This is a genomic window from Cryobacterium sp., assembly GCF_026786305.1.
Lineage (GTDB): Bacteria > Actinomycetota > Actinomycetes > Actinomycetales > Microbacteriaceae > Cryobacterium.
In genome coordinates, this window is the sequence record NZ_JAJAYI010000098.1 from 1 (window position 1) to 42,238 (window position 42,238).

Consider the following 42,238-nt stretch of genomic DNA (forward strand, 5'->3'; position numbering starts at 1 on the left):
CCACCGGCCGCCGCGGGGCCCCCCCCGGGCCCGGCCCACCCCCCGCCGCCCCGGCCCGGGGTGGTGCGGGGGCCGTCTGCGCTGCAAGAACTAGTCCTTGAGGTGGTAGCGAACGCTAGCGAGCTCGGCACGGAGCGCCGGCGGTACCTTGTCGCCGAATTTGTCGAAGTATTCCTCGGTGAGGTCGCACTCGGCGAGCCAGCTAGTCTGGTCGATCGCGAACAGCTGGTCCACGGCTTCCTTCGACAGGTCGAGACCGTCGAGGTTCAAGCCGTCTTCGGCCGGGAGCAGGCCGATCGGGGTGTCGACGGCAACGGCTGTTCCCTCGATGCGGCGAATCATCCACTCGAGAACCCGCGAGTTCTCACCGAATCCGGGCCAGATGAAGCCGCCATCGGGGCCCTTGCGGAACCAGTTCACCTGGAAGATGGCCGGGGCGTTCGTGCCGAGTTCCTTGCCAACCTTGAGCCAGTGACCCCAGTAGTCGGCCATGTTGTAGCCGCAGAACGGGAGCATCGCGAACGGGTCGCGGCGCAACTCACCGACGATGCCGTCAGCTGCCGCCGTCTTCTCGGACGAGACGGTGGCTCCCATGAACACGCCGTGCTTCCAGCTGCGTGCCTGGGCGACCAGTGGAACGTTGGTTGCGCGACGGCCGCCGAACACGATTGCGTCGATCGGCACGCCGCCGGCGGCTTCCCAGTCGTCAGCGATGGACGGGCACTGGGCGGCCGCAACGGTGAAGCGCGAGTTGGGGTGGGCGGCGGTACGGCCGGAGTCGGGCGTCCAGTCCTTGCCCTGCCAGTCGATGAGGTGGGCGGGGGCCTTGTCGGTGAGCCCTTCCCACCAAACATCTCCGTCGTCGCGCAGCGCGACGTTGGTGAAAATTGTGTTGCCCCACATGGTGGAGACGGCGGTCGGGTTGGTGGTTTCACCTGTTCCGGGGGCAACTCCGAAGAAGCCGGCCTCGGGGTTGATCGCCCAGAGGCGGCCGTCTTCGCCCTGGCGCAGCCAGGCGATGTCGTCGCCGATGGTCTCGACCTTCCAACCGGGAATGGTCGGGCGCAGCATCGACAGGTTCGTCTTGCCACACGCCGACGGGAAAGCGGCAGCGACGTGGAACACGCCGCCTTCCGGTGAGATCAGTTTGATGAGCAACATGTGCTCGGCCAGCCAGCCCTCATCACGTCCCATGACGGACGCGATGCGCAGCGCGAAGGACTTCTTGGAGAGCAGGGCGTTTCCACCGTAACCGGAGCCGAACGACCAGACCTCGCGCGTGTCGGGAAACTGCACGATGTACTTCTCGTCGTTGCAGGGCCATTCAACGTCGGGGCGGGTGATGCCGCTGGCGTCGACCAGCGGGTAGCCGACGCTGTGCACGGTGTGCACCCACGGGTCCCCGGCTTCGATCATGGTCAGCACGGTTTCGCCCATGCGGGTCATAATGCCCATGTTGAGCACCACGTACGGGGAATCGGTGATCTCGACGCCGAGCTGAGAGATGGGGCCGCCGAGCGGGCCCATCGAGAACGGCACGATGTACATGGTGCGGCCGCGCATGCTGCCGGCAAAGACTCCGCGCAGTTCGGCGCGCATGGCGGACGGTTCGGCCCAGTTATTGGTGGGGCCGGCATCCGCTTCATCGTTGGAGCAGATGAAGGTGCGGCCCTCGACGCGGGCGACGTCTTTCGGGTTGGTGCGAGCGAGGAAGCTGTTGGGTCGCCATTCCGGGTTGAGTCGGATCAGCTGGCCGGAGGCGACGAGCAGTTTGGAGAGATTGTTGGCCTCGCGCTTGGACCCATCGCACCAGACGATCGCGTCGGGTTCGGTCAGGCGGGCAATCTCATCGACCCAGGCCTGAAGGTTGGGGTCGGTGCTGCCCGTGCGTGACGGGTAGGCGTCCCCGTTGGTCTTGAGGGAAGAGTTCGTGAGGGTCATATTCTGGCCTTTCCGTAGTGCTCGGGTAGGTGCAAATTCATGGAACGTCGAGCTGCGTTGCTGTGTGACGACGTTGCGTGCGGCCAAGTTTTTGGTTACAAACCCAGGATGGCCCCGTCTGGCGCGTAGAACTCCCGATATTGCATGTTAAGAAGTGCTGTTCTTTAGATATTGTTAAGGAATGTCGCCTCAAGCTTCCGATCTGATCACCCTCGGCCATCGCATCCGTCATTTTCGAAGCGAACGCGGCCTCACCCTCGACCAGCTCGGCGACCGCGTGAGTCTCGCCGGCAGCCAGCTGTCACTGATCGAGAACGGTCGCCGCGAGCCGAAGCTCTCGACCCTGCAGGACCTCGCGACCGCACTGACGGTTGACCTGACCGAGCTGCTGCGCCGGGAGGCGCCGAACAATCGGGCGGCGCTCGAGATCGAATTGGATCGGGCCCAGAAGAACCCGCTCTACGGGGCGCTCGGCCTGCCGGTGGTCAAGGTGACCAAGGGCATGCCACTGCCGGCCATCGAATCGCTGCTGGGGCTGCACCGCGAGCTTTCCCGCCGAGCCAGCGAAGCCATCGCAACCCCGGAAGAGGCACGGCGAGCCAACACCGAACTGCGCGAGCGGATGCGCGAGAAAGGCAACTACATCCCAGAGATTGAGGAGCTCGTCGAGGAACGTGTGCGCGCGAGCGGACATATCTCGGGCGCCCTCACGCACCGTGAGGTGAGCGTTATGGCCGATCAGCTCGGTTTCAGCCTGATCTACGTGAACGACCTGCCGCACTCCACCCGATCGGTCATCGACCTCGCCAATGGGCGCATCTACCTGCCTCCGGCCTCGATTCCCGGAGGACACGGCCTGCGCTCGATGGCCTTGCAGGCGATGGGGCACCGGCTGCTCGGGCACGAACGGCCGGGCAGCTACGCCGAGTTTCTGTGGCAGCGGCTCGAGATCAACTATTTCGCGGCGGCCTGCTTAATGCCGCGCGAGGCATCCATCGCTTTTCTCGCCAACGCCAAGCAGGAACGCGAGCTGTCGGTGGAGGATTTTCGCGACACGTTCGGCGTGACCCACGAGGCAGCCGCGCTGCGGCTGACCAACCTCGCCACCTCGCACCTTGATATGACGCTGCATTTTCTGCGGGTCAATGGCGATGGCGCCCTGCAGAAGGGGTATGAGAACGACGACCTGCCGTTTCCGGTGGACGTCACGGGGTCGATCGAGGGCCAGTACGTCTGCAAGCAGTGGAGCGCGCGCAGCGCGTTCACCCACAACAACCGCACCACCGAGTTCTATCAATACACCGACACTCCCGCCGGCACGTTCTGGTCGGCGACCCAGACGGGCTCAACGGATGCCGGTGAGTTTTCGATCAGCGTGGGCGTGCCGTTTGCGCAGGCGAAGTGGTTTCGCGGGCGGGAGACCACCCAGCGCACGGTATCGCGCTGCCCGGACGAGTCGTGCTGCCGTCGCCCTGACGCGGATGCCGCGGCGCGCTGGGCCGGACGGGCCTGGCCGAGCGCCCGGCTGCACGCGCACGTGCTGTCGCCGCTGCCGTCGGGCACCTTTCCCGGCGTGGACGACTCCGAGGTGTACGCGTTTCTGGAGGCACACGCGGCGGAGTAGCATTCAGCGCACGTGCAGCGACGCGGCAATGAGCGTGTCCGCTGCAGCCACGATAGGTATCGTCGGTAAACCACTCGCACAGAAAACACACACGGACAGCAGCCTGCCCCGGGGCGTAGCAACCATCTCGGCAGCGCGCTGGATTCCCTGCATCCAGAAGAGCTGATGGTGCTCAAGCACCGCCAGGAGCAGGGACTCCTGAGACGGGACCAGCGTGGACAACTTCGTCAGCGAGAGGCCCGCTTCGACCCGCAACTGGTCCATGGAACCGGGCCGGCGGTCATGCTCGTGCACGGCTTTCCGCTCGACGGCCACTCCTGAAAGAAGCAATCAGCCGCGCTCTTCGACCAAGGTACCGCGTCATCGCCTCCGACCGTCTTGATCATGCACGGCATGCTTTGGACCCACCCTGCCGGAGTCAACGGCCTGATCTCATTCCTCTCGCGGTAACTCCTCCCCCGCCTCGGCATCCGTTGAGCCCCACTCATCGGATGCCGAGGCATCCGTGATGTCGCGCCCGATAACGGGTACCACCGCGGCCCGTTGCGCCGCCGACGATGCCGCTTCATGCACCGACTGTCGCTACCGCTCGGAGGGTGCCAGGGCGCCCTCGGACAGGGCGAGTTCGTGCTCGACGATGGTGCGCACGAGGGGGCGCTGGGTGCGCGCGTCGCCGTACCGCACGGTGGCGTGGGCGGTGAGGCCGTCGATGATTCCGAGCAGCTGCCAGGCCACAGCGGGCGCGTCGTTGACCACGAATTCGCCGCGAGCCCTCCCCTCGTGCAGCCGGGCGACCAGAAAGCTCTGCCAGGCATCCATTTGGCGGCCCACTTCCGCGGCGAGGGCCGGGTTGCGTCGGCCGAGGCTCCAGGCGTCGAGCCAGATCGCGGTGACCGCGTTGCGTTCCGGGCCGAGCAGGGTGTCAATCAGGGCACCGAGGGCCTGCACCGACGTGGGACATTCCGCGAGTTCGGCGGCCACCTCGTCGATCTCAGCCGCCACGATCGCGCCGAACGTGCCCGCGACCAGCACGTTCATGCTGGGCTGGTAGTGCGCGATCAGGGCAGGGGTCACCCCGACCCGGGCGGCGACGGCACGCACCGTGACGGCAGCAAGCCCCTCGGTCAGGGCGATTTGGCTGGCGGCCAACGCGATTTCCGCGGCCCGCTCGGCGGGGGACTTGCGCCGGTTGCGCAGGGAAAGTGTTGACATGGGACCCCAGTGTATATACTTTGATTTCAGGTTGTTGATCATCTGATCAATAAGAGTCCTGAGGAGAACACCGTGCGCCTGATCGAGGCCCCGTCCAGTCCCCCCTCGCCCACCCGGGTGCGCGAGCCCACCCGCCTCCCCCTGCGCGTCGGCCTCGTGCAGCATCGCTGGCACGCCGATGCGGCGACGCTTGAGGCCGAGTTGGCCGACGGCATCCGTGTGGCGGCTGAGGCCGGTGCTCGCATCGTTTTTCTGGCCGAATTGACCCTGAGCAAGTACCCGGGCAACGTGCGGGCCACCGGAACGCCCAAATCGGATGCCGAGCCCCTCACGACCGGCCCCACCTTCGCCTTCGCGGCCGCACAGGCCCGGCTGCACAACGTGATCGTGCACGCCTCGCTGTTCGAGAAGCCGACCGACGACGATGAGCCACTCGATGGGCGCGGCTACAACACGGCCATTCTGGTATCGCCGACCAGCGATCTGCTCGGCCGCACCCGCAAGACCCACATTCCGATCAGTGCCGGCTACCACGAAGACACCTACTTTCGGCCGGGGCCCGCCAAGAACGCCTACCCGGTCTATACCGTCGCCGGCGCACGCCTCGGACTGCCAACGTGCTGGGACGAGTGGTTTCCCGAAGTCTCCCGCCTGTACGGGCTCGGCGGCGCCGAAATTCTGGCCTACCCGACCGCGATCGGTTCGGAACCCCTGTTTCCCGACTTTGACACCCAGCCGATCTGGCAGCAGGTCGTCGTGGCCAACGGCATCACGAGCGGGCTGTTCATGGTCGTGCCGAACCGGCACGGCGACGAGGGTGACCTCACCTTCTACGGTTCGTCGTTCATCTCCGATCCGTTTGGACGCATACTCGTGCAGGCGCCACGCGACGAATCCGTGGCGCTCGTGGCCGATCTCGATCTGGTCCAGCGTGAAGAGTGGCTCAGCCTGTTTCCTTTCCTGGTGACTCGCCGGCCCGACAGCTACACGCCTCTGACGATGGCGGTCGACCCGGAGCATCCGTTCGGTGCAGCGGCGACGGAGCAGGCATGACCTGGCTCATGCCGGCGGAAACCGCGCAGCAGGATCGGGCCTGGATGGCGTTTCCGACCGGCGGTTACACCCTCGGCGATACCGCCGAGTCGGCCCACGAGGCCCGTCACACCTGGGCCACCGTCGCGCACGCCATCTCCGACTTTGAGCCCGTGACCATGGTCGTCGACCCGACTGCCCGCGCCGTCGCCGCCCGCTATCTGGGCAGCGAGATAGAAATCGTTGAAGCACCATTGAACGACAGCTGGATGCGGGACATCGGCCCGAGCTTTGTGCACGACGAGGCGGGCCGCCTTGGCGCAGTGGATTGGACCTTCAACGGCTGGGGGGACCAGGACTGGGCCACCTGGGATCACGATGCGAAGGTCGGACTTCTCGTAGCGGAGGCAGCCGGTGCGGCCGTCGTCTCGTCGCCGCTCGTGAACGAGGGCGGCGGCATTCACGTCGACGGCGAGGGAACCGTGCTGGCGACACGCAGCGTGCAACTCGATCCCAAACGCAACCCCCGGGCCACGCCCGCTTCAGTCGAGGCGGAATTGCGGCGTACGATCGGTGCGGAGCACGTCGTCTGGTTGCCGCGCGGCCTCACCCGTGACCAAGGACGCTTTGGCACCGGCGGGCATGTCGACATGGTTGCCGCGTTGCCGTCGCCGGGCACGATTCTGTTGCACGCGCAGAATGATCCGGGGCATCCCGACTACCCGCTCACCCGACAATTTCGCGCGCTACTGGCCGACGCGCACGATGCGGCCGGGCGATCGTTCACGATCATCGATCTGCCGGCGCCGGCAACGCTGCGCGACGACGAGGGGTTTGTGGATTACAACTACATCAACCATCTCGTCGTCAACGGCGGCGTCATCGCCGGCAGCTTCGGCGAGGATCGGGCGGATGCCCTGGCCCGCGACGTGCTCGCCACGGCGTACCCGGGGCGGCGCGTGGTCTCGGTCGACGCACGGCCGCTGTTCGCGCGCGGGGGTGGCATCCACTGCATCACGCAGCAGCAGCTGTCAGCGCCGCCCTGATCGGTCAGCCGGCTGCGGCAACCCGACGATTATGCCAGGCACGAATAACAAGGAACGGCACGAGCACGGCCGCGATCAACAGCGCAAAGGCCCATGCGCCGATGTCTGGCGTCATGATGTTCGCACCCCAGATGACGAACGCGATGGCAGCGACGTTCAGGAGAACGGATGCGCGCGGCCGGCTCGGCGGATTGGCGAACAGGGGCAGCGGCGCCGTGGGATTGGCCCAGGCGAGGCGGAGAACGTAGAAGACGCCGCAGACGAAGCCGGCCAGAACGAGAATCGCGCCGAATATCACTGCCATGCGGTGGTGCTCCCTGATCAATCGTTACGTCGACCCTACAGTCCTACTTCGGCTGCATCCGGATCGCACCGTCAAGACGGATAGTTTCGCCATTGAGCATGGGATTCTCGATAATATGCCGCACCAGGAATGCGAACTCTTTCGGGTCGCCAAGCCGGGACGGATGCGGCACTTGGGCGCCCAGGGAGTCCCGCACCGGCTGCGGCAGCCCCTGCAGCATGGGTGTGTCGAAGATGCCGGGTGCAATCGACATGACCCGAATCAGACTCTGCGCGAACTCGCGAGCGAGCGGCAGGGTCATCGCGGCGACGCCACCCTTGGAGGCGGCGTAGGCCGCCTGCCCGATCTGCCCGTCGAATGCAGCGACCGAGGCGGTGTTGACGATGACCCCGCGTTCGGCGCCGCCCTGGCGGTCAGCGTCGCCCACGGGGTCGGTGCGCTGCATCGCGGCGGCGGCCAGCCGCACGACGTTGAAGGTGCCCACGAGGTTGATGCGAATCGCGCGTTCGAACTCCTTGAGCGGCAGCGGCCCATCGCGGCCGACCGTGCGAGCACCCGGCGCGATGCCGGCACAGTTGATCACGATGCGGAGCGGCGCTCGAGTCACCGCGGCGTCGACGGCGGTCTGCACGTCGCCGGCGCTCGTCACATCGCCGGCCACGAACCGGGCCCGGCCGCCGAGCGCGGCGGCGATCTCCTCGCCGGGAGCGCCCGGCAGATCCAGCAACACAACGGATGCCCCGGCTTCGTGCAGCGAGCGAACGCACGCCAGGCCGAGGCCGGAAGCGCCTCCGGTGATGAGGGCGGAGCTTCCGTCAATTCGCATCAGAACCTCCCAAATACAGTCGAGAAACGCACGCGCCCGCGCAGCATCAGTGCCAAATCACGCATCAGAGCCTCTCGACCAGGGTTGCGTTGGCCATGCCGCCGCCCTCACACATGGCTTGCAGGCCCCAGCGTCCGCCGGTCATTTCGAGGTGGTTGAGCAGGGTACCGAGCAGTCGGGTGCCCGAGGAACCCAGTGCGTGGCCAAGAGCGATGGCGCCGCCGCGCGGGTTGAGGCGGTCGGGGTCGGCGCCCGTCTCGCGCAGCCAGGCCAGCGGCACGCTCGCGAAGGCCTCGTTGATCTCGTAGGCGTCGATGTCGTCGATGTTGAGGCCAGCCCGCGAGAGGATGCGCTGGGTCGCCGGAATCACACCGGTCAGCATGAGCAGCGGGTCACTTCCCACGACAGTGAAGCTGTGAAATCGAGCGCGCGGGTTGAGGCCGAGTTGATCGGCCCGCTTGGCGCTCATGATCAGCGTCGCCGACGCTCCATCAGTCAAGGGTGACGAGTTGCCGGCCGTTACGTGCCAGCCGAGCTTCGGAAACCTGGCGGCCAGTTCATCGGTGCGAAAAGCGGGGCGCAGGCCGGCGAGCGAGGCGTGCGAGGTGCCGGGGCGGATGGTTTCGTCGTCACGCACGACAGTGCCGTCCGGCAGGGTGACGGCAACGATCTCGCCGGAGAAATCGTCCCGTTCGGCAGCCGCGGCGGCGAGCCGATGTGAGCGGGCCGCGTAGTTGTCGAGCGCATCGCGGCCGAGGTTCCACTTCTGGTTGATGAGTTCGGCGGAGACTCCCTGATTGACGAGGCCGTCGGGGTAACGCTCGTGCATGAGGGTGCCAAAGGCGTCCTGTGCGCCGGCGGAGGAACCGAGCGCAACCCGGCTCATCGACTCAACGCCGCAGGCGATGACGATGTCGGCGCTGCCGCTCAGCACGGCCTGGGCGGCGAAGGCGGTGGCCTGCTGGCTGGATCCGCATTGGCGGTCGATCGTGGTGCCGGGCACGCTGTGAGGAAATCCGGCGCTGAGCAGGGCGGTACGCGTGAGGTTGCTTCTTTGCTCGCCGACCTGGCTGACGCAGCCGCCGATCACATCGTCGATCAGCGCTGGGTCGAGGTTGTTGCGGCTGACAAGTTCGCGCAGCACTGTAGCCAAAAGGTCGGCCGGATGAATGCCGTCGAGGGCTCCCCCGGGTTTGCCTCGGCCTGACGGGGTGCGCAGAACGTCGACGATGACAGCTTCATTGCTCATGACCCCAGCCTAGGCCCGCCGGGCTGGGGGTATCCGTCATCGGGAGCGATCGACCCGTTCCCAGACCACGATGAGGTAGGTGGCGATCGGCCCGAGCAGCAGGGAGAGCAGAAACCAGTTCCACCGGCCACGCCCCTTGTTTTCGGCGAGGCCGGCGTTGACGAGCGCCAGGGCGAACCAGCCGGGGCCGTATTGAACGGGTTGTGAAAGGTCCATGCAGGCAGTGTGGCAGACCAATGACCCGCGCAACAGCGGATGTTGCGGCCCGGGCTATCCGGACAGGGCCCACATCGCAACGGCACTGGCCGCGGCGACGTTGAGCGAGTCGATGCCGTGCTTCATCGGAATCTGAACGACGCTGTCCGACGCGGCGAGCGCCTCCGGGGTGAGACCCTCACCCTCGGCGCCGAGCAGCAGGGCCAGATGCTCGTGACCGGTTCCGTCGAAGTCGCGCAGGCTGACCGCACTGTTGCTCAGCGCGAGGGCTGCTACGTGAAAGCCGTGCCGGGTGAGCAGGGCGCGGGTCTGGGTCCAGTCGCCGACGCGGGTCCACGGCACCTGCAGCACCGTGCCCATCGAGACGCGGATGGCCCGTCGGTAGAACGGGTCGGAGCAGCGGGGCGTGACCAGAATGGCATCCGCTCCGATGGCGCCGGCCGAGCGAAAGATGGCTCCGACGTTGGTCGGGTCCGACACGTTTTCGAGGATCACGATGCGGCGCGCACCCGCCAGCAGCGTGTCGCCGGATGGCAATTCGGGTCGGCGCATCGAGGCGATCACGCCGCGGTGCAGAATGTAGCCGGTGAGTTCGGCGAGCATCTCCCCGGGGCCGACGAACACCGGAACCTCGGCCGCGTAGTCGCCGAGCACCGCCAGCGCCTCGTCGGCCGTGGTGCCGAGCGCGAGCACCGACCGTGGCAGGTGCCCGGCGCGCAACGCACGCTCCAGGACCAGGGCGGATTCGGCGATATACAGCCCGTGCTCGGTGCCGCGAGCCTTCTTGAGTGCGACGTCGGTGCGGTGGGCATAGTCGACCAGTCGCGGGTCGCTCAGGTCGTCGATCACGATCAGGGGCATCCGCAAAGTCTATCCAGCGGCCCGCTCGCCGTCTTGCCCCGGCCTCGGGGCCAATTCAGGAAAACCGCTGGCTTTGCAACCCGCCGCGCCCGCACATACGCGGCACGGCCGGACGATAAAGCTGGATTTCCTGAACTAGCCCCCGCGACGCCCGACTACTTCGTGGGCACGGTCTGAACGGCCAGGGCGAGGTTTCCGTCGGCGAGGCTACCCCAGGCGTACACGATGGTATTGGTGCTCCGGGCGATGGTAACGTCGGCCGGACCGATGAGCGCGGCAGTGGTGCCAGCTGCGGCAACCGCGGCCGAGATGGTGCCCACCGGAAGCACAAGCACGGACTCGTTCGGGTTCGTCAGACCGGTGAAAGCCGGGGCGCCATTGGCGAGCACGTCCACCGCCGGAGCGGCAGCGACGTGGCGCACCGTGAGGCGCCCCTGGCCGTCGCCGGGTGCGGAGGTGTCGTTCGTGAACAGCGCCGCGGTGGAAACTCCCGTCTCGCTCAGGTGAGCCACCGCCGTGTAGTTCATACCGGACGCGACAGTGAGGACGACCGGACCAATCACGGCAGCGCTCGCGTCGGCGGCATCCGCTGCGGTGATGGCGAGGCTGTAGCTACCAGCCGCGATACGGAATGTCCTGGTGAGGGTGCCGGGTTCGAAATTGTCGATGACCCGCTTGTTGTCCACATAGACGTCAACCACGACGCCGGGAATAGCGTGCAGCACCGAAACGGATGCCCGTGCTTGGGCCCGCGTGCGAACCGTCTGCACGAACAGGGCCAGGTTGTTGTCGGCGAGACTGCCCCAGGCGTAGACGATGGTGTTGGTGCGCGGAGCAATCACGACATCGGCCGGGCCGAGCAGCGGTGCGGTGGTTCCGGCGGCGGCGACTACGGCGCTGATCGTGCCTACCGGCAGGTCGAGCGCGGCCTGCGCTGGGTTGGTCAGACCGGCGACGGCGACGGCTCCGTTCGCGAGCACGTCAACAGCGGGGGCGGCCGCGACGTGGCGCACGGTCAATCGACCCTGCCCGGCGGCCAGTGGTGTGGTGTCATTGTTGAACAGGGTCGCGGTGGGGATACCGGTGGCGCTCAGGTGGGCAACGGCCGTGAAGCTGCGGCCGGCCGTGACCGTCACGGTGGTCGAGCCACTCAGGGCAATACCAGCCATCGGCGAGCCATTGGCGCTGCCGCCGAGCACGACGGGGTTCGAGGCGGAGATGTCCAGGGTGTGGGTGCCGGCCGAGATCGTGAACGGGCCGAGCAGGGTCCCCGGCTTGAAGTCGTCGACGACGACGCGGCCGTCCACCGAAATATCGAGGTTCAGTCCGGGAATGGCATGCAGCACCGAAACCGAGGCGGTGCCCGGTGCCGCGGATGCCGCGGGAACCGCCGCCTGTGCCGGCGCGAGCCCGGCGAGAGCGACGAGAAGGCCGGCGGAGATTCCGACGGCTATGGATTTGCGCATTGCTACCTCCAGTGGGTCGTTACGGAAGGCAACATTGCCTCCCTGCTAAGCTCTTCTCCCGCTTGGCGGGTTTCGGATGCACCGCTTGAACTATTTCGCGGACAGGTTCACAGCGCGTGTAACTGGCCGCGCACGATCGAGTCACCGGAGTGTGCCGGGTCGCCGTCGGTGGGCTCGGCCGACACGTCGATGATCGGGTACTGGGCCAGGTCAACGCTCGCGGGGATGGTGAAACGACCGGTGGACCCGTCGAGGAATCCGATGCTGACCAGACCGGACGCATCCGCTTTGAGCAGCCAGACCTCGCGCAGGCTGGTGCTCGAGGAGGCCGGCGCGTCAAGGTCGACGACGACCGCGCGACGACCGTCGGAGGCTTGCTCGACCCGGGCCGACCCGCCCGCGGTCCAGCCGGGCAGGGCGTCGAGGGTGGCCTCGGCAACGACCTGCTCACGGGGCGAGCCTCCGGTCGTGCTCGCGACACCAATGGCGATGCCGCCCACCAGTCCGATCACGCCGGCGGCAGCCGCGACGGGCACCCAACGGCGCCGGGGCAGCAGACGAACAGGTGCAATCTCCCGCACCGAGCCCGAATCCGGCAGTACCTCGGGCGGCGTGGCTGATTCCGGCCCGTCGATCAGCGAACCGGATGCATCGGGCCGGGCCGCCGTGTCCGTCAGGTGAGGGGGCGTCGAGAGGCGAGGCACCGTACGCACGGCATCGCTCAGCCCGAGTTCGGCACGAATGCTCGCCCAGACTGCCGCGGGCGGCGTGAGTAGGCGGTCGAACCCGGCCGCGCGACCGAGTTGCACGACCTGGCGCAGGGCGAGGTACTCGCCGGCGCACGCGGCGCAGGCGGCGAGGTGGGCGCGCTCCCGGGCACTTGCGTCACGTTCAGCCACCAGGGCCAGCAGGTGCAGGTCGGCCGCGTCGATATGGGCCGCGTCAATGTGGGCCGCGTCAATGTGGGTGGCATTAATCGGAGTCATCGGACACCTCCAGCCGGGTGCGCAGGCGGGTCAGACTGCGCCGCATGTGGCTTTTGACCGTGCCGAGCGGCAGTCCGAGGCTGTCGGCGATCTGCACCTGGGTGAGATCGTCGAAGAAGGCGAGGCGCATCACCTGCCGCGGTATGGGCTCGAGTCGGTCGATTTCGTCGCCGACGAGCACCCGGTTGACCACGCTGACGCTGTCGTCCGCGCGATGCGACGGTAGGGTCGCGGCGAGCGATACCTCGAGTCGTCGCTGTCGGCTGCGAGCCTCATGGGTGTCGGCGATCACGTGCCGGGTGATGCCGATCAGCCAGGCCGGTAGTCGGGACCGGGCGGGGTCGAATCCGGCGCGCCCGCGCCAGGCTGCGATGAACACTTTTTGGGTGACGTCCTCGGCGTCGGTGGCATTGGCGAGCGATCGCACGGCGATTGTGAAGACCAGCGGCGACCAGCGTGTGTAGGCCTTGGCCAGGGCGCGCTCGTCGCCGTCCTGAAAGTTGCGGGACAAAGCCGCGTCATCGTCGATGGGTGCGCTCACGTCGGGGTGGGTCCTTCGGGCCGAAACACGAACCGGGCAGGGGCGCGGCAGCCGAACACCTCGGGTGTCGACCTCCGCGCGCACCAGCATAGTGAGTTTCCTTCGACTCGGGGAGGCTCCCTTGCCCGTCAAGGACGGCGAAAGGGGCCACAGCAGCAAACCCGACGTCGCTCGCTGTGGCCCTTCCCGGGGCGGGAACCACTTACTCTCTTATTTCTCTCATCGAAGGCGAAACGGATGCACCCGGTCTTGATTCGGCGCGCCCGTTACGGCGTTGGTGTGAGCGTGTACTTTGTCGAGAGGTATTCCTGAATGCCCTCGAGCCCGCCCTCGCGGCCGAGGCCGGACTGCTTGACGCCGCCGAACGGTGCCGCCGCGTTGGAGACGACGCCGGTGTTCAGACCCATCATGCCGGTCTGTAGTTTGTCGATCATGCGTTGTCCGCGGGCGAGATCGGTCGTGAACACGTAGCTGATCAGTCCGAATTCGGTGTCGTTTGCGAGGCGCACGGCATCCGCTTCGTCGGTGAAGGTGCTGATCGCGAGCACCGGGCCGAAGATTTCGTCGCGAAGAATATCGCTGCCGGGTTTGACATCGGTGAGCACGGTGGGCGCGTAGAACGTGCCCTCACGCTCGATCGCAACGCCGCCGGTGAGCAGGGTGGCGCCGCGGCCGAGGGCATCCTGCACCAGGGAGTCGGCCTTGGCAACGGCTTTATCATCGATCAGCGGGCCGATGGTGATACCGGCCTCGGTGCCGCGCCCGATCTGGAACGCCTCGACGCGTTCGGTGATGCGGCGGGCGAATTCGGCCGCGACGGACTCGTGCACGATGAAGCGGTTCGCCGCGGTGCAGGCCTGGCCGATGTTGCGAAACTTGGCGATGAGGGCGCCATCGACGGCCTTGTCGAGGTCGGCGTCGGCGAAGACGACGAACGGGGCGTTGCCACCGAGCTCCATCGAGGTGCGCAGCACGTTCTCGGCCGAGAGCTTGATGAGCGACTTTCCGACCGCGGTCGAGCCGGTGAAGCTGAGCTTGCGGAGGCGCCGGTCCGCGATGATCGGCTCGGAGACCGCGCCGGACTGCGAGGTCGTGATGACGTTGACGACACCGGCTGGCAGGCCGGCCTCTTCGAGCAGGGCCACGAAGTGCAGGGTGGTGAGCGGCGTGAGCGCGGCCGGCTTGACGACGACGGTGCAGCCGGCGGCGAGCGCCGGGGCGATCTTGCGGGTCGCCATGGCGAGCGGAAAGTTCCACGGGGTGATCAAAAAACAGGGGCCGACCGGGTGCTGGGTGACGATCATACGGCCGGTGCCCTCGGGGTTGGCACCATAGCGTCCGCTGATGCGCACGGCTTCTTCGCTGAACCAGCGCAAAAACTCGCCACCGTAGGCGACCTCGCCGAGCGCCTCGGGCAGTGGCTTACCCATTTCGATCGTCATGAGCAGCGCAAATTCCTGCTTGCGTTCCTGCAGTAGATCGAAGGCGCGACGCAGAATTTCGCCGCGCACGCGGGCGGGAGTCGCGGCCCAGTCGGCCTGCGCGGCGTCGGCGGCGTCGAGGGCGGCGGCGCCGTCGGCCACGCTCGCGTCGGCGATGGTCTTGATGACACGGCCGGTGGCCGGGTCAGTCACATCGAGGGTCCGCCCTCCGGTCGCGGCGATCCACGCCCCGTTGATATAGAGCTGGTTGGGCACGCGAGCGAGCAGCTCGGATTCGTTCGTGCGCGCGTCGGTAACAATCATCATTGCATCTCCCAAACTTGTGTCGGCCCGTCGATCTGCCGGTAATATCCTAACCGCGCCGACCGACACGGCTGCTGGATGCCCGCGCCGATCGGATCAACTGAACATCAACGAAGAGACCAAACCGACCGTCATCGCCGACATTGCGTGGCCCCTACTGGCATGTTGCGCGACCGCCCAATGTTTTCTCGTGCCCGGCCGGCCGACGAAAGCGCGGGCTGCGGCATCCGTTGTGGTCACGGGCACTGCCGGCAGCATGGCGAGCCAGATGACCGTCATGAAGAGGAGCCCCGCCGCGTGCTGCGCGGTGGTCCCACGGCCGCCGTCGAGCACGCTACGCGCAAAACCCGTCTGCCAGCTTGTCGACGGGCGCACGCTCGGAGTGCACCAGCGCACCACGCGCATTCGGCACACTCAAGAACGACCGGATGCGAGAATACCAAGGTGTTGATTCCAAAATTTGCCGTCGCGACCGACAGCCAGAAACCGGATGCTGCGGTCCCGGCGCCTCGCGCGCCCGCTGCCCACTCGCAAACCCTGTCGCGCGGAATCCGCGTGCTGGAGATTCTCGCCGAAACCGACGAACCGATGACGATCGTCGCTCTCGCCGCGGCCCTCAGCGTGCACCGCTCGATCGCCTATCGAATCCTGCGCACCCTCGAAGATCACGGCCTCGTCGTTCGCGACCCGGCCGGACGTGTGCGGCTCGGCCCACGCCTGGCTGCCCTGGCCCGCGGCGTATCTCGCGACCTACAGGCTGCGGCCCTGCCCGTGCTCACCCGCATCGCCAACGAGCTCGGTATGACCGCGTTCGTCGCCGTGCTCGACCAGAGCGAGGTGGTCACGCTCGTGAGCATCGAGTCGCGGCAGGCACACGCGACGGTCGCCCAGCGGCCCGGCACGCGGCATGCGCTGCACATGGGCGCCCCCGGAATCGCCATCCAATCCGGTCTGAGCGCCTCGCAGTGGGCCGCGCTCGGCCACGCCGAAAGCCGCCGCAGCGAGGCCGGCGAGGTCGCTGCCCTTGGCTACGCCTCCAGTCACGATGAGGTCATTGCCGGGCTGTCGTCGATCGCCGTGCCGCTGCTCGTGCCCGGAGAATCACCGGCCTCCCTCGCCGTCGTGTACATCTCGAGTCTGCACTCCCCCACCGACATCGGCGCCGCGCTCACCGAGGCCGCTCGCACGATCGTCGCCGAGCTCAGCTGACTAACCGGCCACGCAGAGGCTTTGCCGACCGAGGCGACGCATCGCGAGCGGGGCACGCTACCGGCCACGTCGGCAGAGTTCACACCGAGGCGCCGGCGCCGAGGTGGGAGGCATCCGGGCACCGGCCAGCACACCGACGACCATGGCCGCAACGCATAGCGCGAGTACGACGGAGAAGGCCATGGTCTCGCCGAGATCAGGCCGGTGAGAAGCACCCCGAATGCGGTGAGGGCCTGCGTCGAGGGCATCTGCGGGGAGGGCCTTCCCTCCAAACCAGCCTCACTCGCCCTCTCTCGTGGCGGCCCGCACGCCCGTCCACGTGCGATTAACCGCGCGGAACCGCCGAAAGTAACGATCCCGTACAATACTGACCAATAGGTAGGTAATCTCCAATTTAGGTGCAATACTGCCCCAGTGCCGGTTTCTCCGCACGATCCACACACTTTGCAGCAGTACCCGACCCAGCACCGCAGTGAGATACGAGGGAGTATTCCATGGCTATATCGACCGAGCGCACTCGGGCAACCAGCGCTAAACGGAGCGAAGAACGGCGGGTCCTCGCCGGCACGATGGTGGGTACCACCATCGAGTGGTATGACTTCTTCATCTACGCCCAGGCCGCCGGCCTCGTACTGGCCGGCCTCTTCTTTGCCCCGCTCGCCGGCGAGAACGCACCCCTGGCCCAGTTGATCGCCTGGGCCTCACTCGGCATCAGCTTTCTGTTCCGCCCGCTCGGCGCCATCGTCGCTGGTCACCTCGGCGACCGCATTGGCCGCAAGGCAATGCTCGTCTTCACGCTCGTCATGATGGGCGCGGCGACCGCCCTTATCGGCCTGCTGCCGACCTTCGACCAGATCGGCGCCTGGGCACCGATCCTGCTGATCGTGCTGCGCATCCTGCAGGGCTTCTCGGCCGGCGGCGAATGGGGCGGCGCCGCGCTCATGTCGGTTGAACACGCGCCGGTCAACAAGCGCGGCTTCTTCGGCGCCTACCCGCAGATCGGCGTTCCGGTCGGCCTCATCCTCGCCACCGGCGTCATGATCGCCGTGACCACCTCGATGAGCGAAGAGGCCTTCCTCTCGTGGGGCTGGCGCATCCCGTTCCTGGTCTCCGTGCTGCTCATCGTCGTCGGCTGGGTCATCCGCCGTGCGGTCGCCGAGAGCCCCGTCTTCAAGGAGATGCAGACCCGCAAGAAGGAATCCGCCGCCCCGCTCAAGCAGCTGTTCAAGAACCACTCGCGTCAGGTCATCCTCACCGCGCTCATCTTCATCGCCAACAACGCGGCCGGCTACATGCTGATCGCGTTCTTCAATTCCTACGCCACGAAGCCGGTCGAAGCCGGCGGACTCGCCATGGAGCGCACCCCGGTGCTCATTGCGAGCACCGTCGCGGCCGTCTTCTGGCTCGCGTCGACCATGCTCGGCGGCATTCTCTCCGACAAGATCGGCCGCGTGCGCACCTTCCAGCTCGGCTACGCCTTTCTGTTCATCTGGGCGATTCCGATGTTTCTGCTCATCGACACCGGCGACATCGTCTGGTTCGCGCTCTCCCTCATCATTCTGGCGAGCGGACTCGGCTTCTCATACGGCCCGCAGGCCGCGCTCTACGCCGAAATGTTTCCCGCCCAGGTGCGCTACTCGGGCGTCTCGATCGGCTACGCCCTCGGCGCGATTCTTGGTGGCGCCTTCGCCCCGCTGATTGCGCAGCTGCTGCTCGATGAGACCGGCCAGTCCTTCTCGATCGGCATCTACCTCATGGTGCTCGCCGCGATCTCCTTCACCGCGGTGACCCTCGTGAAAGAGACCCGAGGGGTTCCGCTGGGCATCAGCACGCACGAATAATTACCTGCAGGACCCGACCGTGTCGCCCGGATTGAAACCCGGGCGGCACGGTTTTTTTTCGTGCCGGCCTGCCGGCGCGATCTGCGGCCACGACGACTCTCGACATCCACCCATGAATCGTATATGGTTTCATATACAACGACACGTGAGCACGTTGTGCAACGACGCGATTGGATACCATGACCCCCGAACCCCTGCCCTATCTGGGTCGGCCCGGCAAAGTGATCGCCGTGCACATCAACTACCCCTCCCGGGCCGCCCAGCGTGGGCGCACCCCCGAGCAGCCATCCTATTTTCTGAAGCCGTCGACGAGCGTCGCGGCCAGTGGTGCCACCATTGTCCGACCCCGAGGATGCGAACTGCTCGCCTTCGAAGGCGAAATCGCGTTGGTCATCGGTCGCCGCCTGCGTGGCGTGAGCGTTGAGGACGGTTGGAGCGGCGTTGCCGGGGTCACGGCGGCCAACGACTTCGGCGTGTACGACCTGCGCTACGCCGACAAGGGCTCGAACCTGCGGTCCAAGGGCGGAGACGGCTTCACTCCCCTGGGACCGCGCGTAATCGCGGCCGAGACGATCGACCCCACACAACTGCGCATCCGAACCTGGGTCAACGGCGAGCTCGTGCAGAGCGACACCACTGCCGACCTGCTCTTTGGCTTCGGCCGCCTCGTCGCCGACCTGTCCCAGCTGATCACGCTCGAGCGCGGCGATGTCATTCTCACCGGAACCCCCGCCGGCGCCTCGGTCGTCGTGCCGGGCGACGTGGTCGAGGTCGAGGTCGACGCGCCGACCATGCCCGGCGCGCCCAGCACCGGCTGCCTGATCACGCCGGTGGTCGAGGGTAAGTTCGAGTTCGGCGCGTTCGGTGCCGGCCCGAAGATCGACGACCTGCAGCGGGCCGAAGCCTGGGGATCAGTCGAAGCCAACGGCCCGGTGACAGCCCCGCCCTTCGTGCTCACCGAGGAACTCAAAGTCCGCATCAACAGCGTCGGCACCGCCACGCTCAGCTCGCAGCTGCGCAAGCGCGGCCTGAACAACGTCTCGATCGACGGCCTGCACTCCACCCGCCCCACCGTGCGCCTGGTCGGTCGCGCCCGCACCCTGCGCTTCATTCCTAACCGGGAAGACCTCTTCACGGCGCACGGCGGCGGCTACAACGCCCAGAAGCGCGCGTTCGACGGCCTCGGCGTTGACGACGTGCTCGTGATCGAAGCGCGCGGCGAAACCGGCACCGGCACGGTCGGCGATATCCTCGCCCTCCGCGCCCAGGTGCAGGGCGCCGCCGGCATCGTCACCGACGGCGGCGTGCGCGACCTCGCCGCGGTCACGGCGCTCGATATGCCCACCTACCACCACGGCGGCCACCCGGCCGTGCTCGGCCGCCGCCACGTTCCGTGGGACACCGACCTCACGATCGCCTGTGGCGGGGCCTCCGTTCAACCCGGCGACATCATCGTCGGCGACGCCGACGGGCTGCTCGTCATTCCGCCGCACCTCATTGACGAGCTCGTCACCGACGGCATCGAGCAGGAACGCGAAGAGACCTTCATCGCCGAGATGGTCGGCGCTGGCGAGGGCGTCGACGGCCTCTACCCGATGAACGCGGCGTGGAGAGCGAGGTACCGCGCATGGCTCCTTCAGCAGTAACGGATGCCACCCGTCCGACAATCGGCAAGGCCCAGTTCGCCTACGACTGGCTGAAAACCCGCATCAACGACGGCACCTTCGGCCCGGGTTTTCGACTGGTCCTCGACCAGATCGCCCGGGATACGTCGATGAGCCCGGTTCCGGTGCGGGAAGCAATCCGTCGCCTCGAAGCGGAGGGACTCGTGACCTTCGCCCGCAACGTCGGGGCGCAGGTGGCCATGCTCGATCCCACCGAATACCAGCACACCATGCAAACCCTCGGCCTGGTCGAGGGCGCGGCGACCGCACTGTCGGCGCCGACCTTGAGTCCGGCCGCCATTGCGCGGGCACGCCAGATCAACGCCCAGATGCGCGACACGCTGCTGCACTTCGACCCGACGAGTTTCACGACGCTCAACCGTGACTTTCACTCCGAGCTGTACAGCACCTGCCCCAACCCGCACATTCTCGACCTCGTGCACCGCGGCTGGAACCGGTTGTCGGTGCTGCGCGAATCCACCTTCGGCTTCGTGCCGGGGCGCGCGGCCGAATCGGTTGCCGAACACGACCACATTCTCGATCTGATAGAGCAGCGGGCATCCGCTCATGACATCGAACACGCGGCGCGCGACCATCGGCTGACCACCCTGAACGCATTTCTCCTCTCTCGAACCGGTACCAAGGAAGGCACCTCATGAAGTTCCGCAGTACTCCGAGCCAGATTCGCGGGTCCATCGCCGCGCTGATGACCCCGTTTACCGCCGACGGCGCGCTCGACCATGCCGGTCTGACCAACCTGGTCAACTGGCAGATCGCCTCCGGCTCGCACGGCATCTCGATCGGCGGGTCGACCGGCGAGCCCAGCTCGCAGACCATCGCCGAGCGCGCCGCCGCCATTCGCACCGTCGCGACCGCGATCGACGAGCGCGTGCACTTCATGGCCGGAACCGGCTCCACCAAGCTCGACGAGACCCTCGAACTGACCGCGGCCGGCCGTGACGCCGGCATCGACGCGGCGCTCATCATCACGCCGTACTACGCCCGCCCCACCCAGGAGGCGCTCTACGTCTGGTACAAAACCGTCTGCGAGGAGTTTCCCGACCTGCCAATCGTGGCCTACAACGTGCCGAGCCGCACCGCCGTCGACATCGCCCCCGAAACGGTCTACCGACTCTTTCGCGATTTCGACAACTTCGTCGGCGTGAAGGAGACCACCAAAGACTTCGAGCATTTCTCCCGCGTGCTGCACCTGTGCGGCCCCGAATTGTTGGTCTGGAGCGGCCTCGAGTTGCTCTGCCTGCCGCTCATGGCCCTCGGCGGCGCCGGCTTTGTCAGCGCCACGAGCAACATCGCGCCGGCTGCCGTCGCGCAGATGTTCGAGGCCTGGGAATCCGGCGATTTCGCCGCCGCCCGCAAAATTCACTACGGACTGCACCCGCTCGTCGACCTGCTCTTCGTCGAGACCAACCCGGCACCGGGCAAGTGGGTCATGGCCCAGCGTGGCCTGATCGAGAGCGGCTTCGTGCGTCCCCCGCTGATCACTCCGACCCCCGGCGGGCTCGCCAAGATCCGCGTACTGATGAACGCCGGTTCAAACTACCTCACGTCCACTGCCGGATTCGCCCTGGAAGGAGCTTCCCAATGATCGAAACCAACACCCAGGTGCACTACGTGCCGGCTGACCTGCCCACCAGCATCCGTCATTTCATCGGTGGAGAATTCGTTGACAGCGTCGGCGGCGAAACCTTCGATGTGCTCGACCCGGTGTCGAACCAGACCTACGCCACCGCGGCCGCCGGCCAGAGGACCGACGTCGCACGAGCCGTCGCCGCGGCGAAGGAGGCGTTCGACAACGGACCCTGGCCGCGCATGCTGCCCCGCGCTCGCGCCCGGGTGCTTCACCGGATCGCCGACGCCGTCGAAGCGCAGGACGCCCGGCTCGCCGAGCTCGAAACCTTCGACACCGGACTGCCGATCACGCAGGCGCTCGGCCAGGCGCAGCGCGCCGCCGAGAACTTTCGTTTTTTCGCCGACCTGATCGTGGCGCAGGCCGACGACACCTTCAAGGTGCCCGGAAAGCAGATCAACTATGTCAACCGCAAGCCGGTCGGCGTCGCCGGGCTGATCACCCCCTGGAATACCCCGTTCATGCTCGAAAGCTGGAAGCTCGCGCCGGCGCTCGCCTCCGGCTGCACCGTCGTGCTGAAACCGGCCGAATTCACGCCCCTCTCGGCGAGCCTCTGGGCCGAAATCTTTCGCACCGCCGGGGTGCCCGACGGCGTCTTCAACCTGGTCAACGGGCTCGGCGAGGAGGCCGGGGACGCGCTGGTCAAGCATCCAGATGTGCCGCTCATCTCGTTCACGGGCGAAACGACCACCGGCCAGACCATTTACCGCAACTGCGCCGCGAACCTCAAGGGTATGTCGATGGAGCTCGGCGGCAAGTCGCCGGCCGTGGTCTTCGCCGACGCCGACCTCGACGCCGCAATCGACTCGACCCTGTTCGGCGTATTTTCGCTGAACGGCGAGCGCTGCACCGCGTCGAGCCGCATCCTGGTGGAGCGCTCGATCTACGACGACTTCTGCTCCCGTTACGCAGCCCGCGCCCAGAGCATCGTGGTCGGCGACCCGCACGACCCGAAAACCGAGGTCGGCGCCCTCGTGCATCCGGAGCACTACGCCAAGGTAATGAACTACGTTGAGATCGGCAAGACCGAGGGGCGTCTGCTCGCTGGCGGCGGCCGCCCCGCAGGGCTTGCCGAAGGCAACTACGTCTCCCCCACGGTCTTCGCGGATGTCGCCCCGACCGCCCGCATCTTTCAGGAGGAGATTTTCGGCCCGGTTGTCGCCATCACCCCCTTCGACACGGATGCCGAAGCGCTCGGCTTGGCCAACGGAGTGAAGTACGGGTTGGCTGCCTACATCTGGACCACCGACCTCACCCGCGCGCACAACTTCGCGCAAGCGGTCGATGCAGGAATGGTGTGGCTCAACTCGCACAACGTGCGTGACCTGCGCACCCCGTTCGGCGGGGTCAAGGCCTCGGGCCTCGGCCACGAGGGCGGCTACCGGTCAATCGACTTCTACACCGACTCGCAGGCGGTGCACATCACGCTCGCCCCCGTGCACACGCCCCGCTTCGGCGGCCGCGCTGCATCCGCTTAAGGCACCGTCGGTCGAGCCCGTCGAGACCACCTGGTCTCGACGAGCTCGATCAATGACTTTCCCATTATTGAATCTCACCGAGGAGAATTCCTATGACCACCATTTCTAACCCGGTTCCCACCCCCACCGCGACCCCACCCGACATCCTCCGCTGCGCCTACATGGACATCGTTGTGACCGACCTGGCCGCGTCCCGCGAGTTCTACGTCGACATTCTCGGACTCGTCGTCACCGAGGAGAGCGACACCGAGATCTACCTGCGCAGCTTCGAGGAGTTCATCCATCACAACCTCGTGCTGCGCCAGGGTCCGATTGCCGCCGTCGCCGCGATGGCTTTCCGGGTGCGCAGTCCCGAAGACGTCGACCTGGCCGAGGCCTACTACCGTGAACTCGGCTGCCGCACCGAACGCCGCACCGAGGGCTTTGTGAAAGGCATCGGCGACAGCGTGCGTGTCGAAGACCCGCTCGGCTTTCCCTACGAGTTCTTCTACGCGACCACCCACGTTGAACGCCTCGCCTGGCGCTACGACCTGCAGGGCCCGGGCGCACTCGTGCGGCTCGACCACTTCAACCAGGTCACCCCCGACGTCGGCCGCGGTCGCACATACCTCGAAGACCTGGGTTTTCGCGTCACCGAAGACATCCAGGACTCCGACGGCGTGACCTACGCGGCCTGGATGCGTCGCAAGGACACCGTGCACGACACCGCTCTCACCGGCGGCAACGGGCCGCGCATGCACCACATCGCATTCTCCACGCACGAGAAGCACAACATCATCTACATCTGCGACAAGCTCGGCGCTTTGCGCAAAAGCGACCTGATCGAGCGTGGCCCTGGCCGGCACGGTGTCTCGAACGCGTTCTACCTCTACCTGCGCGACCCCGACGGCCACCGCGTCGAGATCTACACCCAGGACTACTACACCGGCGACCCCGACAACCCGGTCGTCACCTGGGACGTGCACGACAACCAGCGCCGCGACTGGTGGGGCAACCCCGTCGTGCCCAGCTGGTACACCGAAGCCTCGCTCGTGCTCGACCTCGACGGCACGCCCCAGCCGGTCATCGAGCGCACCGAGTCGAGCGAAATGGCCGTGACCGTCGGGGCCGACGGCTTCTCCTACACCCGTAAAGACGACGAGGTCGCCGGCTTCAAACTAGGCACCACCCTCTAGCTCATGCACGGGGCGCGGGCCCGGAACGTGGGCCCGGCGCATTCGGCTCGTCAGGTCGAGTGGAGTTCACCGCGCACGACCGAGTCCGCCGAGTGCGCTGGCATGCCGTCGTTGGGCTCTGCGGAGACATCCACGAGCGGGTATTCCGCGAGATCAATTTCGGCGGGAATCACGAAGCGGCCGGTTGTGCCGGTGAGAAAACCAAGACTCACCAGCCTCGTTGCATCCGTGCTGAGCAGCCATACCTCGCGCAGGGGGGCGTCCACGGATGGGGCAACCGAGGGGTTCAACGTGACCAGCACATCACGCTGGCCAGACGAAGTCTCCTCAACGGATGCCTGCCCGGTCGCGCTCCAGCCCGGGAGCGGTTCGAGCTTTGCGCGAGCGACAACGGATGGCCCGCCACCGAAATCGGGCCACCAACTACTCGCTCCATAGCCGGCCACGAGGCCGATCACCGTTGCGGCCGCGAGCGGGATCCACCGGCGACGGGCGCGGGATATCGCCACGACCGGGGCCGGTTGCCGGGCAGATGGCCGGGTTGATGCCGGGGCAGGCGCAGGCGACACACCGGTAACGACGGCGGTTGTCGGCACGGCGGTTGTCGGCACGGCGGTTGTCGGCACGGCGTCTGAAGAATCCGTCAGCGCGGGAAGGGAAGCCATCGCGGCAGACAAGCCCAGTTCGGAGTGAATGCGGCTCCATGCACCGGCATCAGGGGTGATGAGCCGGGCGCCGGGGGCTGAGCGGCCCACCGCAACGGTGTGCTGCAGGGCGAGGAGGTCGTTGGCGCACTCGGTACAGACCGCGAGGTGTTCGCGTTCCATGGGCGTGGGCTCAAGCTCGGCCAGGGCGATCAGGGCGAGATCGTCGGGATTAAAATGCGTCATAGCTCACCTCCAGTCTAGTTTTGAGACGGCTCAGACTCCTGCGGATATGGCTCTTCACGGTGCCGAGCGGCAGTCCGAGGCTGTCGGCAATCTGTACGTGCGTGAGATCCTCGTAGAAGGCCAGTTTCATCACCTGCCGGGGAACGGCCTCGAGCCGCTCGAGTTCCTCGCGCATGAGCACTTGGTCGGCCACCGCAATCGAATCATCGGGCTGCACGAGGGGAACGTACCCTGCAGCCACGCCTTCTACTTGGCGGCGTCGGGTGCGCGCTCTGTGGGCATCCGCAACCGCGTTCCGGGTGATTCCCACCAGCCAGGCGGGCAATCGGGACCGGTCAGGATCGAAGGTATGCCGACCACGCCAGGCGGCGATGAAAACTTTCTGCAGCACATCCTCGGCTTCGGTATGGTCACCGAGCGACCGGACGGCGACCGTGAAGACGAGCGCCGACCAGCGGGCGTACATCTCCGCGAGAGCACGCTCGTCACCATCGCGGAACCTCTCGACAAGCCGCCGGTCCGCCTCGAGGACGGCAAAATTGTTTTCAGCCGCGCTGAGGGAATCCACATTCTTGTGGCTCGTGCTGTCGTCGGGCTGCGTCACGGGGTGAGAATGGCTCCTGGGGGCAGGACGTGTCGTCGGATGCGCGTCTCTTTGGCCGGTGACCGGTGAACCCGCGGGGTTTGTGTTCATCAGCATAGCGACCCCTGCTACGCCACCGGGATCGCGGTGACAACGATATTCGACTGGTACTGCCGTGTCGTGTAGTTAAATTCTCCTCCGCAGGTCACGAGGGTGAGGCGCGGCGACCCGGTACGGTCGAAAACTGCGGCCCATGGCACCTCGGGTTTGCCGGTGGACTGCACCGATTCCAGCGCATACCGGTGTTCGACGCCGTCATCGGACGACACCATGATTTCGGTACCGGCCGGCGCATCGGCCAGTCTCGCGAAGGGGCCGAGCCCGTATCGCAGTGAGTCCACATGGGCCGCGATCACCGTCGCTCCCTCGGCGCCGGGTGCTGGACCAAAGCGGTACCACGATGCGATGTCGGGGTTGGCCGCGAGCGCCATCGATCCGACGGCGTCGAGTCCTGCGGGTTCAACGGTCATGTCGATGTTGAGCGACGGGATGCGGATGCGCGTGGGTGCCGCGGCCGCTGGTCGCTGGTTGGCCAGGCTGGCATCGACCGTGGGTACATCGATGACCGGCGCGGGTGGCGGCGCGGGTGGCGGCGCGAGCGGTGAAACGGATACCGATGGCGACGACGACGGGGCCGGTGTGGATGGTGCGGCGGAGCATCCGCTGATCACGAGCGCCAGGAGAGCCGGCGCGAGAATGGCGGCGCGCCTCGATCCGGCTCTCCCCGTGCCCATGGTGGTCAGTTGCCCTTCGACGTCGCGGTGCGACGCGCCCGCAGTGTGGCGGCGATGACCACGCCGAGAAGCAGCACGAGCGACGAACCGCCGAGCCAGAGCGCGGCGGGAGCCACCGGCTGGTTGGTGGCGGCGAGGCCTGCCTCACCGGCCGGGATGCTGCCGGGAGTGGAGTGCAGGCCGGTGATGGTCTGCAGGCCGAGCGCGAGGTTGTTGTCCGCAAGGCTGCCCCAGGCGTAGACGATGGTGTTGACACCTTCAGCCACGTTCACGTCGGCCGGCCCGATCACCGGCGTCGTGGTTCCGGTCGCCGCGACGGACGCGGAGATCGTTGCGGTCGGCAGAGTCAGCAACGACTCGGCGGGGTTCACCAGGTTCGTAATGACGGGTGTACCACCGGCGAGCACGTCGACGGCGGGTGCCGCTGCCACGTGGCGCACAGTGAGTCGTCCTTCACCGGCGGCGAGGGTGGAAGTGTCGTTGGTGAACAGTGTGGCGGTTGGCGCACCGGCGGCAGCCAGGTGGGCCACGGCGGTGTAGTTCATGCCGCTTGCCAGGGCGAGGTCGACCGGGCCGATGGCCGGTGAGCTGGCATCTGCAGCGTCCGCGGCCGTGATGGCGACCGAGTAGGTGCCGGGTGCGAGTTCGAGCGGACCAGCGAGGGCGCCGGGCTCAAAGTTGTCGAGGGTGAGAGCACCGTTGACGTACACGTCCACGGTGAGACCGGGAACGCCGTGGAACACGGACAGTTTGGCGTCTCCTTCAGCGGCGGTAACCGGGGTCACGCCGACGAGAGCGATGAGCGCGCCCGCCGCGATGCCGGTGCTGAGTAACTTGCGCATGAGAACCTCCTATTTGTTGCCCGGCGCGAGTCACCGTGGCAGGGGATGCTTACACACACTCCTACCGGTCCCATCGTGCGCTTGGATGCACTCCGCACGACATTTTTTGAGTTTTCGCTTTCGGTCAGGCCAGGCCTTCGTGCTCCCTATTGCTAATGCGCGGCGCGGGGCACCCACAAGGAGCCCTCGTCATTGACGAGGGCTCCTTGTGGTGGCTGAGCAAATGTTTATCCGTTAATGACCTGCGGCACGCCCAGAGCCTTGAGGCCTTCGACACCGAACTCGAGGCCGTAGCCGGACTGCTTCGCCCCGCCGAATGGAATCATCGGGTGCACGACGCCGTGCGCGTTGATCCAGACCGTGCCGGTCTCCAGGCGCGCGGCGACCGCACGGGCCGCCACGAGGTCGCTCGACCACACCGAGCCGCCGAGCCCTACATCAACGCTATTCGCGCGCGCGATGACATCGTCGAGGTCGGTATAGCGAATGATCGGAAGCGCCGGCCCGAATTGCTCCTGACTCACGAGCGGGTTGTCGTCGTCGATGTCCGCGATCAGCGTGGTCGGGTAGAAGAAGCCGGGCGCCTCCAGGTCGGGGTCACCGCCGATGAGTACGCGGGCTCCTGAGTCTTTCGCGGCCTGCACGAGTCCCGCAACGATGTCGAACTGCGCCTTGTTCTGCAGCGGGCCGAGCACATTGTTCTCGTCGATTCCGACACCCATCGGCATTTTCGCGGCGACCGCTGTCAGTGCGTCGCAGACCGCGTCGTAGATGTCGTCGTGCACGTAGAGGCGTTTGAGCGCGGCGCAGGTCTGGCCGGTGTTGATGAAAGCACCCCAGAACAGTCCTTCAGCAATGGCCTCCGGGTCGGCGTCGGGCAATACAATGCCAGCGTCGTTGCCGCCGAGTTCCAGGGTGAGGCGCTTGACCGTGTCGGCCGAGCTCTTGATGATGGCCTTGCCTGTTGCCGTCGATCCGGTGAACATGACCTTGCCGATTCCGGGATGCACGGCGAGGCCGGCTCCGATATCGCGGCCGCCGGAAACGACGGTGACGAGCCCCTCGGGCAGCACCTGATTGAGTACAGCAACGAGCCCAAGCACGCTCAGCGGCGTGTACTCGGACGGCTTGACCACGACGGCGTTGCCCATGCGCAGCGCCGGGGCGATCTGCCACGTCGTGATCAACATCGGCCAGTTCCACGGGCCGATCGCGCCGACGACACCGATCGGGCGGTAGGTGATCGCGGCGTGGGTGGTGCCGTCATCGATGAGCACTTCGGAGTCCAGTGGGGTCGCGGCCGCGGTGCGGAGCCAGGCGGAGACGGCGCCCACTTCGAAGCGCGCGTTGGGTCCGTTGAGCGGTTTGCCCTGTTCGCGCGAGAGCAACTGGGCCAGAGCCTCGGCTGCGGCGTCGACTGCGTCAGCGGCACGCAGCATAACGGCGCTGCGCGCGTCGTGGCCGAGGGCGGCCCAGGCCGGTTGAGCCCGCGTCGCTGCGGCAATGGCAGCTTCAAGGTCGTCGACGGTGTGCACCGGGGCGAGGCCCACGACAGCACCCGTTGCGGGGTCGAAAATCTCGCGGGTCTCGCCCGTCGAGGGAGTGATGGCGGCGAGCAGCCCGTCGAGGGTGTCGAGCGTCGGGGTTGCCAGGGTGTCGTTCGTTGTCATGAGTCCTCCACGTTGAGTGCGGCGCCGTGAGTCCCGCCGTGGCTCCACCGTATGCGGGAGAATCCCGGACCGCTTGCACGAGAGCGCTGCCCACCCGCCATCGCGCGCACAGCGTGCAGTTGCAGGCCGGCGCAAGCCGAGTGTCAGGCCAGAAATTGCAGCGCGGCCTGCTTGAACTCGCGTGACGTCAGCGCGTTCAGATGGGTGCGACCGGGCAGCTCGAGGTACTCGGCACCGTGCCGGGCCGCGAGCGCGGCAATACCGGCCACAATCGGATCGGCCCCGCCGCCCACAAACAGCTGCGGGATGCCCGCCGGCACGTCGAGCGTGCACCCCGCGACCCCCTGCACGCACGCCACCAGCGCGTCACGGTCGGCGCCGGCGGCGATCGCCGGGCCGAGCACCGCGACGATGGTCGGATCGGTGGGCAGATCGCCACAAAGCACGAACCGGTTGACGGCATCGAGATTCCAGGTGGCGAACAGTTCGAGCGGGCCGGCTCCGCCGAGCACGAGGCGTCGCACGCGTTCGGGAGCAAGCTGGGCCAGCGCGGCCACCACTCGCGACCCCATGGAGTAGCCGATCACGTCGACCTGATCGAGTTCGAGAGAGTCCAGCACGGCCACCAGGTCGGCGGCCAGCTGCCGCGGTGCGTAGTCGGCGACGCGGTGCGGCTTGTCGCTGCGGCCGTGGCCGCGCAGGTCGGGTGTGATCGCGGCGCGCCCGACCTCCCCCAGCGCACGCACCCAGCCGGAACCGGCCCAGGTGACCGCTGCGGTGGAGGCAAACCCGTGCACGAGCAGAACGGGTCGCTCTCCCGGCGTGGCGTCAAAGGCGATGCGCACTCCGTCGAGCCGCCGAGCGAAATCGGTCACTCGACGGCGTCGCTCGCGGCGAACACCGCGCCGGCGTGCGCCATCTCGGCGAGGGCGGTCGCGGTGGATTCTGCGGCCACGCCGGCGACGAGATCGGTCAGCACGCGCACGTGCTGGCCGTGTTCGAGGGCGTCAAGGGTGGAGGCGCGCACACAGTAATCGGTGGCGAGACCGACAATGTCGACGTCCGTCACCCCGTGCTCGCTCAGAAGCGCCCCGACCGTCTGCCCGGCCTCGGTGGTGCCCTCAAAGATTGAGTAGGCGGGCTTACCCTGGCCCTTGCGAATGTGAAAGGTCACGGCATCCGTTGTGAGGTTTCGGTGATATTCGGCGCCTGCAGTGCCGGCGACGCAGTGCACCGGCCAGGTCGTGACGTAGTCGGGCGTCGCGTCGCGGGCGAAGTGGCCACCGTTGTCGTTGCCGATATCGTGCCAGTCGCGCGAGGCGAACACATATTTGTAGGCGAGCGGATGCTGCGCCAACAGCGCGCTCACGCCCGTCGCGACGGCGCCGCCCCCGTCAACTCCGAGAGCGCCGCCCTCGGTGAAGTCATTCTGAACGTCGATGATGAACAGTGCGCGGGTCACGATGTCTCCTTCGAAAGTCAGTTATTGCACGGTCAATTATTAGACAAGTTATCGCCGCAATGGAAAAATCCGGTAGCCAACGTGTCAATGGCGATTTTTGCGCTCGAGCTCACGTTGCCGATGGCGTAGACGGCAAAGGTGAGCGGGGTGCCGTCGGCAGCGCGAATAACGCCGGCGAGCGTGTAGCCGGTATCGATCCAACCGGTCTTGGCGAAGACCGCGCCGTCGGCGGCGGAGTTCGCACCGGCGAAACGGTCGCTGTAGGAGAGGGATCCACTCGGTCCGCCGGCGACCGGCAGGCCGTCGAACAACACGCCGAGGTTGCCTTCGCGGGCATTGACCTTGATGAACAGGGCGGTCAGATAGGCGGGCGACACGGCATTGTTGGGGCTGAGACCCGAGCCGTCTGTGATGATCATGCCGGTCGTGTCGATGCCGTAGGCGGCGAGGCCACCGACGATGCCCTGCTGCAGTGCAGAGAAGGAGTTCCCGGCGCCGTTTTCGATAGCGACCAGACGGGCGAGCATCTCGGCGATCGTGTTGTCACTCACGATGAGCGTCTGCTGGATGAGCGTCGACACCGGCTCGGACTGCACGGCGCCGAGCTCAGCGGCGCCAGCGGGAGCGGTGGCCTGGCTGATGGTGAGCCCGCCGCCGAGTGCGTCGGCGAAGGCCTGCCCGGCCCGCATGATCGGGTCTTCGCTGCGAGCGGAGGAGCTGCGGGTGGGGTCGTTGCGGTCGCCGTCAACCATGAGGGCGGTAATTTCGGGCATGTGGCCGAAGCCGAGTTCGGTGCGGGCCCAACCGTCGTCCCAGTCGGGGCCGGAGAAATAGGAGGAGTCCAGCACGAGGGAGGTGATCGGCGGGTTGGCCGGGTCGGCAGCCCAGGCGACCATGGTCTGGGTGGCGAGGTCGTCGAGGTGGGCGGCGCCGGTGTAGAACGGTTCCTGACCGGTGGGCAGCCGCGACAGGGTGAGGTCTCCGCCGCCGATGAGCACAACCTGGCCGGGTTCGGCGCCCTTGACCACACGGGTAGTGGCCCGATAGTCGTCGCCGAGCACGTTGAGCGCGGCGGCCGAGGTGAGCACCTTCATGACACTCGCCGTGCGCGAGGAGGTCGTGCCGCCGCGATCGAACAGCACCTCACCGGTGGTGGCGTTCCTGACCTGCGCCTGAAAATCGGCGAGGCGGGTGTCGGCGGCAAGCCCGGCGACCGAGCAGGTGCGCAGTCGGCTGGCCGTCGTCGCCTCCGCGGGCACCGGCCGGGCGGGGTCGATGGTCGGCGCCGGGCTTGGCGTCGCCGTAGGCATGGCCACCGCGGATGCCGCCGCCCGTTCATTCGCGCCGGTCTGGCTGCCGGCAAACACAGCTCCACTACCCAGCAGCACGAACACGAGGGCGCCGGCGGCAATCAGCCAGGGGCGCCGATACCGGGCGAAGACGCGTGCGATCCCACCGCGCGGGACAGCGCCAGCCGTAGCCGGTTTGGGTTTCTGCACTGGTTCGTCCACCTCCGTATGCTAACCGACACGCCGCCGGGCGGGCTATTCGCCCGGATAACGCAGTCCGATCAGGGCCCGCACCGCGTCGAGGGTGGTCATGATGGCGACCGATTCCTCGGCCGGCATGATGGCGCTCGAAACTTTTGCGGCGCGAATGAGGGCTTCAGCCTCGACCGCTTCGAAGTGCATCCCTCGGCCGGTGAACTCGGCCGCCGTGAAGGTCTCGAGTATGGTCCCCACGTTGTCGAGCACCCGAAAACCGGTCGGCGCATACCAAACGGCGTCGATGTCGATGCGCCCGTGCGTGCCGATGATCGACGCCGTCGTCGGGCCGAGGGTGTCGCTCGCCGCGAATGTCATGGCGATCTGGCCGCCGGGATAGCGAAAGATCGTCGCGACCTGTGCATCCGCTCCGGTGGACTTGAACGAGGCGCTGGCCAGAATCGAGTCGGGCGCACCGAAGACGGCATTCGCAAAGTTCACCGGGTAGACGCCGAGATCGAGCAGCGCGCCCCCGCCGAGGGAGAGGGAATTGAGCCGGTGCTCGGGGTCATCGGGTAGGTCCTGTGTGTGGTCGGCGAGCAGGCTGCGCACGTCGCCGAGCGTGCCGGCGGCGAGAATCTCCCGAATACGCACCATGTGCGGCAGAAATCGGGTCCACATGGCTTCGAGCACGAGTAGGTTCTTACTCGCGGCGAGGTCGACGATCTGCCGGGCTTCGCGGGCGTTGAGTGCGAATGGCTTCTCGATCAGCACGTGTTTGCCGGCGTTCAATGCGAGTGTGGCGTGCTCGGCGTGAAAAGGATGCGGCGTTGACACGTAGATAACGTCGACCTCGGGGTCGTTCACGAGGGCTTCGTAGCTGCCATGCGCGGTGGGGATGCCTAATTCGACGGCAAACGCATCCGCTGATGTCTGCCGGCGCGACCCGACCGCTTGTACCGTGTGGCCGTTCTGCACGAGATCGTTGGTGAACGAGTGGGCGATGCCGCCGGTGGCCAGGATTCCCCAGCGGATGAGAGCCGTCATGCCTGCAGTTTATCCACGGGCACCGACACTGGGTTCTGGATGCCGAGACCCGAAACGATTCCGCCGCCGACCAGCAGGATTCCGGTCACAATGGCCGCCCGATGAAACCCGTCGACGTCAAGAACCGGGCCGACGATAATGCTTGCCGCTGCAATCGCCACGAGTCCAGCCACCCGCGACACCGCATTGTTGACGGCCGAGGCGATGCCGGCCCGGCTCGGATCGATGGCGCCGAGGATGGCGGAGGTCAGTGGGGCGACGGTGATGGTCAGTCCCAGGCCGAAGATGACAATGCCGGGCAAGACCTGGCTGACATAGGCGACGCTCGGTTCAACACGCAGCATGGTGAAGAAGCCGGTTCCGGCCGTGATCGGGCCAACGCACATGAAGAGCCGCGGGCCGAACCGTCCGGCGAGCCGTCCGACGGCGCCCGACAGGGCAATGCTCAGAATACTCACCGGCAGCAGCGCGAGGCCGGCCAGCGTCGCGGAGTACCCGCCGACCTGCTGCAGGAAGACGGCGAGAATGAACGAACCGAGCGACAACGCCGCATAGATCAGGGTCGTAGCCACGTTTCCCACCCAAAAGTTGCGCACCCGAAACAAACTGAGCGGCATCATGGGCTTTCGGGTGCGTCTCTCGTGCCAGATGAACGCGGCAAAACATAACAGACCAACCGAGAGCGGCACCAGAATGACCGGGCTTCCCCACCCGAAGTTTGCCTGTTCGATGAGCGCGAAGACGGGCAGCGCGAGACCGAGCACCCCGAGAACGGCGCCGATGATATCAACGCGGGTGCCGGCATCCGCTGCCCGATCGCCCGGAAGACGCGCCAGCAGAACCAGAGTCGCCGCGATCGGCACGATATTGATGGCGAACACCAGTCGCCAGGATGAGAGGTCGACCAGCAGACCGCCGATGAGCGGGCCCGCGATGAATGCAGTGCTGGTCCAGGCGGTCCAGGTACCGATCGCGCGAGCCTGGCCGGAGCCCGAGAACGTGCTGAAAACGAGGGCGAGCGAGCTCGGTACCAGCAGGGCGCCAGCCACGCCCTGCAACCCACGCGCGCCAATGAGAAAGGAAGCGCTCGGTGCCACAGCGCAGAGAACGGATGCCGCGGCGAACCCCACCAGACCCCAAAACAGCACCCGTTTACGCCCGAACGCGTCGGAGAGTGAACCGGCCAGCAGGATGACGCCGCCAAGGGTGATGAGGTACGCATCGACGACCCACTGCTGGGTCGCAATGCCGCCGCCGAGCTCGCGGGTGATCGCCGGGAGGGCCACATTGATGACGGTGCCGTCGAGAAAGGCTATGAAAGAGGCGAGCACTGCGACGACAAGAACGAGCCGTTGTGCGGTGGCCGGTGAACGAGTCATGACTTGATTTAACCGCACGAACCACCGCACTGGACAATTTACTCGGTGTGTAATTTATAGGTCACACTAGAGCAATGATCACCCTGCAGCAGGATGCCGATGGCTTCATCCGCATGAACCGGCACTTTCCCGATAACTCGCTCATCAGCATCACTTTCACCGAGGGCGCCCAGGAGGAGTTCACCGGAGCCCAGCTGAACTCCATCTACGATGGCGCCTTGGCCGAGTTTCGCGGGCAGAACCGCCTCGAGGGAGCAAAGGGCTTCTCTCGGGCGCCCACGCAGACCGTTCACCCCACCAAGAAGATCACCGTTGTTCGGGTGCACCCCGGAATGGCCCGCTGACTGGCGGCGATCAGGTCTGGTCGCCGCCAGTCTGCCCACGTGACCTAGGCGGGTTGCGGGGCCAGCGCTGTGAGGGCGGCGAGCCTATGGACGCCGATCGGTCCCTCAGCCAACAGCGGAACGATGGCAACGCGGTCGGCGCGGGCGAATACGGCCCTGATCTGGGTGGCTTCGTTGGCGGCGCGCGCTTGCAGGAACGGCGTTTCGGGGTGTGCGGCGACGATGGAATCATTGACCACCCAGCCCCACGGCTGAATTCCGGCGCGGTTGAGATCCTGTTGCCGGCTCTCGGCCTCGAGCACCGGGGTCGTCTCGGCGAGGGTCACCAACAATACCTTCGTCAGGGCCGCATCCTGCAGACGCATCAACGGGGTCACGATCGACAGGCCCTCCCCCATCTGGCGTGAAATTTCCCGATGGTACGACCGGTGGCGTCCAACAACAGCAGGGTAGGGCCGGTCAGGGCAGTATCGACGACGACAAATTCGTGACGTGATTCGTGAACGGCCTTCGAGAACTGCCGAAAAACCGCGACCTCGTCGGTACACGGCGAGAGCAGATCTTCGGCCAGGGCGGCCCGACCATCATCGTCGAGGTTTTTACTCTTGGTCGCCATCAGGCGCTCCCGATGCTCACGAACCGCCTCGACCGGGTCAACACGCGAGACGCGCAGCCCGGGCAGGCTTCCGTGCAGGGTGTCGACCAGATGGGCTGCCGGGTCCGTCGTCGTCAGGTGCACGGCGTGGCCGCGCTGGGCGAGGGCGACGGCGATCGCCGCCGCGAACATGGTCTTGCCGACTCCGCCTCGTCCCATGCAGAGGATCAGGCCGTGACCGGCCTGCTCCAGTTCGTCGACGACGTGGCCGAGCGGGGCATCCGGCACGTCGACAGTGATTTTCGGTGGCACGGCGCCATCGATATCGGTCTGAAACAGGGTACGGAGCGCCCCGACGCCCATCATGTTGCCGGCTTTGAGCTCGAGAATGTCCCGCGGCAGGGCCACCAAACGTGTGGGAATACCGTTCAGCGCGACCGACTCCCGGTTTCGCACCGCTATCGCTATCGCTTCAGTTTCCGCGCTGGTGGAAGCACTCCGTTGATCACGACGTAGCCACCGAGAATGACGATTTGCTGCAATTCGTCACAGGTTCGATCGATCTCCGCCAGGGCGGATGCCTGGGCGCACGCGACGAGCACCAGGCGGGTGCGTTCGGGGTCGGAGAGGGCGGCGACCGCTGCGGCGTACACCCTCTTCTGCTTCTCCAGCCCGGACAGCGGGCCGAGGCAGCTCGGATCACCCTAACCGGCGTCGAGAAACTCGGTCCACGAGCCGGGCAGTTGCAGCAGGCGGATGGTGTGCCCGGTCGGCGCGGTATCGAACACGATGTGATCGTACGTCTCCAGCCGGCTGTCATCGGTGAGCAGGTTGGTGAACCCGTCGAACGAGGCGACCTCGGTCGTGCACGAGCCGGATACGCCCTCGAGAATGCTCGCAAGCTCGCGCTCCGGCAGCAGTTCGCGAACCGGGGCGAGAATGCGTTCCCGATAGGCATCGGCTGCCTGTTCGGGGTCGATCTCGAACGCGCGCAAGCCGGCAATAGCGCCAATCGGAGTGACCGTGTTACCGATCGTGTCACCGAAGACCTGCCCACTGTTGGAGGCCGGGTCGGTGCTCACCAGCAGCACGCGGCAACCGCGTTCGGCCGGTTCGATGGCTGTGGCGCAGGCAACGGATGTTTTTTCCACGCCCCCCTTGCCGGTGAAGAAAAGAAATCGCGGCGGGTTGCGGAGAAATTTCATGCTCTGCAAGTCACGGTGTCAACAGCAGGCGGTAGCGCCGCCGTAGCATCCGCTATCAGATTTCGCGGCCAACCCGAGCTGGGGGCGGTCGGTCGGCGCTTCACCGACAACGGCAGCGGCGAGGCCGGCGAAGGCGAGCAGCTGAGCCTTGGAGGGGTAGGCGCCGGTCGCGACGGTAACGCCGTCGACGACGGTCAGCGGTAGCCCGGCGGAACCGACGACGTTCAGGAACGCCCGCACGGTCTCATCCGTGGCGAAAGCGAGTGGATTGGTGGCCAGATTATGACGCTGAATGTCTGCACCGAGATCGTGCCTGCTGCGCACGGTTGCCGTGACCTCGACGAGGGACTGGTCAACGTCGACACCACACACCCCGGTGTCGCAGCACAATGTCGGCTCATAGATTCGGATGGCCGCCATGTCGATCTCCCTCGTGTCGCTGACCTCAGCCTGACCTTTTGTATCGATGAATATCAATATGGCATTAGGCACGCATGAGGTCGCTCCCCGACGAGCACGGAGCCATCATCACAGCGGTCAGACCAGCACGCTTCATTGCGGAACGCCACCACCTCATCGACGGGCTGCGCAATGCACTGAAACCGCACCTTTCGCCGAACGCGCGCGCGGGCCAGACTGTGCCCATGGAACACGCACGAGCGGCAGAGATGAGCGCCCGGGTGGCGGGCCTGTTCAACCGGGTGGCCGACACCTACGATGCGGTCGGAGTGCCGTGGTTCGCGCCGATCGCCGAGCGGCTCGTGGCCGAATCAGTGCCCCGAACGGGCGAACGCGCCCTCGATCTCGGCACCGGTCGCGGCGCCGCCCTATGGCCGCTCGCCGAGGCCGTCGGGCCGACCGGCCGCGTGACCGCGCTCGACCTCGCCGAGCAGATGGTCTCGGCAACCCATCGTGACGCCACGGCTCGCGGCCTGCGCACCGTGACCCTCCTCGTGGCTGATGCTTCGAACCCGGGCCTGCCGCCAGCGTCGTACGACCTCGCCATCGCTTCGCTCGTGCTCTTCTTCCTGCCCGAGCCGGGCGTCGCTCTCCGCGCCTGGTGGGACCTACTCGTGCCGGGCGGCCGCCTCGGGGTCTCCACCTTCGGCCCCCGAGACCCGGCGTGGGAAGACCTTGACGACGTCTTTACGAGGTACCTTCCACCGCAGCTGCTCGACGCCCGCACGAGCGGCATCCGTGGCCCATTCGCAACGGATGCCGGGGTCGAGGCTCTGTTCGCAGCTGCGGGTTTCGACAGTGCTCGCACCACTCATATCGATCTGCCGGTGCATTTCAACGATGTCGACCAGTGGCGTCGCTGGTCAATGTCGCACGGACAGTTGTCGCACTGGTTGGCGGTGCCGGAACCGGACCGGGACGCCGTTCTGGCGCTGGCCGCCGAGCGGCTCGAAGCGGCGCGCGATCCCCGCGGCGGCTTCACGCTGGAGCAGCGCGTGCGCTTCACGACGGGGCGCCGGCCCCTGACCGGCTGAACCAACGTCTGACACTCAGACTGAACGCTCAACCCTGTCCTATCAAGTGGGGGCGCAGGTGCTCAATCGGGCGACCTGCTTCCCGTCCGCCGGTGCCCCGCCGAAACCCACAGCTTCTTTCCCGAGGCGGCCCTCGATGAGCGTTGCGTCAGACCATGCTCATCAGGGTAAATTCCTCGTGCCGAACCTGACAGGCCACTGCCTATCAGAATTCCACCAGAAGGGGTATTGACAACGCGTCGGGTAAAATCGTCGAGATTGGTTCACGACTTCGTTCCGGAAAACCCGGTAGGACCAAGCTGTTTCGTGGAGCCGCCTGTCAGAATCGAACTGACGACCTTCTCATTACGAGTGAGATGCTCTACCAACTGAGCTAAGGCGGCGTTACCAGAACGCCCCCTCAGGCACTCGGTGACACAGCAATCAAGCCTAGTCGTTTCTGCGAGTGATTCTGTACACCTCGGCGAATGAGGCATCCACGCTCCGACAGCGGGCTCGCACCGCCGCCCTCAGCCCACGCGTGCCAGGCATGACCAATCGCGGCCACGGCCACGAGCGTGAACAAAAGGGCGCGCTGGGGCAGCTCGGCTGGGTCGTCATCACGTCAGTGTTGGGGCCGCGAGCGACGAAGAATTAACTGTCTTCGACGGTGACGCGGTCGAAGCCACGCTGGCGAGACGGGGTCAGCACGGCGTGCTGCACGGCCCGCCGCGTGGCGAGGCGCTTGCGCTCCCGCAGTCCGGGCAATTCAGTTTCGATCGACAGGCTCCAACTGTCTCACAGCGCGCATATCGGCCACGGCGGCTAACACTGCGGATCGGAGGCCGGCACGATTCCGTCAACGAGATACGAGTCGACGGCGTTGTTGACGCAGGAGTTCGACTTGTTGTAGGCGGTGTGCCCCTCGCCGGTATAGGTCACGAGGCTGCCACTGTCGAGCTGTGCGGCCAGCTGCTGCGCCCAGACGTACGGGGTTGCCGGGTCGTTGGTGGTACCGACGACCAAGATGGGTGCCGCTCCGGGCGCGTGAATCTCGGAGCGTTCGCCGGTGAACTTGTATGGCCAATCGGCGCAGCCGATGTCGCCGAAGCTCATGAACTGGCCGATCACGGGTGCCGCAGCCTCAAGCTCGGCAGCCTGGGCCCGCATCACGGTCGGGTCTGCGTTGTAGGCGTAGTCGATGCAGTTGATGGCCGTGAACGATTCGGTCGAGTTGTCGCTGTAGTTGCCGTCGGCGTCGCGGCCGTTGTAGGCGTCGGCGAACTGAAAAGCGCCGTCGGCGCTGCCGTGCAACACGGTGTCGAACATGCCGCTCAGTTGTGGCCACGCGGTCGCTTGGTAGAGCGGGTAGATGATAGCGGTGAGCAGCGCGTTTCCGCCGAGTTGACGGCCATCCGTGGCCATGATGGGGCTCGTGTCAACGGATTTCAGTAGCGCGCCGATCGTCGTCATCGCACTGTCGACGCTGCCACGGAAGGGGCAGTTCTTGCCCGCCAGACAGTCCGTGAGATAGGCGCGTAGGGCGTTCTCGAAGCCCACCGCCTGGGTCTTGGTCACCTCGAAGTTGCTGGTCGAGGGGTCGACGGCGCCATCGAGCACGAGGCGGCCGACCTTCTCGGGAAAGAGTTCGGCGTAGGTAGCGCCGAGGTAGGTGCCGTAGGAGAAGCCGAGATAGTTCAGGTGTGTGTCGCCGAGCACGGCGCGCAGCAGGTCGAGGTCGCGGGCGGCGCTCTTCGTGTCGACCGTGCCGAGCAATGGGCCGGTCTGCTCGGCGCACGCCGCCGCGAATGCGTCGGCGGAAGCCGAAAGCTCAGCGATCCAGGCGTCCGTGCCGCGTTCCGCCACAGTCAGTCCGTAGATGTATTCGTCCATCTGGGCCGAGTCGTAACAGGACACCGCCGAGGAGCGCCCCACGCCGCGGGGGTCGAACCCGACGATGTCGAAGCTCGCCTGCAGGGTGGCGTCCGTCGCGTAGTCGAGGGAATCCTTGATGAAGTCGTAACCGGAAGCACCCGGCCCGCCGGGGTTCACGAGCAGCGAGCCGATACGGTCGCCGCCGGTGGCGACGTGGCGAATCAGAGCCAGCGACACGTCGCCGGCGGCCGGGTCGGAGTAGTCGAGTGGCGCCTTGGCGTCGGCGCACTGCAGTCCGTCACCGCAGTCGTCCCACTGCAACACCTGGCTGTAGAACGGATCGAGGTCGTTCGCCACCTGCTCGCCGGTGGGGGTGGACTTGTTCGGGCCGGCATCCGTTGTCGATTGGGCGGAGCATCCGATTAGGGCGAGCGTGAGCGCCAGGGCGGCGGCCGTGATGCTAGTGGCGCGGATGCGTCGGTTCAACGGATTCCTCTTTCATGGCGTGAAGCGGATGCTGTGGTTCAGGCTACCGACAGTGGCTGAGAGTCAGTGTGGGCGGCGGATCGCCGACACGAGCATCGCCTCAAGGGCGAGAGCCGGGGCGACGTTGGATTGGATACGCTGGCGGGCCAGGGCAATCGCGTCCATGGTGGCGACCGTGGCCGCGGGGGCGCTGGCGGCACTTGCGGTGCGCAGCTCAGCGAGCAGTTCGAGGTTGATCACTGACCGGTCGCGGCCGAGTTGCACCATGCAGACGTCCCGGTAGAGCGAAGCGAGGTCGACCAGGATACGGTCGATGCCGTCGCGCAGGCTGCGCACGGCCCGGCGTTTCTGGTCGTCTTCGAGGGCCTTGATCTGGCTGCGCAGCCCCGGCGGCACGGACTGTCCGGCCTCGACACCGAGCGAGCGCAGCATGCCGTCGCGCTCCGCGGCATCCAGTTCGAGGGTGATCGCCTTGGCGTCGTCACCGGCGATCGCGAGCAGCCGCGCCGCCGCGTTGACGGCCGATGATACCGAGCGGATGCCCAGGGCGGTGCGCAGGGTCTCCTCGCGCCGTGCCCGCGCGTCGGCATTGGTCGCGAGCCGCCGGGCCATGCCGATGTGGCTTTGAGCGAGGCGGGCGCTCAGCTCGGCGATGACCGGGTCGACGCCGTTGCGCCGCACGAGCAGGTCGGCGACATCGGCGACGCTCGGTACGCGCAGGCGCACGGTGCGCACCCGCGAGCGAATGGTGGGGAGCAGGTCTGCTTCGCTCGGCGCACAGAGAATCCACACGGTGCGCTCCGGCGGCTCCTCGAGGGCTTTCAGGAGCACGTTGGAGGTGCGTTCAACCATGCGGTCGGCGTCTTCGACGACGACGACCCGGTACCGACCGACCGACGGGGAATATTGCGAGCGAGCGACGGCCTCCTTGACGGATTCCATCTTGATGATGACGCCCTCGGTGGTGAGCACGCTGAGGTCGGGGTGGGTGCGCGCGTCGACCTGACGAGCGGCCGCGAGGTCGCCGTCGGGTGTGCCCGGGCTGAGCAGGGCCGCCGCGAAGGCGAAGGCGAGGTTGGAGCGGCCTGAACCGGGCGGCCCGGTAATGAGCCAGGCGTGCGTCATCGAGGTCGACTCGGCGGTGGTGGCGGTGGCGGTGGCGGCGCCGGCATCGACGGCACTCGGCACCCTCTGCGCCGCCGCCCGGAAGATGGCGATTGCGTCGGCCTGTCCCGTTAGGTTGTCCCACACTGCCATGAGTCAAGGGTAACCCGCCCCGCCGACACCGCCGCGTTGCGTTTCCCACGTTCCGGGACCGGGCAGTAAGACGAGGAGGCGTCGAAGCGCTGGGGTTAGAGGAGGGGAGCTACGCGGGCCCGGATGGTGGCGGCGATCTCGGCGGCCGGGGCGGCAGCATCCACCACCACGAACCGGTCGGGTTCGACGGCCGCGAGCCGCAGGAATTCGGCACGCACACGGGCATGAAAGTCGTTCTCCTCGGCCTCCAGCCGGTCAAAGACCTTGTCATCGGCGGCCAGCCGAGCCCGCGCGGTGACCTCGTCGAGGTCGAGCAGCACGGTCAGGTCGGGCAGCAATCCTTCGGCGGCCCAGAGCGACAGGTCCCGCACCTCGGTGGCGCCGAGCACGCGCCCGGCCCCCTGGTAGGCGACCGAGGAGTCCAGGTAGCGGTCCTGCACGATCACATCGCCGCGGGCGAGCGCCGGCCGTAGCTTGGTGCCCACGTGCTGGGCTCGGTCTGCAGCGTAGAGCAGCGCCTCAGCGCGTGGGTCGACCTCGCCACGATGGTGCAGCACGATCTGCCGAATCTCGACGCCGACATCCGTTCCTCCCGGCTCACGGGTGCGTACCACGGTGCGCCCCCGCTCTTCCAGCCAGTCGGTGAGCAACTGCGCCTGCGTCGTCTTGCCGGATCCGTCGCCGCCCTCGAGGGTGATGAACAGGCCGGTCACGACGTGGGCGCAGCCTTCGGCGCGATCGTCGTCGACGCAGCGGATTCAGCGGCCGAACTGGCCGCCTTCTTCACGG

The 42,238-nt window shown here is 66.7% G+C and carries 40 protein-coding genes, 1 tRNA gene and 1 pseudogene; 13 read left to right on the top strand and 29 right to left on the bottom strand.

The window, feature by feature from the left end; translation table 11 throughout:
- Positions 1–90 precede the first annotated feature (90 nt).
- On the bottom strand, positions 91–1,941 hold the full coding sequence (locus tag LH475_RS12795; protein ID WP_196843633.1) for a phosphoenolpyruvate carboxykinase (GTP): 1,851 nt from the start codon (positions 1,939–1,941) through the stop codon (positions 91–93).
- Between the two features lie 181 nt (positions 1,942–2,122).
- Here LH475_RS12795 and LH475_RS12800 point away from each other — a divergent pair, with 181 nt between their 5' ends.
- Positions 2,123–3,565, top strand: coding sequence for a helix-turn-helix transcriptional regulator (locus LH475_RS12800; RefSeq protein WP_196843632.1), 1,443 nt, complete (start codon positions 2,123–2,125; stop codon positions 3,563–3,565).
- A gap of 165 nt (positions 3,566–3,730) precedes the next feature.
- A complete protein-coding gene (locus tag LH475_RS12805) occupies positions 3,731–3,886 on the top strand; it encodes a hypothetical protein (RefSeq protein ID WP_196843631.1) in 156 nt (51 codons plus the stop codon).
- 111 nt (positions 3,887–3,997) lie between these two features.
- Here LH475_RS12805 and LH475_RS12810 read toward each other — a convergent pair whose 3' ends face one another.
- Both LH475_RS12810 and LH475_RS12815 read right to left on the bottom strand, forming a co-directional pair.
- On the bottom strand, positions 3,998–4,138 hold the full coding sequence (locus LH475_RS12810) for a hypothetical protein (protein WP_196843630.1): 141 nt from the start codon (positions 4,136–4,138) through the stop codon (positions 3,998–4,000).
- A 9-nt stretch (positions 4,139–4,147) separates the two neighbouring features.
- Entirely contained in the window at positions 4,148–4,777 is a 630-nt protein-coding gene (locus LH475_RS12815; RefSeq protein WP_196843629.1) for a TetR family transcriptional regulator C-terminal domain-containing protein, read from the bottom strand.
- Between the two features lie 81 nt (positions 4,778–4,858).
- On the opposite strand from LH475_RS12815, the gene LH475_RS12820 reads away from it, so the two are divergent.
- Together LH475_RS12820 and LH475_RS12825 are read left to right on the top strand one after the other, a co-directional pair.
- Positions 4,859–5,830, top strand: a complete 972-nt coding sequence (locus LH475_RS12820; RefSeq protein ID WP_297414474.1) for a nitrilase-related carbon-nitrogen hydrolase — start codon at positions 4,859–4,861, stop codon at positions 5,828–5,830.
- Positions 5,827–6,855 (top strand): agmatine/peptidylarginine deiminase, encoded by a 1,029-nt coding sequence (locus tag LH475_RS12825; RefSeq protein WP_196843627.1) that lies wholly within the window; start codon positions 5,827–5,829, stop codon positions 6,853–6,855. Before LH475_RS12820 ends, LH475_RS12825 begins: the two co-directional genes overlap by 4 nt.
- Before the next feature lie 4 nt (positions 6,856–6,859).
- Here the strand turns inward: LH475_RS12825 and LH475_RS12830 are convergent, their stop codons facing one another.
- From LH475_RS12830 to LH475_RS12875, 10 genes are all read right to left on the bottom strand, one after another.
- Positions 6,860–7,159, bottom strand: coding sequence for a hypothetical protein (locus LH475_RS12830; RefSeq protein ID WP_196843626.1), 300 nt, complete (start codon positions 7,157–7,159; stop codon positions 6,860–6,862).
- Positions 7,160–7,202: 43 nt separating this feature from the next.
- On the bottom strand, positions 7,203–7,985 hold the full coding sequence (locus LH475_RS12835; RefSeq protein ID WP_196843625.1) for a 3-hydroxyacyl-CoA dehydrogenase: 783 nt from the start codon (positions 7,983–7,985) through the stop codon (positions 7,203–7,205).
- Positions 7,986–8,049: 64 nt separating this feature from the next.
- On the bottom strand, positions 8,050–9,234 hold the full coding sequence (locus tag LH475_RS12840; RefSeq protein WP_196843624.1) for a thiolase family protein: 1,185 nt from the start codon (positions 9,232–9,234) through the stop codon (positions 8,050–8,052).
- Positions 9,235–9,270: 36 nt separating this feature from the next.
- The gene (locus LH475_RS12845) at positions 9,271–9,450 is read right to left on the bottom strand and encodes a hypothetical protein (protein WP_196843623.1); all 180 of its coding nucleotides are present in this window, start codon (positions 9,448–9,450) and stop codon (positions 9,271–9,273) included.
- Between the two features lie 54 nt (positions 9,451–9,504).
- Positions 9,505–10,311 (bottom strand): RNA methyltransferase, encoded by an 807-nt coding sequence (locus LH475_RS12850; RefSeq protein ID WP_196843622.1) that lies wholly within the window; start codon positions 10,309–10,311, stop codon positions 9,505–9,507.
- A 155-nt stretch (positions 10,312–10,466) separates the two neighbouring features.
- Positions 10,467–11,777, bottom strand: coding sequence for a DUF4397 domain-containing protein (locus tag LH475_RS12855; RefSeq protein ID WP_297414435.1), 1,311 nt, complete (start codon positions 11,775–11,777; stop codon positions 10,467–10,469).
- A gap of 107 nt (positions 11,778–11,884) precedes the next feature.
- Positions 11,885–12,763 (bottom strand): anti-sigma factor, encoded by an 879-nt coding sequence (locus tag LH475_RS12860; RefSeq protein ID WP_297414437.1) that lies wholly within the window; start codon positions 12,761–12,763, stop codon positions 11,885–11,887.
- The gene (locus LH475_RS12865) at positions 12,750–13,304 is read right to left on the bottom strand and encodes a sigma-70 family RNA polymerase sigma factor (protein ID WP_297414439.1); all 555 of its coding nucleotides are present in this window, start codon (positions 13,302–13,304) and stop codon (positions 12,750–12,752) included. The genes LH475_RS12860 and LH475_RS12865 overlap by 14 nt, the downstream gene beginning before the upstream one ends.
- A gap of 266 nt (positions 13,305–13,570) precedes the next feature.
- On the bottom strand, positions 13,571–15,052 hold the full coding sequence (locus LH475_RS12870) for an NAD-dependent succinate-semialdehyde dehydrogenase (protein WP_297414441.1): 1,482 nt from the start codon (positions 15,050–15,052) through the stop codon (positions 13,571–13,573).
- 93 nt (positions 15,053–15,145) lie between these two features.
- Entirely contained in the window at positions 15,146–15,424 is a 279-nt protein-coding gene (locus LH475_RS12875) for a hypothetical protein (RefSeq protein WP_297414443.1), read from the bottom strand.
- Positions 15,425–15,496: 72 nt separating this feature from the next.
- Here LH475_RS12875 and LH475_RS12880 point away from each other — a divergent pair, with 72 nt between their 5' ends.
- The 7 genes from LH475_RS12880 to hpaD all read left to right on the top strand — a co-directional run bounded on the left by LH475_RS12880 (position 15,497) and on the right by hpaD (position 24,064).
- A complete protein-coding gene (locus LH475_RS12880; protein ID WP_297414476.1) occupies positions 15,497–16,258 on the top strand; it encodes a helix-turn-helix domain-containing protein in 762 nt (253 codons plus the stop codon).
- Positions 16,259–16,752: 494 nt separating this feature from the next.
- Positions 16,753–18,099, top strand: coding sequence for an MFS transporter (locus tag LH475_RS12885; protein ID WP_196843618.1), 1,347 nt, complete (start codon positions 16,753–16,755; stop codon positions 18,097–18,099).
- Positions 18,100–18,278: 179 nt separating this feature from the next.
- Entirely contained in the window at positions 18,279–19,745 is a 1,467-nt protein-coding gene (locus tag LH475_RS12890; protein WP_196843617.1) for a fumarylacetoacetate hydrolase family protein, read from the top strand.
- Complete coding sequence (locus LH475_RS12895) at positions 19,727–20,422, top strand: GntR family transcriptional regulator (protein ID WP_196843616.1); 696 nt, start codon at positions 19,727–19,729, stop codon at positions 20,420–20,422. Before LH475_RS12890 ends, LH475_RS12895 begins: the two co-directional genes overlap by 19 nt.
- Entirely contained in the window at positions 20,419–21,369 is a 951-nt protein-coding gene (gene dapA, locus LH475_RS12900; protein WP_297414447.1) for a 4-hydroxy-tetrahydrodipicolinate synthase, read from the top strand. The genes LH475_RS12895 and dapA overlap by 4 nt, the downstream gene beginning before the upstream one ends.
- The gene (gene hpaE / locus LH475_RS12905) at positions 21,366–22,889 is read left to right on the top strand and encodes a 5-carboxymethyl-2-hydroxymuconate semialdehyde dehydrogenase (RefSeq protein ID WP_297414449.1); all 1,524 of its coding nucleotides are present in this window, start codon (positions 21,366–21,368) and stop codon (positions 22,887–22,889) included. Before dapA ends, hpaE begins: the two co-directional genes overlap by 4 nt.
- Positions 22,890–22,990: 101 nt before the next feature.
- Positions 22,991–24,064, top strand: a complete 1,074-nt coding sequence (hpaD, locus tag LH475_RS12910; RefSeq protein ID WP_297414478.1) for a 3,4-dihydroxyphenylacetate 2,3-dioxygenase — start codon at positions 22,991–22,993, stop codon at positions 24,062–24,064.
- Positions 24,065–24,114: 50 nt separating this feature from the next.
- Here hpaD and LH475_RS12915 read toward each other — a convergent pair whose 3' ends face one another.
- The 10 genes from LH475_RS12915 to LH475_RS12960 form a co-directional block, all read right to left on the bottom strand.
- Entirely contained in the window at positions 24,115–24,954 is an 840-nt protein-coding gene (locus LH475_RS12915; RefSeq protein WP_297414450.1) for an anti-sigma factor, read from the bottom strand.
- Positions 24,941–25,558 carry a sigma-70 family RNA polymerase sigma factor gene (locus tag LH475_RS12920; protein ID WP_297414451.1) on the bottom strand — a complete coding sequence of 206 codons (618 nt, stop codon included), beginning with the start codon at positions 25,556–25,558 and terminating at the stop codon, positions 24,941–24,943. The genes LH475_RS12915 and LH475_RS12920 overlap by 14 nt, the downstream gene beginning before the upstream one ends.
- Before the next feature lie 107 nt (positions 25,559–25,665).
- Entirely contained in the window at positions 25,666–26,331 is a 666-nt protein-coding gene (locus LH475_RS12925) for a class F sortase (protein ID WP_297414452.1), read from the bottom strand.
- 5 nt (positions 26,332–26,336) lie between these two features.
- The gene (locus LH475_RS12930; RefSeq protein ID WP_196843611.1) at positions 26,337–27,173 is read right to left on the bottom strand and encodes a DUF4397 domain-containing protein; all 837 of its coding nucleotides are present in this window, start codon (positions 27,171–27,173) and stop codon (positions 26,337–26,339) included.
- Between the two features lie 227 nt (positions 27,174–27,400).
- Positions 27,401–28,843, bottom strand: a complete 1,443-nt coding sequence (locus LH475_RS12935) for an aldehyde dehydrogenase family protein (RefSeq protein ID WP_297414455.1) — start codon at positions 28,841–28,843, stop codon at positions 27,401–27,403.
- A gap of 143 nt (positions 28,844–28,986) precedes the next feature.
- On the bottom strand, positions 28,987–29,718 hold the full coding sequence (locus tag LH475_RS12940) for an alpha/beta hydrolase (protein WP_297414457.1): 732 nt from the start codon (positions 29,716–29,718) through the stop codon (positions 28,987–28,989).
- Positions 29,715–30,305, bottom strand: a complete 591-nt coding sequence (locus tag LH475_RS12945; RefSeq protein ID WP_196843609.1) for an isochorismatase family protein — start codon at positions 30,303–30,305, stop codon at positions 29,715–29,717. Before LH475_RS12945 ends, LH475_RS12940 begins: the two co-directional genes overlap by 4 nt.
- 32 nt (positions 30,306–30,337) lie before the next feature.
- On the bottom strand, positions 30,338–31,816 hold the full coding sequence (locus tag LH475_RS12950; RefSeq protein ID WP_297414460.1) for a D-alanyl-D-alanine carboxypeptidase: 1,479 nt from the start codon (positions 31,814–31,816) through the stop codon (positions 30,338–30,340).
- Positions 31,817–31,849: 33 nt separating this feature from the next.
- Entirely contained in the window at positions 31,850–32,836 is a 987-nt protein-coding gene (locus LH475_RS12955; RefSeq protein WP_196843608.1) for a Gfo/Idh/MocA family oxidoreductase, read from the bottom strand.
- Positions 32,833–34,215 carry a DHA2 family efflux MFS transporter permease subunit gene (locus tag LH475_RS12960; protein WP_196843607.1) on the bottom strand — a complete coding sequence of 461 codons (1,383 nt, stop codon included), beginning with the start codon at positions 34,213–34,215 and terminating at the stop codon, positions 32,833–32,835. The genes LH475_RS12955 and LH475_RS12960 overlap by 4 nt, the downstream gene beginning before the upstream one ends.
- A gap of 74 nt (positions 34,216–34,289) precedes the next feature.
- Here LH475_RS12960 and LH475_RS12965 point away from each other — a divergent pair, with 74 nt between their 5' ends.
- Positions 34,290–34,559: a hypothetical protein gene (locus LH475_RS12965; RefSeq protein ID WP_196843606.1), complete on the top strand. Its 270-nt coding sequence runs from the start codon at positions 34,290–34,292 to the stop codon at positions 34,557–34,559.
- Positions 34,560–34,603: 44 nt separating this feature from the next.
- On the opposite strand, the pseudogene arsA reads toward LH475_RS12965, so the two are convergent.
- Together arsA and arsD are read right to left on the bottom strand one after the other, a co-directional pair.
- Positions 34,604–36,359, bottom strand: a pseudogene (arsA, locus tag LH475_RS14595) (arsenical pump-driving ATPase).
- An 18-nt stretch (positions 36,360–36,377) separates the two neighbouring features.
- Entirely contained in the window at positions 36,378–36,779 is a 402-nt protein-coding gene (arsD, locus tag LH475_RS12985) for an arsenite efflux transporter metallochaperone ArsD (protein ID WP_297414471.1), read from the bottom strand.
- Positions 36,780–37,003: 224 nt separating this feature from the next.
- On the opposite strand from arsD, the gene LH475_RS12990 reads away from it, so the two are divergent.
- Positions 37,004–37,852: a methyltransferase domain-containing protein gene (locus tag LH475_RS12990; protein ID WP_196843604.1), complete on the top strand. Its 849-nt coding sequence runs from the start codon at positions 37,004–37,006 to the stop codon at positions 37,850–37,852.
- 307 nt (positions 37,853–38,159) lie between these two features.
- Here LH475_RS12990 and LH475_RS12995 read toward each other — a convergent pair.
- The 4 genes from LH475_RS12995 to tmk form a co-directional block, all read right to left on the bottom strand.
- Positions 38,160–38,235: transfer RNA gene (locus LH475_RS12995), tRNA-Thr, on the bottom strand.
- Between the two features lie 421 nt (positions 38,236–38,656).
- Positions 38,657–40,192, bottom strand: coding sequence for an alpha/beta hydrolase (locus tag LH475_RS13000; protein ID WP_196843603.1), 1,536 nt, complete (start codon positions 40,190–40,192; stop codon positions 38,657–38,659).
- Positions 40,193–40,255: 63 nt separating this feature from the next.
- Entirely contained in the window at positions 40,256–41,449 is a 1,194-nt protein-coding gene (locus LH475_RS13005; protein ID WP_196843602.1) for a DNA polymerase III subunit delta', read from the bottom strand.
- A 95-nt stretch (positions 41,450–41,544) separates the two neighbouring features.
- Entirely contained in the window at positions 41,545–42,207 is a 663-nt protein-coding gene (tmk, locus tag LH475_RS13010) for a dTMP kinase (RefSeq protein WP_196843721.1), read from the bottom strand.
- Between the last annotated feature and the right edge of the window lie 31 nt (positions 42,208–42,238).

Coding starts and splice junctions, on each gene's coding strand:
- LH475_RS12885 (WP_196843618.1), top strand. CDS start 16,753: ATGGCTATATCGACCGAGCGCACTCGGGCAACCAGCGCTAAACGGAGC.
- LH475_RS12965 (WP_196843606.1), top strand. CDS start 34,290: ATGATCACCCTGCAGCAGGATGCCGATGGCTTCATCCGCATGAACCGG.
- LH475_RS12925 (WP_297414452.1), bottom strand. CDS start 26,331: ATGGGCACGGGGAGAGCCGGATCGAGGCGCGCCGCCATTCTCGCGCCG.
- LH475_RS12930 (WP_196843611.1), bottom strand. CDS start 27,173: ATGCGCAAGTTACTCAGCACCGGCATCGCGGCGGGCGCGCTCATCGCT.
- LH475_RS12805 (WP_196843631.1), top strand. CDS start 3,731: ATGGTGCTCAAGCACCGCCAGGAGCAGGGACTCCTGAGACGGGACCAG.
- arsD (WP_297414471.1), bottom strand. CDS start 36,779: ATGGCGGCCATCCGAATCTATGAGCCGACATTGTGCTGCGACACCGGG.
- LH475_RS12835 (WP_196843625.1), bottom strand. CDS start 7,985: ATGCGAATTGACGGAAGCTCCGCCCTCATCACCGGAGGCGCTTCCGGC.
- LH475_RS12815 (WP_196843629.1), bottom strand. CDS start 4,777: ATGTCAACACTTTCCCTGCGCAACCGGCGCAAGTCCCCCGCCGAGCGG.
- LH475_RS12840 (WP_196843624.1), bottom strand. CDS start 9,234: ATGAGCAATGAAGCTGTCATCGTCGACGTTCTGCGCACCCCGTCAGGC.
- LH475_RS12915 (WP_297414450.1), bottom strand. CDS start 24,954: ATGACGCATTTTAATCCCGACGATCTCGCCCTGATCGCCCTGGCCGAG.
- LH475_RS12935 (WP_297414455.1), bottom strand. CDS start 28,843: ATGACAACGAACGACACCCTGGCAACCCCGACGCTCGACACCCTCGAC.
- LH475_RS12860 (WP_297414437.1), bottom strand. CDS start 12,763: ATGACTCCGATTAATGCCACCCACATTGACGCGGCCCACATTGACGCG.
- LH475_RS12990 (WP_196843604.1), top strand. CDS start 37,004: ATGGAACACGCACGAGCGGCAGAGATGAGCGCCCGGGTGGCGGGCCTG.
- LH475_RS12890 (WP_196843617.1), top strand. CDS start 18,279: ATGACCCCCGAACCCCTGCCCTATCTGGGTCGGCCCGGCAAAGTGATC.
- LH475_RS12850 (WP_196843622.1), bottom strand. CDS start 10,311: ATGCCCCTGATCGTGATCGACGACCTGAGCGACCCGCGACTGGTCGAC.
- LH475_RS12830 (WP_196843626.1), bottom strand. CDS start 7,159: ATGGCAGTGATATTCGGCGCGATTCTCGTTCTGGCCGGCTTCGTCTGC.
- LH475_RS12955 (WP_196843608.1), bottom strand. CDS start 32,836: ATGACGGCTCTCATCCGCTGGGGAATCCTGGCCACCGGCGGCATCGCC.
- dapA (WP_297414447.1), top strand. CDS start 20,419: ATGAAGTTCCGCAGTACTCCGAGCCAGATTCGCGGGTCCATCGCCGCG.
- LH475_RS12800 (WP_196843632.1), top strand. CDS start 2,123: ATGTCGCCTCAAGCTTCCGATCTGATCACCCTCGGCCATCGCATCCGT.
- LH475_RS13005 (WP_196843602.1), bottom strand. CDS start 41,449: ATGGCAGTGTGGGACAACCTAACGGGACAGGCCGACGCAATCGCCATC.
- LH475_RS12855 (WP_297414435.1), bottom strand. CDS start 11,777: ATGCGCAAATCCATAGCCGTCGGAATCTCCGCCGGCCTTCTCGTCGCT.
- LH475_RS12825 (WP_196843627.1), top strand. CDS start 5,827: ATGACCTGGCTCATGCCGGCGGAAACCGCGCAGCAGGATCGGGCCTGG.
- LH475_RS12895 (WP_196843616.1), top strand. CDS start 19,727: ATGGCTCCTTCAGCAGTAACGGATGCCACCCGTCCGACAATCGGCAAG.
- hpaE (WP_297414449.1), top strand. CDS start 21,366: ATGATCGAAACCAACACCCAGGTGCACTACGTGCCGGCTGACCTGCCC.
- LH475_RS12845 (WP_196843623.1), bottom strand. CDS start 9,450: ATGGACCTTTCACAACCCGTTCAATACGGCCCCGGCTGGTTCGCCCTG.
- LH475_RS12870 (WP_297414441.1), bottom strand. CDS start 15,052: ATGATGATTGTTACCGACGCGCGCACGAACGAATCCGAGCTGCTCGCT.
- LH475_RS12960 (WP_196843607.1), bottom strand. CDS start 34,215: ATGACTCGTTCACCGGCCACCGCACAACGGCTCGTTCTTGTCGTCGCA.
- LH475_RS12795 (WP_196843633.1), bottom strand. CDS start 1,941: ATGACCCTCACGAACTCTTCCCTCAAGACCAACGGGGACGCCTACCCG.